We start from the raw sequence: 41,869 nt of genomic DNA on the forward strand, positions 1-41,869 counted from the left end.
TCGGCCTGCAAACGCAGCAGGTCGACGGTCGAGACACGGCCGGAAGCGAGCCGGCCGAGATCCACCGACAGTTGCTGCACGGACAGGTCCTGCGCGTCCTGGGCATGCGCCAGCAGGCGCTCCATCAGCGCGCCGGGGCCGCCGGCGCCGGGCTCCGCGGGCGACATCGGGACCGATGCGCCGGCAGGCGCCGGTAGCGTTGTGATCGGAAGTTGCAACATCAATACCTGCCTCGAATAGTCAGTCGTTCAATGGTTGAAAGGGGCGCCGCGGCGTGAGCGGGAGGTGCCGCGCCGGCCGCGAGTGCAGAGTTGGCGTTGGCGTTGATAAAAGGCGCGCATTCCGGCAGCTTCAGAAACGCCATCGCCATCGAACTCGCGCTGGGCTCGTCGCTGCCGACCACCTTCATCAACGTGCGGGCCCCCAGTGCGTAATGACCGTCGAGCACCTGAGTCGTACCGAGCCACGCACACGCGAGCGCGTTGTCCGGCACGACCGCGAGCGCGCTCGCGAATAGCCGTGCCGCGCCGCGATAGTTCGCCCGATCGACCTCGACGAGCCCCAGCCCGAGGTACGGAAAAGCGCGCTGTGGATAGATCAGCGCGAGCCGCTCGAACAGATAGCGCGCGTCGTCGAAACGGCGGTAGACGCGGGCAAGATGACCGATCGAGATCAGCAGTTCCAAGCTGTCTTCCTGCATCTGCATGAATTGCCGAAGACGCCGTAAAGGCGTCCCCGTCCTGGTTGGAAAGCGTTATCGGGTGTTTTGCGCAACCGCCTTCTGCGAATCGTTGACGCTGTTCATCATGTTCGTCGCGGCGGAGTTAAAGGTGCTGAGTTCGCCCACCGCCTGCTGGGCCCGCAGCATCTCGACGTTTCCCTGATTGCTGCCTTGCGCGGCATTGGTCTGCTGACCGCCGAACTGTTGCATCGCGCTGTCGGCGTTCTCGGCGCTCTGCAACGTGTTGTTGACCTTGTTGTTCTCCTTTTCCAGGATCCGCTCCAGCAAACCGAGCAGTCCGCCGGTGGAGAGGCTTTGATTGCCCGCGAGGGCGGAATTGGCCTGGCCAGCAGCAAAATTGCCAGCCCCTGCACCAAAGGGCGCATACACACTCATCGGCATGATCTATAGTCCTTACTATTTACTACGCGCGTTGACGAAGCTCGCGCTTCGCTCCACCACCTGTCGAGCGGCGCGTAAACACTCGACAAGAAGAATCAGTTCCTTTCTGAGAGCCGGCGACGCGTTCGGCATGGCGTCGGTCAAACGATCGATTTCCGCCGTCAGCTGGCCGACGATCATCGTCCGGCCCGCACCGCCGCCTTCGGCGAGTTGGTCTTCGATCGGCAGATCGCCGAACGCTCCGAGCGTGCTTTTACCGGCATTTTTCGGGGGCATGAGCGGCCTCCACAAAGAATTCATAGATCGAGCCGTCGTCGTCGCGCGTGACCTCCGCGGCGCAGGCCGAGAGTCGGCTAACGCGCCCGATCGGCAAGCGCGCGCCGACGAAGTAGCGCACGCCCTGCGCATCCGTCAGCCACGCCGCATGACGGCTCGTGAGCAGATTCAGGCCGAGCGCGTCGAGCGGCACGCGCACCCGTTCGCCCTGCTGCGCGTGACCGGGAAAAGCAAGCTCACGCAGGCCACTGATCTCGGCGCGCGCGAGACGCGCCACGCGTGCGTAATCCCAGGCATCCGGGGACAGAAATCCGTGAACGTCGGGCAAGCGCGCATTGAACGCGCCGGGCTGGGTGGCGCGCACCTCGGCGCCGCGGTAATAGCGCGCGAGAAATTCGCCGACCTGCTCCTGTAATTGCGCGAGCACGAACACATGCATCACCGGCGCCCGCTGCCGCGACCAGGCGTGCGCCGTGAGCGCGGCGAGATCGGTCGCGGACTGCACATAGCCCTCGTAGACCAGCGCGCCGGTCTTCGCGTCGACGTGCGTCGTCACCAGCCGGAAGGTTTCTTCGTGACGCGTGAGACGCGGTTCGACAGACGGCGATGACGAGCCGAGCCACGCGAGCATCGCGAACGCGACCGGTACGCCGAAGGCCGTCGCCTTCGTCACCGGCGCGGCGTCGGACCAGCGCTTCGCGACATAGCCCAATGGCTCGTGACGCAGCAGATACGCACGTTCGGCGTTCCGCGTAAGCGCCGGACCCGGCGTATCGCGGCCAGCGAAGCGGAACGTCACGGCGGCCACGGAAAACCACGCGCCGCGTTGCATCCGCACGTGGCGTCCCGGTGTCAGGCGTCGGCCGAAAACCGCCACGCCGTCGTGCTGCGCCACCAGCGAGAGCGTGCCGCCCTGCAACTCGACGGTGGCATGCAAGGGTTCGACGCCGTCGTCGATCACGATCAGGTCCGCGTCGCCGCCGCTGCCGATTCGCAACGGCTGCCCGGCGGACAGCACCATGCTCGCGCCGGTATGCACGCCGTCCATTACGACGATCTGCGCGTCAGCGGTCATCGCGGGTCTCCCATGGCATTTTTTGCGCGAGCGGTAGGCCGGCGGACGGCGGCGAAGCGGACGGCGCGGACGGCTGCGCGAGCTTGCGCAGAGCTGCGTCGACGGACGGCGTGGGTGGCAGGAACTGAGCAGACGGAACAGGTTGCGCAGGTTGCACGGGCGACGCGGATTGCACAGGCTGCGCGGGTCTCGCGGGTGGGAAAGACTGCACGGGCTGCACGGCCGGCGCGGGTAGCACAGGCACCGGTTGCGCGAGCGGCGCCATCGCGAGTAACGCGGCGACGCCGTCCGTTGCCGGCGCCGCGACGGCAAACGGAGTCGCCGCGTCTGCGCCGATAGCCGCGACACTAGCCGCCCCACTCATCGCGCTGGAACCGGCCAGCGTCACATTCGGCGCACCGGCGCCGGCGCTACTCTTCAAACGCGGCGTAATCAGAATCAACCGCTCGAGCCGCTCGTGCGTGGTCGCGGTATCGCGGAACAGCGCACCGAGGTAAGGCACGTCACCGAGCACGGGCACCTTCGACGCCTTGCGCTCGCTGCGCTCGTACTGATAGCCGCCGATCAGCAGGCTCTCGCCGTCGCGCACGATCGCCTGCGTGACGACCGAATGGTTGTCGACCTGCGGAATCCCATCCACCGACGACGTCGTGTTGAACGCGCCATCGTCGATCTGGATGTTCAGCCGGATATTGCGGCGTGGCTCACCGCTCGCTTCGATGTTCGGCGTCACCTTGAGCGTCAGGCCGGTGTCGATGTTGTACAGATCGACGGCCTGATTGCCCGCGACCCGCACGTACACCGAACTGCGCGAGGTCAGCGCCGCTTCCGTGTTGTTCAGCGTCAGCACGCGCGGACGTGACTGCACGCGCGCCTCGCCGGTGTTCTCCAGCGCGTTGAGCTGGGCGAACAGGTACTGCGCGGAGTTCCCCACCAGTGTCGCCAGATTCAGGCCGGCCGCCGCGCTGGCCGGCGTCATCAGCGCGGCCGCGTCGAACGAGAGCGGTGCGCTCGCCGTTCCGGAAGCGCCGTTGATGCGCCCATTCGCGCCGCCCCAACCGACGCCCAGCGAGCGCGCCGCGTTCGACGACACGTCGATCACCACCGCGTCGATCTCGACCAGTTCCTGCGGTTGGTCGAGCATGGCGATCGCCCGCTCGTAGTTCGGCATGGTCGACGCCAGGTCGCTGATGATCACCGCGTTGGTCCGCGCGTCGGCCACGATGTTGCGGCGCGCGGGCGACGCAGCGCGCGGCTCGCCTCCTTCGAGCTCGGGCAACGGCGCGGCGGCGCCCGCGGCGCCCGCCGGCACACTCGCCATCCCGAGCCCGAGCAGGCTCGGCAGCGGCGGCGGGCCGCCGCGCGCATTGCGCGCTTCGGTCCGCGCCGCCGCGCGGGCATCCGCCTGCGCGTCGTCGGCGCGCGGACGCGGCGCGTTGCTTGGTGCATTCCCTGGGGCATTCCCCGGCCAGTTATCCGCCATCAACTGACGCAGCAACGAAGCGACGCCCGGCATCACCCGTTCCTGCGACCCGACCGTGTAGCGAATGTCCTGCGCTTGCGCGTAGTGCAGCGGGAAAATCCGGATCACCGGGTCTTCGGGATTCGGCGCGACCGTGGTCTGCCGCTGCGCCTGGTCGATCGCCTCCGCGACGGCCTCGACGAAGCGCGACGGACCGGCCACCTTCACGGTCGTCGCCGAATATCGGATCGGCAGACGGGCGTCGTCGAGATCGAGATTGCGCAACAGCGAGGCGACCGCCTCCCGAGTCATGGGCGCGAACGGGATCACCCGGCTGCGCACGTCCGCTGCGGTCGTCACATGCATCGCCTTGCCGTCGAAATACCAGACGAGTCCGTAGGCCTCGGTCAACTGCGTGAACACGTTGCCCGGTGTGTCGTCGAAGCGGGCGTTGACCGCCCCTTTCACATCGCGGCCAATGTCGGCGTTCAAACCCTCGACGGCGAGCACGTCGCGCAGCACGTCGGGCAGCGGCGCGCCGTTCACCGCGTAGTGAATCGGCGTGCCGTGCCATGCGGGCGTCGCGGCATGGGTCGACCCGGGCAGTGCCAGCGATGCCAGCGGCAACAGCACCCAGGCCATCCCGAGCGCACCCGCGAGGTGACGCGGGACGGATCGGGCCGCATACGGCAACCAGGGCGGTGGGCCGTCGCCTTTCCGGACAATCGAATAGTTGCGCGACATCATAAGCATTAAAAATCCCTGGCTACGTTCATTGACAGCGTTGTAGAGAATTTAATGGCGACAAGCCGATGCCGGGTAATACACATGTAGGACTGGAGCGAAATGCCCAAATGCCTTGACTCGAATAGCCACTACGCCTGATTACCACCATTAGGTGCACGGATGAATCCGACGATCCGACTTATCCTGAAATAAAGCCGGCTTATCCAGAAAATACGAAAGAGATAAAAATATCGGCACGTCGTACCCCTGTATGACCCGCCTCGTTCACAGAGAGAGAGGATTGACAAACCCGCTAATCGATTAATCCGATCATGAAAAACGACCCACTTAATCTACCTCGCAGCGAATTGCGTTCACGGCTATTTTTTAGTGATTTTTCTGGAGCCAGTCATTTTATTTCAACAGGCTCACGTCAGATTCCTACACGCAACTTCGTATGGGAATGATGAGGTTTTGCAATTTCGCGCCCGGGCTTGCCAGACCTAAGCTACGTTCGATCAGAATTAACGGTTTTGCAACCTGCTTGCGACTCGAGGAAATCTATTGGCGAATCATCGAAGAAATAGCGCGGCAGGAATCTCTGACCGTGGGAAAACTGATTTCCAAATGGGCGCTTGAAATCGATATGACGCAGGAAACGATCTGTAATTTCACCGGATTCGTCAGAATTATCTGCGTCACGCAAATACTGCAGCAGACCTATCCGATCGATATGAAGACGATCGCGCCTAAATAATCATTCATTTAGCATAATTCAGCACCAAGGAGGTCCACCGAACCAAGCGCGCCATTCCATTCACTCATGAACACACGACAACAATCGATCACCACGCGCAATTGCTCACGCAAGAAACGCAACTGAACGGTTTAATTTCTTATCAAGGATTTTTCTCACTATGGCGAATACGATCGACAATTTCGGCAACAACATGCCGTACGATTTTGGCGATACATCGATGCCGCAGCAAACCGGCATGCAGTTCAACGCAAAATTCAGCACCGTGCCGATGTTCCCGCCTGATAACGACGGCGGGGTCGACGGTGCAGGCGGCGCCGGCGGTGCCGGCCGCATGCGGCCGCCTTTTGCGATGCCCGACCAGAACTTCGGCGCGTCGATGCTGCAAGGCACCGGAGCGGGCGGCGGCGCCGGCGCGGCGGGGGCAGGCGGCATCATGAACATCCTCAAGTCGGTCCTGTCGACCGTGATGCAACTGGCGCCGCCGCTGCTCGGCATGGTGGGCGCGTTGCTGGGCGGAGCGGGCGCGCAAGGCGGCCAGGGGAACGGCACCGCCTGACGCCATTCTGAAAACCAACCGGCCGCCACGTTTTTCCGCTGGCGGCCGGCTCCGGGGCGGCGTCGCGATACGCCGCCCCTCGCGCCTACCCCGCCTTTCCTTTCCGAACACAATGAATACTCTTCGCGGGCTTGAGCCCGCCGACCGCCTGCGGCTCGATACGCTGGTTCGACGCGCCAACACGGAATGTCAGCCGGCCATGACCGATTTCATCGGCGGCGGCCATCGGCACATCAATGAAGCGCTGCGCAACGCCTTGCCGCCCGACGCCGCCGTGCAAGGGTTTATCGACGCACTTGCGGTCATGGCGGATTACACCGTTACGTCGTACCGCGTGTCGCACATCACCCGAACCGGTCTCGCCGCGTTGCAACGCGGACACGCGCGACGGTTCGCCGATCCCGGCGCGCAATGTGCCTTCGTGTTGCCGCGCAATGCGGCCGCGTGGGCGCTGCGAACGGCGGCGGCGTCTCCGCGCGACGGCCTGTGCGAGCTGTACTCGATCTTCGACGAGTCGGTCCCGCAAAAGAATCTGTCGAGCGCTCTGCTCGCGGATCTGGTCGTCGTGCCGCCCGGCACGACGCTGTGCCTGACGGCACTGCGCTTCGTGGTCAGGGCGGGGGCCGCCAACGCCGGCCGCTCGCGCGTGGTTGCCCATTTCGCCGGCGCGGAGCCGTCGGACGCGGCGCGCTACGACCTCTTCAGCGGCGCACGACACCGCTGAAGCCCGCGCGGCGCTCACCTGCAAGCGGCCGTGCGAGTCGGCGACCGGTCCGGTAAACTGCGGCGCGCCGTGCACTGATCCGGATTTCCCGACTTGAACCGCTACGCCCTCTTTCTCATTACCTCGATGCTGCTGGTCGGCACCAATGTCGGCATCGGTAAATCGATCGTCGAATTCGTTCCCGTGCCGTTGTTCGCGCTGCTGCGCTTCGTGATCGCGATGGCGGTGTTGTGGCCGTTGCTGCGGGTGGCCAAACTGCGGCAGGTCAAACGCGGTGAGTGGTTCAACCTGTTTCTGCAGGCGCTGTTCGGTACTTTCGGCTTCACGCTGTTGATGCTCGGCGGCGTGCAGCGCACCAGCGCGGTCGCCGCCGGTGTGATTACCAGCACGATTCCGGCGGTCGTGGCGCTGCTGTCGTGGCTGATTCTCAAGGAACGCCCGAACGGCCGCGCGCTTACGTCGATCGCGCTGGCGATCGCCGGCGTGATCGTGATCAATCTGGCGCACGTCGAGCGGAACGCGGGTGGCGAGACCTCGTTGAGCGGCAACCTGATGATCCTGGGCGCGGTGTGCTGCGAATCGCTCTACATCATTCTGTCGCGCCGTCTCACGCAGACCCTCGCGCCGCTCGACATCTGCGCGTACACCCATCTGTTCGGCCTGTTGCTGATGCTGCCGCTCGGCGCCGGCGCGCTCGTCGGGTTCGACTATCGCGCGGTGCCGGCGAGCGTGTTGACGCTGGTGCTGTGGTACGGGCTGTCGGCCAGCATCTTTTCGTTCTGGCTATGGATGAAGGGCATCCGCCACGTGCCGGGCAGCCTGGCGGGCGTGTTTAGCGCCGTGCTGCCGGTGGCCGCGGCGATCTATGGCATCGCGTTTCTCGGCGAACGGCCGACGCTTGCGCACGGGATCGCGCTCGCCTGCGTCCTCACGGGGATCGCGCTCGCGAGTCTGAAGCCCGCACGGACGTCGCCTGTGGCGTCTTGATACAATAGCGCGCCCGTCGCGGACTTTTCCGGCCAGCCGTTGGCCGTTCTCCGCGCCCGCCTTGTTTGTGTCTTTGTTGCGTTTATGTCTTCGCCTCGTTTGTGTGGTCGCTCCGTGTGCCCGGCTCGCCGGCCCGGCGCATCGAGGCCGTATTCCGTCACCTGCGTTTCATCCGACTCCGCCTATGTCCGCTCCGCGCCCCGATTCAGCCCGCACGCGTCGCCCCATGCGCCCGCTGCCCGCCATCATCTTCATGAGCCGCTGGCTGCAGGTGCCGCTCTACCTGGGCCTGATCGTGGCCCAGGGCGTCTACGTCGTACTGTTCCTCAAGGAAGTCTGGCATCTCGTCACGGCGTCCATGACGCTCGACGAAACCAACATCATGCTGGTCGTGCTCGGTCTGATCGACGTGGTGATGATCTCGAACCTGCTGATCATGGTGATCATTGGCGGGTATGAAACCTTCGTGTCGCGACTCGGCGTGGAGGGTCATCCGGACGAGCCTGAATGGCTCGATCACGTGAACGCCGGCGTGCTGAAAGTCAAATTGTCGATGGCGCTGATCAGCATCTCGTCGATTCATCTGCTGAAGACCTTTATCAGCCCCGACCAGAATTCCACGCACACCATCATGTGGCAGGTGATCATCCATGTCGCCTTCCTCGTGTCCGCGCTGGTCATGGCGGCGGTCGACCGCCTCACCACCAGCACGCACCCAAAACATTTTCAGGAACCCGCCGGTTTGCAGGCGCTGGGTTCCAACGGTTCCACTCCCCTGAAGGCGCACGACTGACCCGCACTGCCCTGCGAGTCTGACTATAAGCGCCCATTGTCCCCACTGAGCTAGCCATGACCGTCATCAAACAGGAAGATCTGATTCAGAGCATTGCTGATTCGCTTCAGTACATCAGCTATTACCACCCGCTCGATTACATCCAGGCCCTGGGCCGCGCGTACGAACTCGAACAGAGCCCGGCCGCGAAAGATGCGATTGCGCAGATTCTCACCAACAGCCGCATGTGCGCCGAAGGCAAGCGCCCGATCTGCCAGGACACCGGCATCGTCACGGTGTTCGTGAAGGTCGGCATGGACGTGCGCTGGGCGAGCGAGTCCGGTTCGGCGACCATGGGTGTCACCGACATGATCAACGAAGGCGTGCGCCGCGGTTATCTGAACCCGGACAACGTGCTGCGCGCGTCGATCGTGAGCCCGCCCGAAGGCGGCCGCAAGAACACGAAAGACAACACGCCGGCCGTGATCCACTACGAGATCGTGCCGGGCAATACCGTCGACGTGCAAGTTGCGGCCAAGGGTGGCGGCTCGGAAAACAAATCGAAGTTCGCGATGCTGAATCCGTCGGATTCGATCGTCGACTGGATTCTCAAGACCGTGCCGACCATGGGCGCGGGCTGGTGCCCGCCGGGCATGCTCGGCATCGGCATCGGCGGCACGGCTGAAAAAGCCATGGTGATGGCGAAAGAATCGCTGATGGACCCGATCGATATTCAGGACGTGATCGCCCGCGGTCCGCAGGACTGGATCGAAGAACTGCGCGTGGAACTGCACGAGAAGGTCAATGCGCTCGGCATCGGCGCGCAGGGTCTCGGCGGTCTCGCCACCGTGCTCGACGTGAAGATCATGGCCGCGCCCACGCATGCCGCGAGCAAGCCGATCGCGATCATCCCGAACTGCGCGGCGACCCGTCACGCGCACTTCACGCTCGACGGTTCGGGCGTGGCCAAGCTCGAAGCGCCGTCGCTCGACGCATGGCCGAAAGTGCAGTGGGAACCGGACACGGAGAAGAGCCAGCGCGTCGATCTGGACACGCTCACGCCGGAGCAGGTCGCCGCGTGGACGCCGGGCCAGACGCTGCTGCTGTCGGGCAAGATGTTGACGGGCCGCGACGCCGCGCACAAGCGCATTGCCGACATGCTGGCGAAGGGCGAGAAGCTGCCGGTCGACTTCACGAACCGCGTGATTTACTACGTCGGCCCGGTCGACCCGGTACGCGACGAAGCCGTCGGACCCGCAGGCCCGACCACCGCCACGCGCATGGACAAGTTCACCGAAACCATGCTGTCGCAAACCGGCCTGATTTCGATGATCGGCAAAGCGGAGCGTGGCCCGGTGGCGATCGAGGCGATCAAGAAGCACAAGGCCGCGTATCTGATGGCCGTGGGCGGCGCGGCTTACCTCGTGTCGAAAGCGATTCGCAGCGCGAAGGTGCTGGCCTTCGAAGACCTCGGCATGGAAGCGATCTACGAGTTCGACGTGCAGGACATGCCGGTGACCGTCGCCGTCGATTCCAACGGCACCTCCGTGCACCAGACCGGCCCGAAGGAATGGCAAGCGAAGATCGGCAAGATTCCGGTCGCAACGGTTTGAACTTGTATTGAGACAGGTTGAGTTCTTCAACCGACAAATCTCAAGCCGGGGTCTCATACCCCGGCTTCTTTTTTGCATGAAATGAGAACGGTACTCATCACGCAAAAAACCTTCAAAATCAAGCATAAAACTGCATTTTTGCCTTGGCTTTTTGCGCTTCGCCGTTTATTGTTCTGGGAAATTCAAATCCCCTACAAGGACATCTCATGCAAGGCGACAAAAAGGTCATCGAATATCTCAACTCGCAGTTGAAGAACGAACTGACCGCGATCAACCAGTACTTCCTGCATGCGCGCATGTACAAACACTGGGGCCTCGAAAAACTCGGCAAGCATGAATACGACGAGTCGATCGGCGAGATGAAGCATGCCGACTGGTTGATCGAACGCATTTTCATGCTCGACGGTCTGCCCAACCTGCAAGACCTGCACAAGCTGCTGATCGGCGAGGAAACCAAGGAAATTCTCGAGTGCGATCTGAAGCTCGAACAGATCTCGCAGAGCACCTGCAAAGAAGCGATCGTGTATTGCGAATCGGTTCGCGATTTCATCTCGCGCGAAATCTTCACGAAGATTCTCGACGATACGGAAGAGCACATCGACTGGCTCGAAACGCAGATCGATCTGATCGGCAAGGTCGGTATTCAGAACTATCAGCAAACCGCCATGGGCCCGATCGGCTCCTGAGCGAAACGAGCTGGAACACGCCGCGCGCCGGCTCATGAGAATGCGCTTTGCCTGCAGCGTTCTTCATGACCTGCGCCGCGCGGGCGATATACTTGCGCACCGCCCTGTTTTGCTGAGTTTTTGTTGACTGCTGTGCCGCGCGCGTCCTCTCCGTTTATGCCTACAGAATTGCCGTCCACGAATGTTCGACCTGTTACCGCCGCTGCGGCTGCGGCTACGTCGGGCGCGCCGGTCGGCATTTTCGATTCGGGTCTGGGCGGGCTGTCGGTGTTGCGGGCGGTGCGGGCGCAACTGCCCGACGAGGCGCTCCTGTATGTGGCCGACTCGCTGTACGCCCCTTATGGCGAACGCGACGACGACTTCATCGCCGACCGCACGCTCGCCATCGGCGAATGGCTGGTCAAGCAAGGGGCGAAGGCGCTGGTGGTCGCGTGCAATACGGCGACCGCGCAATCCATCGCGCTGGTTCGCGAAAAGCTGTCCATTCCGCTAGTCGGTGTCGAACCCGGTATCAAGCCCGCCGCGCTGCAGTCGAAAACCCGCGTGGCCGGCGTGCTCGCCACACAAGTCACGTTGCGCAGCGCGCGTTTTCAGGCGCTGCTCGATCGCTACGCCTCGGATTGCCGCTTTCTCTGCCAGCCTGGCCACGGACTCGTGCAGGCGGTGGAACGCTGCGACGTCGACTCGGCGGAGTTGCGCGCGCTGCTGCGCAGCTATCTGGAACCCATGCTCGAGGCCGGCGCCGACACGCTGGTGCTCGGCTGCACCCACTACCCGTTTTTCGATGCAACGATTCGCGACCTCGTCGGCGACCGGCTGACGCTGATCGACACGAGCGTCGCCATTGCACGCCAACTCAAGCGCGTACTCGACCAGCACGGTCTGCGCGCCACGCCGGCCGACACCAACGCCCCCGCTCTGCCCCGCTTTTATTCCACCGACGACGGCGCGCATCAGAAGCAGCTCGCCGCCACGCTGTTGCACCTCGACGCCCATGTCGAACGGGTGCTGATCCCTTCGCGCCGCACTGCCGCGCCGAACTCCCAAGCCGCATAAAACGGCTCCCACACGGCGCCTTCCGCGCCGCCGAGGGACTTTTTGCCTACTTTTGCGGCAGTTTTTCGCCTGATTACGCGTTTTTTGGGCTCCATGGGCCCCGCGCGCCGGATTCCGTCCTATAGACGAAACCCTTCTAAGAGTCTGGTTTTGTTACAAAAAATCATGCAGGACGCTTGCCAAACGCCCCAAACAAAATGATAATAATTCGCATTAACGTTAGCTATGACGCCCTGCCATGATTGTCTGTGTCTGCAAGTCTGTTTCTGACCGAAAGATCCGTGCCTCGATCGAAGACGGCATGGACTCGTTCGACGAGCTTCAGTTCGAGCTGGGCGTCGCGTCCTGCTGTGGCAAGTGCGCCGAGTCGGTGCGCGACGTCATGATGCAAAGCGGCGTGTGTGCCAGCCGTTGTGGCTTCGAGCACCATCCGCAGGCTGTCCCGTTGACGTTTTACGAGCGCAAGGCCGCCTGAGGCCGCGTTTCACGCGCGGCTCCGGCCGCGCCCACATCGCGCCCGCTCCGCTCGCTTCACGCTTTATCCCACTGCCGTCAGCAAGCCAGTATCCGTACCAGCCAGCTAGCCCCCGCTCATCCGTTGAAAAGGAGTTTGAGATGGAATTGCTGATTGGTTTCGTGACTACTTTGTTCATTTCGCTGCTGATCTTCCGAACATGACGATGTCTTGTCTGACGCGCTGTTTCGACAGCGCGCCGCCACGCTAACATGCAGGCCTCGCATACCGTTTCAGCCGGCGTCACGCCGGCGCCATCCGCCCGAATGAATTCACGCGCCCTGACCGCGATAGCCGCGGTTGCGGCGATTCACGTCGCATTGCTTGCCGTGATCCTGACATTACGTCACGAGCCGGTCCAGCCGGTACTCGAATCGCACGTGATGACGGCGCAGTTGCTGCCGCCGGCGCCACCGGCCGCGCCGGTCGCGCTGCAATCGATCGCGCCGCCGCCGCCCAAGCCAACGCCGCCGGTTCATACCAAGCCCAAGGTCAAACCGACTCCAACGCCCAAGCCGACGCCCACGCCGTTGCCGCAAGCAGCCGCGCCGTCGCCGACAGCGATTGCGGCGCCGGATCCGACGCCGCCCGCGCCTGCTGCACCGGCCGCGCCGCCGGCCGCCGCCGCACCCGCGATCGCCCGTCAGACGATGGAGATCGCCGCGCCGAAGAACGTCTCGCATCTCGATTGCAACATCGTCCGTCCCGATTACCCGGCGTTGTCGAAGCGACGCGGCGAAACCGGTACCGTCTACGTCAATTTCGTGGTCGGTCTGAGCGGAAAAATCGAGAACATCGAACTGAAGAAAAGCAGCGGCTTCAGCCGTCTCGACGACGCTGCGGTCGACGCCATTCGCTCGAGCACGTGCAAGCCCTATCTCGAGAATGGTCAGCCGGTTCGCGCGGCGCACACCCAGCCTTACGACTTCAATCTGAACGATTGAGGCAGAATTTAAAAACAAGGAATTGCAATGCAAAACTACGGATTGGCGCACGTGTGGGCGCAAGGGGATTTCGTGACGCGCGGTATCGCGCTCGCGCTGATGATCATGTCGGTGATGTCGTGGAGCGTGATCGTCATCAAGGCCTGGAATGTGATTCGCCTGAAGCGTCTCACGAAGAACGCCGAGCAGGCGTTCTGGCATTCGGACGATCTCGCCGACGGCGTGAAGAAGCTCGGCGCGGAGTCGTCGACGCCGCAGGACAACCCGTTCCTCGCGCTTGCGTTGTCGGGCCAGGAAGCGGCCGATCACCATCATCAGACGCAGCCGCATCTGCATGACCGCATGGACGTGTCGGACTGGGTCACGCGCTGCTTGAAAGACACCATGGATGAAAGCGTCGCGCGTATGCAGAGCGGCCTGGCGATTCTCGCGTCGATCGGCAGCACGGCGCCGTTCGTCGGCTTGTTCGGTACGGTGTGGGGCATCTATCACGCGTTGCTGGCGATCGGCGCGAGCGGTCAGTCGTCGATCGATCAGGTTGCCGGCCCGGTCGGCGAAGCGCTGATCATGACCGCGTTCGGTCTGTTCGTCGCGATTCCTGCGGTGCTCGGCTACAACGCACTGACGCGCGCGAACAAGGCGCTCGTCGCCAAGCTGAGCCGCTTCGCTCACGGTCTGCACGCATTCTTCGTGACGGGCGCGCGTTTGTCGTCGTCGAAGCGTGGCGACGGCCTGCGTCTCGCGACTCGCACCCACTGATCGACGAGGCACTCCGATGGCAATGAGCCCTTTCGCCAGCGACGACGACGACGGCCTGATGAACGAAATCAACATGACGCCGCTCGTCGACGTCATGCTGGTTCTCCTGATCGTCTTCATGGTGACGATTCCGGTGATTCGTCACGCGGTCAAAATCGATCTGCCGCACGCGAGCAGTCAGAAGGAAGACACGAAACCCGCGCAAGTCACGGTCGCGATCGACGCGGGCGGCAACGTGCTGTGGAACGACCAGAAGGTCGACGAAGCGGCGCTGAGCACGAAGATCGCGCAAGCCGCGCAGGCGGATCCGCAGCCGGAATTGCATCTGGACGCGGACCGCAAGGTGCCGTACGAGAAGGTGGCCGAAGTGATGTCGGCGGCGCAGGCCGGCGGCCTCACCAAAATCGGTTTCGTGACGCAACCCAAGAGCAAGTAGCGCAACCTTTGCGCTGCGTCGAGGGTAGATGTTCAGCTTGAAATTCGCCCGCCGAAAACGACAGAAAAGCCCTTAAAACAGGGGCAAAAAGTAAAAGGCCTTCATCGCCAGATGAAGGCCTTTTTTTGTGCGCACTCGGCGCCTTCGGGCGGCAGGACTACTTGCCATCATTCGAAGATTGATAGCTCGTCGTGTCACTGCATGCGACAGCCGTGATCGACACGGACAGCGCGGTCAGCCCTATCAGGCCGGCTATCATAGCGGCCATGAGTTTTCGCATAAGAGACTCCTTAGCGAAGGGCTTTCAATATAGGCCTGCCAGCGCGCGCATTCAAGCAAACCGTCATTGAAAGTACTCATGACAGCCCGCGCTTAAATGCTAAAAGCGATGCCGTGACCTGCAAGCACGGCTACGACACCGCCGCCAGCATCGGCTGGGCCGCGGCCTTCGCCTCACGCGCGGGGCACTCGCCTGCAATGTGCTTGCCCTCGTCCGGATCGAGCATTTCGACCAGATAATCGACGAATGCCCGCACGGCCGGCACCATGCCCTGCCGCGACACGAAAACCGCGTACAACTGCGGCGTCGGAAACGTCCAGCCCGGCATGACCGGCGACAGTTGTCCGGCGCGCAACGCGGCGCCGTACATCATCTCGGGCAACGCGGCGATACCTACGCCGGAAAGCGCTGCTTCGCGCAGCATCATGAGGTCGGCGGTGACGAGACGCGGCTCGTGTTCGTGCGCGTGACGCGTGCCGTCGGGCGAGATCAGATTGAACACGTGACGTCCGTCGCCGCTCGGCACGTCGAGTGTTTCGAAACGGCTCAGATCGGCCGGCAGCAGCGGCGGCGCATTCTGTTGCAGCAGGCTCGGCGCGCCGACCAGCATCTGTTGTGTGCGCCACAGCGGCCGTACCACGATGTTGGCGCTTTCCGGCGGATCGGAGCGCACGCGCAACGCGACGTCGATCGAATCCTCGAACAGGTCGACCACGCGATTGGTCACGCGCATCAGCACGCGCACTTCCGGGTAGCGATGCATGAATTCCGGCAGGATCTGCGACATGATGGTCTGCGAGATCGTAACCGGCACACTGACGCGCACCGTGCCACGCGGCGACGAGCGCAACTGCTGCACGACGTTGACGGCCGCCTGCGCCTCGCTCAACATCGCCTGACAGTGCTGATAGAACAGTTGCCCGGCTTCCGTGAGCGCCAGCTTGCGGGTGGAGCGCTGCAGCAGGCGCACGCCCAGCGACGCTTCCAGCTCCGTCAGACGGCGCGACAGGCGCGACTTGGAGATGCCCAGCACGCGCTCGGCGGCGGAAAAACCGCCATGTTCGACGACCTGCGAAAAATACATCAGGTCATTCAGATTGTGCGAATCGATCTTCATCTCATCGTTCCATTAATAGAACAATCCATTGCGTAGCGGTGGCTGGCACCCCTGAAAACGGTCCCTATAATAGCTCCATGTTTCAAAAATAACGCTATTCCCCATTTTTTGAGGTGACTTTGATGAGCACGAGCCGCACGATCGAACGCACGTTTCCCGCTGTTCGCACGACCGAGGGCGGTGGCTTTATCGTCCACCGTCCGTTTCCGACCCGCCTGTTGATGGACTTCGACCCGTTCCTGCTGCTCGACGAAATGGGGCCGATCGACTACGCGCCGGGCGAGGCCAAAGGCGCGCCCGACCATCCGCACCGCGGCTTCGAAACGGTCACGTACGTGCTCGAGGGCCAGTTCGGTCACAAGGATTCGGCGGGCCATTCCGGCACCCTGCACGCCGGCGACGTGCAATGGATGACCGCAGGCGCAGGCGTCGTGCACAGCGAGATGCCCGACCCGTCGTTCGTACGGACCGGCGGACGTGTGCATGGCCTGCAGTTGTGGGTGAATCTGCCGCGCCGCGACAAGATGATTGCGCCGCGCTACCAGGAAATGCCGTCGTCGAGCATTCCGGTGGGCACGTCCGCGGACGGCCAGGTGCGCGTCAAGGTGATCGCCGGCGAAGCGCTCGGCGTGAAGGCTGCAATCGAAACGCGCACGCCGATTCTCTATCAGCATTTTTCGCTGCAGCCAGGCGCGACGATCCGGCAGCCGGTGCCGGCCGACTATCGCGTGTTCGCTTATAGCCTGTCGGGCAAGGGCTTTTATGGCGAAGGCGACGCGCGCCAGCAAATCGACGCGCGGAAAATGGTGGTGTTTCAGAACAATGGCGATTGCGTCACGTTGACGGCCGGTGCCGAACCGCTCGAAGTGCTGTTGCTCGGCGGCGTGCCGCTGAAGGAGCCGGTGGTGCGCTACGGCCCGTTCGTGATGAACACGGAAGACGAGATCCGCCAGGCCGTGGTCGACTACCAGGCCGGGCGGATGGGCGCGATCACGCACTGAGTGTTTCGCAAGGCAACGTAGGTTGGGCGGGTCCGGCTTGCCGCGTTTGCTCCGTCGCTCGCACTGCGGTTGCGGCCTCACGCTGCCTCACTCGCGCCGCCCGCCAGAACCGCTCAGCCCGGTCACGAAGCCTGTCGAATTCGTTCACAATAGCGATTCATTCCGCGCGCCGCGCCGTTTATCCATAACGGGACGCGGCGCGCGGCAATTTCCGTCCCTGTTCAGGAGCGCGCATGGCAGAGTCCACCGTCACCGCCCACATCGGCTCGACGAATTTCCAGGTCCTGTTGGACGACGGCAAGCATACTTGGCTGGCCGACGAACCCGAGTCAGCCGGCGGCGGGGACCGCGGTCCGACGCCCATCGCGATGCTGCTGTCGAGCCTCGGCGCCTGCACGTCGATCACGCTGAAGATGTACGCCCAGCGCAAGGAGTGGGCGCTCGCCGACGTGCGCGTCGAGCTCTCGCTGACAAGCGGCGACGCGGGCACGACCATCGACCGCAAGATCGTGCTGGAAGGCGATCTGTCCGACGAGCAGCGGGAACGGCTCTTGCAAATTGCCAATGCGTGCCCAGTTCACAAGATCCTCACGCATCCGATCACGATCCGTTCGGGCCTCGCCGTCGCGTAACGAGGCAGTGGCGAAGAGCGCTTCGCCGACGCGGCGTGGACCGCACGTATTGCAACGCTTTCATAGGAAGCCGTCGTTTTGAATTTCGAACACCTTATCCAGATCAACGACCCGTTGAATCCGTTTGTCGACTCGATGACCCCCGCGCAACTGTGGGAAGGTCTCGTGCTGCGCGCCGAACAGCCGCAACTGTTCGTGATAGGCCTCGACAGCTGCACGATCCTGTCGCGCGCCGGCAATGTCATCGAGCGGGAGTTGCACTACGGTCAGGCAACCGTTCGTGACCGCGTCACGCTGCAGGACGGCCAGAGCGTGCGCTACGACATTCTGCCGACCGCAGACCACGTCGGCGGCTCGCTGACCATGACCATCGAGCAGCCGGACGAGTTGCAACTGTTCCTGCGCTTCGAATACGCAACGACGCTGCCGGAGTCGGCGGATCCCGACGCGCATCAGACGCAGGAGATCGTCAAGTCGGCGTATCGCGAGAACGATATCGATACCGTGCGGTTGATCCGCCAGTACGTGCAAGCGAAGCAGGAACCGGGTTCCTTGCATTGAAGCTCTGAAGCACGCGCGGGCGCCCTGCCCGCGCTACGCCGCATGCGCACAAGACGGCCCGTCGCGGCGGTCGCTCATCTCTCCGCAGTAACCACCTCTGTCCCTTTTGCTATCGAAACTCAAAACCGATGAGTTTCTCTTTCTTGTAAATGGGAATAGTTATCATTTAGAATTAATCCATCGAATCGACCAACAGCTAAAACGAATGACCGATCTCACGCGCCCTTCCACACTCAGCCTGCGCCGCCCGGCGGCCGCGCTGACCAGCCGTCCGAAACCGTCGACGGCAACGGCAACGGCGGCAAAGCCGGCGGCGGATCGCGCCAACGGTTCAGCGGGAACGCCGGATCGAGTCGTTCGCAGCGACGCTTTGCTGCAGGGAAATAGTCACGTCAGCATTCTGCACAATGGCGAAACCTACCAGCTGCGAGCAACGCGCTTAGGCAAGCTGATTCTGACGAAGTAACACCGAACATAGCAGTACATACCGGGTATTGTGGGGACCACCTCCTCGAGAGGTGTTAGGCAGTAGCCAGCCACGACGGCTTGCACGTGAGAACTAGACCCCTTCGTGCAGACACCAAGCCAGCCGTCGCAGCAAGCCAGGCCGCTTTTTTTGGTTCTCACTCAATGCGGCAACACTGAACGTACGTGTGCCGGATATGCAGAAAATGGAAAAGCCGTGGAGATGAAGTTCATCCCACGGCTTTTTGTTTGTCGACGCGCGATGCCGTCGACGCTATCTGGAAGCCCATCCCCAGAACATCAGCCACCATGCGCTGTCGACCACCGCCAGCGCCGCGCCGAACCACAGCATGGCGAGACCGCGCCGCACGAAGCGCTCGCTATAGCGGCGCGTCACGAGCCACGCGAGCCACGCGCTCCACAGGTTGGCAATCGCCAGAATGGCGATACGCAGATCCGACGCCCACCACACCGACACATGTTCCGCACGCAGCAGCGACAGTGTCGTAGCCGACAAGCCGAGGAACACGCCCGCGCCGGCAATCGGAATCAGCCCTTGCGTCAAATGATGCAGACGCACGGTGCTAAAGCGCCCCAGCATGCTCGTCGCGCCTATCAGCAAGACCAGCAACGCGGTGCCGTACACCAGCGCCGTGGCGACGATGTAGCCGATCACCATCGTGCCGTCGAGCCACGAAAACACGTCGTTCTGCTCGGGGTAATGCGTGAAAAGGAACCACGGCGCATTGGTCTCGAGCGGCCAGGTGATATCGCGATCGACCAGCCATGTTGCGAAGAACATCTTCAGATCGACGAACCAGCGCGAAGCGGTCCAGTGAAACGCACCGATCGCTATGCCGAGCAGACCGTACAGGATCAAGGCGGTGTCCCAGGGGTTCGCCTGCCTGTCGCCGAGCTGCACCACTTCCGTCGACGGCGCGCGCCACGTCAATGCAATCGCGTCGCGGTGACCGCTGCAACGGCCGCACATATGGCAGTCCGCCGCGCCCTTCATGTTGCGCAACGGCACGAGCGGCGCGCAGTTGATCGGAATCACGCGGTGCCCATGCTCGCCATTCGTGTACGAATGGCGCCACGCGTCTTCATCGACTTTGTAGTGGAACGGCGCGAGGCGTGCCAGAAGCGAAAAAACCCCGTTCACGGGGCACAGGTACTTGCACCAGACGCGCTTTTCTCGCCCGTACAGCAAACCGATGATCATCGCCGCGAACGTCGAGCCGCCCAGCACCAGCAGCACGGCTTTCGGATACTGGTAGACGCTCACCATCTGGCCGTAGATCGTGGTGATACCGAACGCGACGAAAGGCCAGCCGCCCCAGCGCATCCAGCGTGGAATCGCCCAGCCGCGACCGTACTTGCTGGCGAATTCGGCGAGCGCGCCTTCCGGACACAGCACGCCGCACCAGACACGCCCGAGCATCACCATCGACAGCAACACGAACGGCCACCAGATACCCCAGAACACGAACTGCGCGGCGAGCGTCAGGTTGTTCCACAGATGCGCGGTGTCGTCCGGCAGCGGCATCACCGCCGGCACCAGAATCAGAAACGCATACACCGCCACCACCACCCACTGGATGCCGCGGATCGCGGAACCATGACGCTGCATCCACTGCCCGGCCGCGGCGAGGCGCCCCGGGCGGGTCATCACGCTACTCATGCTGCGCGCCCCGCCGCTTGCTGCATCGGCTTGCGATTCGCACGACGCACCAGCAGATAGACGACCGCCCAGTACACGGCATAAGCGAGCAGATTCATCAACGCCGGATGCGCGCGATAACCGGTAAGCGTCGCGACCAGCGAACCGAGCGTGCTCGAATCGTCGAGAATCGCCGACGAATTCCACATCTGGTCGACGAGCGTGGGCAGAAATTCCTTGTCGATCAGCTTGTCGACGCCGGTCTGAAACAAGCCCGCACCAAGGAACAGCAGCATGATTTCGGTGACGCGGAAAAACAGCCGCCACGAGAAGAATCTGCCGCCCAGTTGCAGCACGTAGAAAGTCAGGAACGCGAGACCGAGGCCGATTACGACCGCGAGCATCTGACTGCCGTCCACGTGACCCGATTGACCGAAGCCCAGCCCGTACAGAAAGATCACCGTCTCGCTGCCCTCGCGCGCGATCGCCAGGGCCACCAGCAACGCGACGCCCCACCAGTTGGAATCGCGTTGACTCTTTTGCAGCGACTGTTCCATGTCGCGCTTGAGCGAGCGGCCGTGCTGCTTCATCCACAGCACCATCTGCACAATTAGCACGCAGGCGACCAGCACCATGGCGGTCTGGAAATAATCCTGTGCGTCGCCGGACAGCACTTCGGTGAAGCCGACTAGCGCGGCGCCGAGCGCCACCGCCGCGACCAAGCCCGCCACCACGCCGCCCCACAGATACGGCAAACCGCGACGCGCATCGTCGTCGCCATTTTTCAGCCACGCATACAGGATGCCGACGACCAGCAACGCCTCGACACTTTCCCGCCACACGATGAATAGAATCTGACCCATCTAATTCTCCTCGACTGCTTTGACGAAACGCGCAGCCGCCCGCGGCGCGCGCTCGTGCTTCAGGCCGCTACTTCGCGACGATCACGCCCTGCGCCTGCTGGTGGAAATCGTCGAAAAACTTGTATTCGCCCGGCTCGAGCGGCGCGATCACCACGAACGAATCGGCGCCCGGCGCCAACACTTTCTCTTTGCGCAATTGCACGCTTTCGAATTCGGCCGCGCCTTTGCCGATGTTGCGCACTTCGATCTTGATACGCTGCCCCGCCGGCACTTCGATACGAGCCGGGTTCAGCTTGCCGTCGTTCATTTCCAGCTTGAAGGTCGGCAAGTCGGCTGCGTGGGCCGCCCCCGCCAGCAAGGCGGCGGTGGCGAGAAGCGCGATCTTTCGGTGAATTCTCATTGGCCTTTCCGGAAAAACGCGGCGCGCCGGGCTTGATTCCCAGCGCGCCGCCTGCTGCACTCAGTCACGTCCGACCACGTCGCGATGCGCGTTCAGGCGCGGCATTAACCCGCGACGATCAATAGCCGCCCTTCTTGCCGATGCCGGCGAAGGTGAAGTCGTAGTCGAGCGTGATCGGCTTGAACCACGGGCCCACGCCGGTTTCCTTGTCGACGTGGCGACCGAAAGCCATATGGCCCGTTTGCATCGGCGCCTCGACGATCAACTTCAGATGGTATTTGCCCGGGCCTTGCAGCTTGACGTTATCGCCGTAGTGCGGACCGTCGTTGGCGACCATTGCCATCATGTCGCCCTTCTGCGTCTGATTCGAACCGGCTTTCGTCAGCTCGTAACGCACTTGCAGATACGGCATCCAGTCGCCTTCGGCGAAACCGGTCGGATTGTTTTTGACCGCGTGAATGTCGGCTTCCAGATGCACGTCCGAATCCGACGCCTTGCGCATCATGCCTTCGGGTTCCATCGTGATCGGCTGCAGGTACACGGCGCCAATCTCGATGCCGCCCTGGATCTGCTGCTTGCCGATCGGATATTCCGCGGCCGTTGCCGAGAGCGCCGCGACGGCGGCCACTGCTGCTGCGCCACCGCGCACAAATGAAGAAATCCGCATTGAAACTCCTAGTTTTTATCAGTGAGACTGGAATGAAACCCATTGGAACAGTGCGTTCAGGCACGTCTCGGCTGGCGCGGCCATTATCTTTCAAAATACCTACGATCCGTAAGCAAGACGCATACCAAAACGTTAATGCGAACCATTCTCAATATTGAACGAGTTTATCATCGATCGCTGGGGAGAACAAATTGGAGTCTGCGCAAAGCCTTATGGCAGCGGGGCCGTAAGGCTTTCTTAAGGAAACGTTCGAAAGCAGCGACAGATGCCGTGCCGACCCGTGTCGGGTAGCTGTTGGACAGCCGGGTGGTCTTATGTAGGGAAGTCGTCGGGCCAGTGTCGGGCGCTTGCCGATGCTTTGTCCGACCTCAAAAGAAAAGGCGCGGCAGACTGCCGCGCCTTGCGTACTGGCGATACTTGAATCAGACGAATCAAACGCCGGAGATGTGGTCGCCGACGTTCGCGCCGAATACGCGTTGGCGCAGCAGCGCCAATTGGTCGCGGGTCTGCGCGGCTTTCTCGAATTCCAGATTCTTGGCGTGCTCCATCATCTGCTTTTCGAGGCGCTTGAGTTCCTTGGCGAGCTGCTTCTCGGACATGTCCTCGAATTTCGCGCGCGTTTGCTGTTCCTTCAGTTCGGCGCGCGCGTCGTCGACGTTGTACACGCCGTCGATAATGTCGCGAATCCGCTTCACCACCCCGCGCGGCGTGATGCCGTTCGCGACGTTGAAGGCCGTCTGCTTGCTGCGCCGCCGCTCGGTTTCGTCGATCGCGCGACGCATCGAGTCGGTAATCTTGTCGCCGTACAGAATCGCCTTGCCGTTCACGTTGCGCGCCGCCCGGCCGATGGTCTGGATCAGCGAGCGCTCGGCGCGCAGAAAACCTTCCTTGTCCGCGTCGAGAATCGCGACCAGCGACACTTCCGGAATATCCAGCCCTTCGCGCAGCAGGTTGATCCCGACCAGCACGTCGAACGTGCCGAGCCGCAGATCGCGGATGATTTCGACCCGCTCCACCGTATCGATATCGCTATGCAGATAGCGCACCTTGACGCCGTGATCGGCCAGAAACTCGGTCAACTGCTCGGCCATGCGCTTGGTCAGCACGGTGACCAGCACGCGGTCGCCGACCTTGACGCGCTCGTTGATCTCGCCCAGCACGTCGTCGACCTGGCTGCGCGCCGGCCGCACCTCGATTTCCGGATCGACCAGCCCGGTGGGTCGCACCAGTTGCTCGGCCACCTGCCCGGCGGTTTTCTGTTCGTAGTCCGCCGGCGTGGCCGACACGAACACCACCTGACGCATCTTGCGCTCGAACTCGTTGAACTTGAGCGGGCGGTTGTCCAACGCCGACGGCAAACGAAAACCGTAGTCGACGAGATTCTCCTTACGCGCCCGGTCGCCGTTATACATGCCGTTCAACTGACCGATCAGCACGTGCGATTCGTCGAGCAGCATGATCGCGTCCGGCGGCAGGTAGTCGACCAGCGTAGGCGGAGGCTCGCCCGGCGCCGCACCCGAAAAATGCCGCGAATAGTTTTCGATGCCTTTGCAGAAGCCCAACTCCTGCAGCATTTCCAGATCGAAGCGGGTGCGCTGCTCGAGACGCTGCGCTTCGACCAGCTTGCCGTCGCCATAGAAGAATTCGAGCCGTTCGCGCAACTCGCTCTTGATGGTTTCGACCGCGCGCATCACCGTATCGCGCGGCGTCACGTAGTGCGACGACGGATACACCGTGAAACGCGCAATCTTCTGCCGCACGCGTCCGGTAAGCGGATCGAACAGTTGCAGCGTTTCGACTTCGTCGTCGAACAGTTCGAGGCGCACCGCCATCTCGGCATGCTCGGCCGGGAAAATGTCGATGGTGTCGCCGCGCACGCGGAACGAACCGCGCTGGAAATCGGCTTCGTTGCGGTTGTATTGCATCGCGATCAGCCGCGCGATGATGTCGCGCTGGCCCAGCTTGTCGCCGGTGCGCAGCGTCAGAATCATCTTGTGGTATTCGGACGGGTTACCAATACCGTAGATCGCCGATACCGTCGCGACGATCACCACGTCGCGCCGCTCCAGCAGGCTCTTGGTGGCCGACAGTCGCATCTGTTCGATGTGCTCGTTGATCGACGAGTCCTTTTCGATGAACAGGTCGCGTTGCGGCACATAGGCTTCCGGCTGGTAGTAGTCGTAGTACGAAACGAAATACTCGACCGCGTTGCGCGGGAAGAACTCGCGGAACTCCGAATAAAGCTGCGCGGCGAGCGTCTTGTTCGGCGCGAACACGATCGCCGGACGACCCAGCCGGGCGATCGTATTGGCCATCGTGAAAGTCTTGCCGGAGCCGGTCACGCCGAGCAGGGTCTGGAACGACAGACCGTCTTCCACGCCTTCGACGAGCGTGTCGATCGCCGTGGGCTGGTCGCCGGCCGGCGGGTACGGCTGGTAGAGCTGGAACGGCGAGCCTTCGAACGTGACGAATTTGGATTCGTCGAGCGCGTCTTCGGCTTCAGTGTGGTGTTGTTCGGACATGTGGGGCGGCACCGGGCCTTGGGCAAAGAACTATTCTAACGGGTTGCGCGAGCCCGGGCTGAGCGGGTCCGCGTAGAGATCGGGCTTACTCCTGCACTGTGACATGGCCCCCGGCTGCCTGTTTTTCAAGCAATTAATTCCCTCCGACAGGCCGGGTCGGCCGAAAAAAGGCCGTGAATTCGTTACAATGCGAAGTTGCGCTCGCTCGCAGCCGCCCGCCACCCGCCTGTGTTTTTTCGTCAGAGGCCGCTGGCCGGGCCGTCTCGCGCTCGGTGCCGCCGCCCTCTTTTCACTACTGCTGCCCACCCATCATGTCTCTGTTCTCCGCCGTCGAACTTGCTCCCCGCGACCCGATTCTGGGCCTGAACGAAGCTTTTAACGCCGATACGCGCGCCACCAAGGTCAACCTTGGCGTCGGCGTGTACTTCAACGAAGAAGGCAAGATTCCGCTGCTGCGTGCCGTGCGCGACGCCGAACGGGCGCGCGTCGAAGCTGCGCTGCCGCGCGGCTATCTGCCGATCGAGGGCATCGCCGCCTACGACGCAGCCGTGCAAACGCTGCTGCTCGGCAATGACTCCGCGCTGATCGCGGCAGGTCGCGTCGTGACGGCGCAGGCACTGGGCGGCACGGGCGCGCTGAAAATCGGCGCGGACTTCCTGAAGCGCCTGGACCCGAACGCCAAGGTCGCAATCAGCGACCCGAGCTGGGAAAACCACCGCGCGCTGTTCGAAAGCGCGGGCTTTGAAGTCCTGTCGTACCCGTACTACGACGCGCAAACGCATGGCGTGAACTTCGAAGGCATGCTCAGCGCGCTGAACGGCTACGCGGCGGGCACGGTGGTCGTGCTGCACGCGTGCTGCCACAACCCGACCGGCGTCGACCTCAGCGTCGAACAATGGAAGCAGGTGGTCGAAGTCGTCAAGGCGCGTAATCTGGTGCCGTTCCTCGACATCGCGTATCAGGGTTTCGGCGACAACATCGAAGCCGACGCCGCAGCCGTGCGCCTGTTCGCCGCGTCGGAACTGAACGTGTTCGTGTCGTCGTCGTTCTCGAAGTCGTTCTCGCTGTACGGCGAGCGCATCGGCGCGCTGTCGATCATCACCGCGAGCAAGGAAGAATCCGCGCGCGTGCTGTCACAACTCAAGCGCGTGATCCGCACGAATTACTCGAACCCGCCCACGCATGGCGGCTCGGTAGTCGCCGCGGTGCTCGCGTCGGCCGATTTGCGCGCCACGTGGGAAACGGAACTGGGCGAAATGCGCGACCGTATCCGCGCCATGCGTAACGGTCTGGTCGAACGCCTGAAGGCAAGCGGCGTGGATCGCGACTTCAGCTTCGTGAACGCGCAACGCGGCATGTTCTCGTACTCGGGTCTGACGGCACCGCAAGTCGACCGTCTGCGCGAAGAGTTCGGCATCTATGCGGTGAGCACCGGCCGTATCTGCGTGGCTGCGCTGAACACGCGCAATCTCGACGCGGTGGCTAACGCGATCGCTCACGTGTTGAAGTAAGAAGGCTTACCGGCGCGCGGCTTGTTCCGCGCGCGCCTGGTTGATGTGAAAACGGCGCCCCTGCGGGCGCCGTTTTCGTTTGTGGCGGGTAGGGCTTGCGATCTTGATCAGCGTGAATCGCGGTGAATATCGTGCGTGACAAAACCCGCGTCGTTGTCCGGCATGTCGAGCCAATCGGGTTGCGCAAGCGAACGCTGGATATCATCCAGACCACTTTGCCAATGTTCGCGCATTGTCGTCAGGCCGAACTGGAAGTCCTTGAAATGCCCTTCGTACTCCTTTTGCCGGTAGATCAGATGCAGCACGTTATAGCGCTTCGAGCACGATAGATCCTCGGCCAGCTTGCACCACGGATCGTCGCGCTGATCGGACGGCACGCGGTCCAGCACCTCGCGCAACACGTGGCGGAAACGCTGCGACCGCTGCAGCATATCGGTCACGAGACGCGTACGGCTCGAGTACTGGATGTCTTTCATGCGCCCCTGAACGTCGGTGATGTTGTCCGGCACCGGTCCGATCGCGCTCCACAGATCGACCTGAAACGCGAGCGTGTCGCGACGCGGCGTGGACTGAATCACCTCGTAGAGCGGCGTATTCGACATCAAGCCGCCGTCCCAATAGTACTGACCGTCGATTTCGACCGCCGCGAAGCCCGGCGGCAACGCGCCCGATGCCATGAAATGCTCGGGCCTCAGCGTGGTGTGCGTGTTATCGAAGTACGCGAAATTGCCCGTACCGCAATTGACCGCGCCCACCGACACACGCATTTCCTTCGAGTTGATCCGGTCGAAATCGCACAGCGCTTCAAGCGTGGCTTTCAGCGGTGTGGTGTCGTAGTAGCTGGCCATTTGCGGCGGCCCGGACACCGTGGGCAACGGCGGCGGAAAACGCGGCACAAAAAAGCCTTTTTGCCCCTCGACGATCGCGCCCATGGCCTGGGTTGCCGTAAAGGCCTTGCGTATCGCCTCGCTGGAATTGAACAGCGCATGTTCTATAAAAGCCGGCAGCGGCGGGCCGAATGCCGGCTGGCAAATCGTCTCCCAGAACTGCAACAGCCGTTCGACACGCTTTTCCGGCGGATTGCCGGCGATGATCGCCGTATTCAAGGCGCCGATCGAAATGCCCGCCAGCCAGTTGGGCTCGATGCCGGCTTCGAAAAGCCCCTGATAGACGCCGGCCTGATAGGCGCCCAATGCGCCGCCGCCCTGCAACATCAGTGCGACGGTTTCGTACTTGGGCAAATGGAGGTGCCGGCCCGGGTGTGCGGCGGGCGCGGGACCCGCGCCCTCGCCTTCCCCGTCACCGGGCGCACCCACGCGCGCCCGCTTGAGATTGCGTTGCGCCATGGGCGCCTCCTTATTGCATGTACCAGCCGTGGCTCACAATAAAGGACTGGCCGGTCAGCGCCGCCGTCGGGAAGGTAGAGAGGAACAGCACCGTCTGGGCGACGTCTTCCACCGTGGTGAAGATGCCGTCGACCGTGCCGCCCAGCATGACGCGCTTGATCACGTCTTCTTCGCTGATGCCGAGTTCCTTGGCCTGCTCGGGAATCTGCTTGTCGACGAGCGGCGTGCGCACGAAACCCGGGCATACCACGTGCGAGCGCACGTTGTGCTTCGCGCCTTCCTTGGCCAGCACGCGCGAGAGACCCAGCAGCGCATGTTTGGCGGTCACGTAGGCGGACTTCAGCGGCGACGCCTCATGCGAGTGGACCGAGCCCATGTAGATCACGATGCCGCCGCGATCGTCCTTGTACATGTGCTTGAGCGCGGCCTTGGTGGTCAGGAAGGCGCCGTCCACGTGAATCGCCTGCATTTTCTTCCAGTCTGAAAACGAATAGTTTTCGATTGGATTAACGATCTGGATGCCGGCGTTGGAAATCAGAATATCGATCGAGCCGAATTCGGCGGCGACTTTGTCGATGCCCTGGTTGACGGCGTCTTCGTTCGTGACGTCCATGGCCACGCCGATTGCCTTGCCGCCGCCCTGTTTGATTTCTTCAGCGACGGCGTTCGCCCCGTCCTGATTCAGGTCGGCGATCGCGACCGCCGCGCCCGCCGCCGAAAGGGTGAGCGCAATCTGCTTGCCGATGCCGCTCGCGGCACCGGTGACTACCGCGACTTTGCCATTCAGATTCGTGTTCAGTGACGACATCCAGAACCTCCATGCAGTTGATGAGCAATGAGACCACGGACCGCGGGCGGCGTGAAGTCAGCCAAACGGCATAGGCCGTTCGGCCGAATGCTGCACTGCGGCCAACGCTGCTATTGTGCATGAACCATGTGAACTCCATCGGTAAAACGCACATCGCCCCATATCTCTTTAAACTGGACGTTTCCGGCGGGATTCCTGTGGCATCACCAACAAGGAGGAAGGCATGAATTATCGACGTCTGGGCCGCTCTGGCCTGCAAGTCAGCGAACTGTCCATTGGCTCGTGGGTCACCTACGGCAATCAGGTCGACCATGGCGCGGCGCGTGAATCGCTCGCGGCGGCGCGCGACGCCGGCGTCAACTTTTTCGATAATGCCGAGGTGTACGCTGGCGGCAAGTCGGAAGAAATCATGGGCCAGGCGCTGAAGGAACTGGCGTGGCCGCGCGTCAGCTATGTGGTGTCGACGAAATTCTTCTGGGGCCTCGCGGAAGCGCCGAATCAGTATCACACGCTGAACCGCAAATACCTGTTGAACGCGATCGACGCGTCGCTCAAGCGCTTGCAACTCGATTATGTCGATCTGGTGTTCTGTCATCGTCCCGACCCGAACACGCCCGTCGAGGAAACGGTCTGGGCCATGAGCGACATGATCACGCGCGGCAAGGCGCTGTACTGGGGCACGTCCGAATGGAGCGCCGATGAAATTCGCGCGGCTTACGACATCGCCGAGCGTCATCATCTGCACAAGCCGGTCATGGAGCAGCCGCAATACAACCTGTTTCACCGCAAACGCGTCGAACAGGAATACAAGCGTCTGTATGAGGACATTGGTCTTGGACTGACCACGTGGAGTCCGCTCGCTTCCGGTCTGCTGACCGGCAAATACCGCGACGGCGTGCCTGCCGATAGCCGCGCACAGTTGCAAGGCTACGACTGGTTGCGCAAGCAACTTACCGACACGGGCAAGAACAACGTGGTCGGCAAGCTCGGCGAAGTGGCGGACGAACTGGACTGCACGATCGGTCAACTGGCGATCGCGTGGCTGCTGAAGAATCCGCATGTCAGCACGGTAATCACGGGGGCGTCGCGGGTCGAACAGATCGGCGAAAACATGCAATCCGCCGAGGTGGCCACGCGGATCACGCCGGAGATCAAGCAGAAGATCGAAGACATTGTCGGCGACGCGTACGACTGAGCGGACTCGCGCCGTGCCGAGTAACATGGGCCGGGCTGCAGCGTGGCCCATGTCACGCGGACTCGCTGCAATGCGCGAAGGGCGGCGCGGCGTCGCGTACAATACGCGACCGCGCCTCGCATCGGCGCTCTGTGCCCGCTGTGCAGCCATATTGCACCCGCGTCGCCGGATCCGACCTGGGCCGGCACGCCTTCTTTCAGCGTCTCCTCATCATGCTTAGCTACCGCCACGCCTTTCACGCAGGCAACCACGCCGACGTCCTGAAACACGCCGTCGTGTTGCAGCTCTTGCGCTACCTCGGCCAGAAGGACAAAGCCTACTGGTATATCGACACGCATGCGGGCGCCGGCGTCTATTCGCTGAAGGAAGGCTACGCGGTCAAAACCGGCGAGTTCCAGACCGGCATTGCCAAACTGTGGGAGCGCAACGACCTGCCGCCGTTGTTCGCCGATTACGTCGACGAAGTGGCCGCGCTCAATCCGGACGGCCAACTGCGCTTCTATCCCGGTTCGCCCTACATTGCGTGGCGGCAGTTGCGCGAGCAGGACCGCATGCGTCTGTTCGAACTGCACACCACCGAAATCGACGTGCTGCGCCACAATTTCCGCGACGCGGGTCGCCGGGCCATGCTCTACGCCGGGGACGGTTTCGACGGCATCCTCGCGTTGCTGCCACCGGCGCCGCGCCGTGCATTGGTGTTGCTCGATCCGTCGTACGAGGACAAACGCGACTACACGCGCACGCTGCGTTGCGTCGAAGAGAGCCTGAAGCGCTTTCCGACCGGCACCTACGCGGTCTGGTATCCGCAGGTGCGGCGCCTTGAATCGCAGCGCTTTCCCGATCAACTGAAAAAGTTGCGGGAGCGTAACTGGCTGCACGTGAGCCTGACTGTGAGCAATCCGCCGGAAGATGGTTTCGGCCTGTTCGGTAGCGGCATGTTCATTCTGAATCCGCCGTATACGCTGGCCAAGACGCTGAAGGATCAAATGCCGTGGCTGGTTAAGGCGCTCGGTGAGGACAAGGCCGCGCAGTTCAAGGTCGAGTATCGCGGCGACTGAACCGGGCGACGCGGGTGGGATTTGCGGGTCGTGGGGTTGCAGCTTGCGCGTGCCGGCACCGTCGTGCGGCGGGCAACTGAGCGCCCGGCCGTGCGCGGACAAGCCTGCGAGCTGGCGGGCACGACCGCGTCCCCTATAGCCCGCAGGCCGGCCTATTTCAGTTGCATCGCGGCCTTCCGCGCAAAATCGTTCGTATACGTCGCATTCAGATCGATCTTCTTCGGATCGAGCCGGTTATCGAACGACGACAGCGCCCGCAACGAAGTTGCCGGCCCATCCACCGGCATCAAGCCATCCGGCGAATAGGCGTCGCGCACGTTGTGGAAGGCTTCCACATAAAGCGCCGAGTCGTTGAGTAGATACGCTGGCGGCACCATCTTCAGCAGATCGGCGTCGCTCGCGGTCTGCAGCCAGTGATCCGCGCGCACGATCGCATTGGCGAGCGCCTGCGTCGTCTTCGGATACTTCTGGATGAAACTGTCCGACGCATACAACGTCGCCGCGGGCATCGTTCCGCCGAATACGTCCTGCGTTCCCTTCACCGTACGCGTGTCGACCAGCACCTTGATCGCGCCGCTGCGCGCGAGCTTGGTCATCATCGGATCGACGTTGGAAAGCGCCTCGATCTGCCCGCCGCTCACCGCCGCCAGCACCGTGGCGCCGCTGCCCACACCGATCGCCGAGATCTCGTTGCGCTGTACGCCGGCCTTGCGCAAAGCCACGGTGAGCACGAGATCCGTCGACGAGCCCGGCGCGCTCACGCCCACCTTCGCGCCTTTGAAATCGGCCAGTGTCCTGATTTGATCGGCCTTCGATTTCAGCACCGCGACGACGATCTGCGGTGCACGGCCCATCAGCGCGAACGCGCGGTAATGTTGACCTTTTGCCTGCATGAACAGCGTGTGTTCGAACGCGCCGGCACCGACATCGGCGCTACCGCCTACGACCGCTTCCAACGCCTTCGAGCCGCCCGCGAAATCTTCCAGCGTGACGTCCAGGCCCTCGTCCTTGAAGTAGCCCAGTTGCTGCGCGGCCAGTACGGGCAAATAGTAAAGGCCCGGCAAGCCGCCGACCGCCATCGTCAGCGTGGGCTTTTCCGGCACATCCTTGGCGAACGTGGCGCCGGGCAGCGCGGCAAACGCGACCAGTGCGACGCAAGCGCCAGCGCTGGCGGCACGCCGCATCCAGTGAATAGGCATGTGATGTCTCCTTGTTCTGTTTTTATTCGACGCGATCGAGCGATGCGCTTGCACGGCCCGAATCGTTGGCGAGAACCCGCGCAACGATTGTCGTCGGACGGTTTCGCGAGCGCCATGCACCGAAACCCCAATGGCACGCACTGTGGGCGCCGCATGCCGCGCAGGGTTCCGCGCGTGCAAACGTAACGACGCCGACCAGACTCTGGCGGCGCGATGCGGCGCGTCACGATGCGTTACGGGGATTGGGGAGAAACGAAGCGACGAGGCGGAAATGCGTTGCCGACGCCTATTGCGATCGTTGCACAGGGCGCGGCTGCGGCCGTGGCGGCTGTGGTGTGTTTCCACCCGTGGGCAACTGGATATACGGCGCGACGACGTAAGGCATCGACGAATCAGGCGCGAGCTCGGCAGGCGCCGCGATGGGCTGCGCCCCCACGATCGGCTGATGCGAGAGCGGCGCGGTTTGCAGCACGGTGCCGCTTTGGCCGTCGTTGATGCCGTTCTGCGAGTCGAGGATCAACGGCTTGCGCGTAGTGCTCGTGCTCGACGCGGCGTCTGCCACCGGTGCGGTAAAAATCGTCGTCAGCGAGACCGCTGCGGCCACGGCGAAGATGAATTTGAGCGAACGGACGGAAGGCATAGGACGGACCGGTTGAATTTGAGAACGTCGGAGAAAAAGCTGAAAACGTCTTACCTTACCGCGACGTCACTCGCCAGGCTAGTCGATATTCGCCAGGAACGGGCGTCGCACACGCCACGTTGTGCGATTTTTCCAGGCCCAGATGTGACAAAGCCCCGTCAATACGGGGCTCAACACTTACTGCATTGGCTGCGCTACCGAGCGCTGCCGGTCCAACGTGACGCGGATGAAACTTACAGCGAGTAGCCGTTGGTTTCGAGCGTGCGGATGCGTTGTTCCAACTGAACGATATCCGATGACGACGCCAGGTAGGCTTCGCGACGGTTACGTTCTGCGGCTTCAAACCAGGTGCTCAGCTTTTCAAGAATGTATGCAAACATGATGTTCTCCAAGGATCAGATTGAATCCCCGGTGCACTGTTCATCAGGGATTTCCCGTAAAAGGGTTAACCCGGATTATAGCCCTATGGTGCAACCTTGCTAATGAAATGCCCGCATGACGTGCATTCCGCTTTGGAATGGTGCACGATCGAGGTGCATCTAAGTCGTTGATTTATTTATGCAGTGACGCTGAATTTCCTCGCGTAGCATACTGCCCCATAATATTTTGCACAAATTTGGTGCAAAACTCCCGTAATGCGACGAGACTTTGCCACGGGTTGCACCTTTCACCGTTAACGCACGGCCAACCGCATCATCAAACGGGATGACAACCATGCCCGGACACCATATCGGTGTCTGCGAGCCGCTCGATAATCGGGCAATCGGGCCGGTCGTCGCCGTGACAGTGATCAGCCAGATGCGCCAACGTGTCGCGCATGTCGGTGAGTTCGGCGATCCGGCGGTCGAGTTCTGCGACGTGTTCCAGCGCGATCGCCTTCACTTCGGCGCTGGCGCGCGAACGGTCGTGCCACAGCGCCAGCAGCCGTCGAATGTCTTCGACCAGAAAACCGAGCCGGCGCGCCTGCCGGATAAAGCGCAGCGAGTGAACTTCCTGCGGACCGTACACACGATAGCCGGCGCTGGTGCGCGCCTTCGCCATCAGCAGGCCGACGCTTTCGTAGTAGCGAATCATCTTCGCCGTGACGCCCGACGAACGGGCCGCTTCACCGATATTCATCACTATTCCCCCAAGTTTGAATCGATCCTACACCTTCCCATGATGGGAGGGTCTAGCACTCAGGTGCGGATCGGCAGGCATAATTGAACTATCGCACTATCCATTTCCTCGAGACCCACCCGATGACGATCGAATTACAGGTAGAAGGCATGAGCTGCCAGCACTGTGTGGCAGCGGTGACGAACGCAATCCGCGAGCACGACGAGGCCGCGCAGGTGCAGGTGGATCTGGCGTCGGGGCGCGTCGTGGTCGAATCGACGCAAACGGCTGACGCCCTTAAAGCCGCTATCGACGAAGCCGGCTACACGGTCAAAAGCCTGACCGGCGGTGCCGCAAGCAGCGACGCACTTCGCTAGGCGGGTTCACGTCATGTTCAAAGTTGCTGTCATTGGCGCCTCCGGGCTGCTCGGCCGCGCGCTCGTCGGCGAACTGGCGCAGCAGGCCGGCTGGCAAGTCGTCGCGACGACGTTCAGCCGCCCAGCACCGAACGCTGCCACACTGGATATTCGCGACGCCCGCGCGGTCGAACAATTCATCGAGCGCGAAGCACCAGACGCGCTCGTGATTGCCGCCGCGGAGCGTCGGCCGGACGTATGCGAGCACGACCCGGCGCTAGCCCGTGCGCTGAACGTCGACGCGGTACGTACCCTGGCCGCCGCGGCAAACCGGCGCGGCGCCTGGACGCTGTCGATCTCCACCGACTACGTTTTCGACGGCGCCCACCCGCCTTATCGGCATGACGCCGCGCCCTCGCCGCTCAACGCCTATGGACGCAGCAAGCTCGAAGGCGAGCGCGCGCTGCTGGACACGACCGATCTCGGCTGCGTGCTGCGTTTGCCGCTACTGTATGGGCCGATCGTCGGCTGGGCGGAATCGGCGGTGACGAGTCTCGTGCCGGCGATCGCGGCGTCGGCGGCGACATCAGCGGCGGACGGCAAATCCGCCGTCATGGACGCCTGGGCGATACGCTACCCGACCTTCACGCCGGATATCGCGGTCGTGATCCGCCAGATGCTCGAACGGCATGCGCGCAACGAAGCGATCCGCGGCATCGTGCAATGGTCGGGCGACGAACCGATGACCAAGTACGAAATCGCGATCCGTCTTGCCGAAGCATTGCAGGTCGACGCGCGGCTGACGCCGCAACACACGCCGACCGATGCGACGCCTCGTCCGCATAACTGCCATCTGGCGTCGGACCGACTCGAAGCGCTGGGGATCGGCCGCCGTACGCCGTTCGATACGGCGATCCGGCAGGTGCTGGCGGCGTTTCCGTGGCGCGGTGATACAGCGGCGTGAGTGTGGGTGGTGTGGGCATGCGCGCCTCAAGTGCCCAAGTGCGCGAGTCCCTAACCACCTAAGCACCTAAGCACCTAAGCACCCACGGCCGCAAACCGCAAAACCCCAACCCACCTCAATGAAAATCGCGACTCGCCGTGGCGAGTTCGCCGAGCCAATCACTCAGATCCTCAAGACGATGGGCGACGAGATGAATCACCTCGCCCTTGTTTTTCTGCTTCCCCTTCCCGCCCGGCTTCCCATTCAGCGTCTGCCCCGTCTTGCCGTTATCGCCACCCGTCGCGACGCCATCATCACGCTGCACGACACCATAAACCGCCAGCAACGACGCCCCCAGCAACACCTTGCGCTGCTTCTCCACTAGCGACGGCCAGACGATCACATTGATCGACCCCGTCTCGTCTTCGATCGAAACGAACACCGTCCCGTTCGCCGTGCCCGGCCGCTGCCGCACGGTGACGATCCCGCATGCCCGCACCAGCATGCCGTGCTGACACGCGGCAAGTTCGGCCGCCGCGCGAAAACGCTGCTGTGCGAGCCGCGGACGCAACAACGCGAGCGGATGACGATTGAGCGTGAGGCCAATGCTGGCGTAATCGTCGACGATCTCGCGGCTTTCCGCCGCCGGCGGCAACGCCAACGGCGCTTCGGCGATCGGTGCGTCGCGCAGCAATTTGGGCACCGTGTGCTGCGCGGTCACCGCCCACCACGCTTCACGCCGATGTCCTGCGATCCCGACTAGCGCATTCGCCGCGGCCAGCGCTTCGAGATCGCGCCGCGTCAAGGCCGCGCGACGCGCCAGATCGTCGACGTCGGCAAACTGCGCGTCGCGGCGAGCCGCCATGATGCGTTCGGCGGCGCCCTGCGCCAGGCCCTTGATCAGATGCAAGCCGATCCGCACAGCGGGACCGCGCGCGCCATACGTATTCGATGACTGAAACACGCGAGCCGTCATGCGTTGGGCCGCGCGACGGATCGTCCGGCTCACCGTCAACCGCCGCAGCGCCAGATCGCGCAATTGCTGCGCGGATAACACGGCCTGCTGGCGATGCAGACAGGTCTCGTCCGCCGAGATCCGCTGCCCTTCATGACCGCGCCGCTCGAACGTGGACTCCCAATCGCTCAATGTCACATCGGGCGGCAACACCGGGACGCCATGACGCTTCGCATCCTGCACGAGTTGCGACGGCGAATAAAACCCCAACGGCTGGCTGTTCAGCAAACCCGCCAGAAAAGCCGCCGGTTCATAACGCTTCAGCCACGCGCTGAGATAGACGAGCAACGCGAAACTCGCCGCATGACTCTCCGGAAAGCCGTATTCGCCGAAACCCTCGATCTGCTTGCAGATACGGTCGATAAAAGTCTGCTCATAGCCGCGTTCGAGCATGCGCTCGCTCAAATCCTTCTGATACTTTTCGATGTTGCCGCTGCGCCGCCACGCGGCCATCGCGCGACGCAACTGATCGGCCTGCTCGCCGGTATATTTCGCCGCCACCATCGCCAGATGCATGACCTGCTCCTGGAAAATCGGCACGCCGAGCGTGCGTTCGAGCACCGGCCGCAATTCGTCCTTGGCGTAATCGACCGCTTCGAGACCTTGCTTGCGACGCAGATAAGGATGCACCATGCCGCCCTGAATCGGCCCGGGCCGCACGATCGCCACTTCGATCACGAGGTCGTAGTATTTGTTCGGCTTCAAGCGAGGCAACATGCTCTGCTGCGCGCGGGACTCGATCTGGAACACGCCGATCGTATCGGCGTGGCCGCACATCTCGTAGACGGCGCGATCCTCGCGCGGAATGTCCTGCATCCTGAAGCGCGGAAATCCCCGTCTCAGCGCGACGAATTCCAGCGCGCGCCGGATCGCCGACAACATGCCGAGCGCCAGCACGTCGACTTTCAGCAGCTTGAGCGCGTCGATGTCGTCCTTGTCCCACTCGATCACGCTGCGGTCTTTCATCGTCGCGTTTTCGATCGGCACGAGCCGCGATAGTTTGTCCTTCGCGATCACGAAGCCGCCGACGTGTTGCGACAGATGGCGCGGAAAACCACGCAACTCCCTCGTGAGACGAATCAGATTTTGCGTGATGTGCGAGTTGGCGTCGAAGCCCGCTTCGGCCAGATATTTAGCGACCGCATCCGTGCCGTCCCACCACTGCTGCGACTTGCTGATCCGTTCGATCAACGACGCCTCCAGACCCAGCGCCTTGCCCACATCCTTCAGCGCACTGCGTGCGTGGTACGTAATCAGCGACGCCGTCAACGCCGCGCGATGACGGCCGTACCTGGCGTAGATATATTGAATCACCTCTTCGCGGCGCTGATGCTCGAAGTCGACGTCGATATCCGGCGGCTCGTTGCGCGCGCGCGAGATGAAGCGTTCGATCAGCATGTTCATCTGCACCGGATCGATTTCCGTCACATGCAGGCAGTAACACACGATCGAATTCGCCGCCGATCCGCGCCCTTGGCAAAGGATGTTTCTCGAGCGAGCAAAGCTCACGATATCGTGCACCGTGAGGAAATACTTTTCGTATTTCAGGTCGGCGATCAGCCCCAGTTCCTTCTCGATCTGGCCGATTCGTTTCAGGTCCATCCCGTCGGGCCAGCGCTCCACCGCGCCGGCCATCACCAGCTTGCGCAGATAACTCGACGGCGACTCGCCGGCCGGCACCAGTTCTTCGGGATACTCGTATTTGAGCTCGTCGAGCGAGAAATGGCATAGTGCGGCGATCCGCAGCGATTCCGCGAGCGTGTCGCGCGGATACAGTTTGCCGAGTCGCACGCGCGTGCGCATATGCCGCTCGGCATTCGCCTCGAGCGCGTGGCCGCATGCCGAGAGCGGCGTAACGAGGCCGATCGCGGTCATCGTGTCCTGTAGCGGCTTGCGTGAGCGCGTATGCATCAGAACGCCGCCCGCCGCGACCAGCGGCAAACCACTCGCGGATGAAATCATCCGCAATGCGTCGATCTGCAGATCGTCGCCGCCGGTTTGCCAGAGTTCGAGCGCAATCCACGCACGCTGCGCCGCGAACGACGCCAGCCAATGCGCGCAACGCAGCGTGTGAGCGAGCGTCGCCGTGCGCTGCGGCACGAGAATCAGAAGACAGTCCGGCAACGCCTGCAGATGCTCCAGATGCGGCAACGACTCGGTGATGTCCGATGGCCCGAGGCGATAGCTGCCTTTGTCCGCGCGTGAGCGGGCCAGCGTGATCAGCTCGGAAAGGTTGCCGTAGCCGTTGCGGTTGGTTGCGAGCGCAACCAGAGTGCAGAAGGGCTTGCCGGTGTCGTCGGTCAGATTGAGTTCGCTGCCGATGATCAGGTGCGGGATGGGTTTTAATTCACGGGGTGCCTGGGGGGCGAGTTCTTGGGGTATGGATTCCTGGGTTGAAGTTTTTTCGGTCTCGCTTGCTTTGGTTTTGTTTTCTGCGGCCGTCTGTTGTGAGGTCGTGAGCTTCTCTTCCCTGCTTTCCAAAGACGTATCCACCTGAGTGGCTTGCGCCTTTCTCGCGCGCTCGTTTAGTTGTTCATTCAGTTGACGCTCGCGCTCCTGTTCGATTTCTTTTATCGCCGTGTGCGCACGTACGACGCCCGCCAACGAGCATTCGTCGGTAATGGCGAGTGCGCTGTAGCCGCACGACATGGCCTGCTCGACGAGTTCGTGCGGATGCGATGCGCCACGCAGAAACGAGAAGTTCGTCAGGCAATGCAACTCCGCATACGCCGGCAAGTCGGCCGCGAGCGTGTGTTCAATGGGCGATGATGGCTGCGAGTTCGTCATGATGTTCAACCGAACAATCCCTGCAAATACCATTCGCCACTAATCCGTTCACGGTATACCCAGAACATATAGCCACGATCGTCGGCCGCGACGTAGTAATCCCGCTCGACACGATTGCCGTCCCACCAGCCGGCTTCGATCCGCTCGGTACGTGTCAGCATTTTCAGCGGCCGACGATAAATCGGCCGCTGGTCGCGCATCATCAGACGCAGCGGTTTGTCGAGCATCCAGACCGGACGAGGCTGCGAAGGCAACGCGCTGTCGGGTAGGTCGAGGGAGGTTTGCGCGGTGGGTGGTTGTGCGGCTGGGGGGAGGTTGTCTTGGGTGGTCGCGGTGGTCGCGGTAGCGTGGAGGGCTTGCGCTTCCTGCGCCGCCGCATCATCGCCTGCCTGTTCGCCTTCCGTGGCGGCACGCTTCAACTCATCGGTCAACCACGTCTTATCCGCTTTACCTTTTCCCTTCGCCTTTGCCGGCGCACGCTTCTTGCGTGAAAACGCCTGCGCCTCGTACGCCTCCACAAGCATTGCCCGCTCCGGACGATGATCGTCCTGCACCGACATCTGCAGCACGTTCTCCGGCCCCAGCCGGGCGCTCAACCGTTCGAGCAGGCGCGCGATCGACTCGCCATCGGATTCGGGCATCGGAAACAAGGTGTCCGACTGCCCCGCATAGTCACCGATCTGGTCCGCAACCAGTTTCAACTCTATAACCGGCGCCACCAGAACGGTCTGATTCAATTTTTCCCGCAACAACCAGATCAAATGCTCGGCATCACGCGACGGTATCGCCCAGGCGACTCGCAAACTCGATGTCTTCGGCGCATGACGAGACGCCAATTCATGCTCGAGCAGCAAGGTATAAACGCTAAGCGCCGCATGATGTGCACTCAGCCAACCGGCCAGTTGCACAATCAATCGACGTGCGGCAAATAGCAGCGCATCGGCGTTCTCGACCCGGGACGGCAATTCGAGCTGGGCATGAAACGACGCCGGCGCACGAAACGATTCACGCGGATCGGGCCGCGTGCCATACGCCTGCGCCAGCAGATCCAGTATTCCACTGCCGAAACGCCGTACGACGCCCGAGCGCGGCAATTGACGCAAATCGGCCAGCGTACCGCAGCCGACATGCGCGAATGCATCGCGATGCGCCTGCGTGACGGGCAGCAGCGATACGGCCAAACGGTCGAGAACTCGCGCGAGCGATGTTTCCTTCATCACATGCCAGCGGCGCCCCTGCCTGCTGACCCTCGCCTGCGCCAGCAACCACGCGCCCCAGGCGGTCGGCGCACAGGCAATACGCGCTGTGTAGCCGAATACCGCCACCGTCGCGGACACTCGCGACAGCAGCGTGCGCAAACCGCCGAACAACCTCAAACCGGAGCCCACTTCCAGCAGCAGCGTGTGCGCGTCGGCGAGCGAAACTTTCGGTGTGTAGGCCAGCAAAGCGAGCGCTATCGCTTCGAATGCCTGCGTTTCGCGGGGGATATCGGCGGCGAGCAGCTTCAGACCCGGCGCCAACGCCAATGCATAGGATCGCGAATGACCTACTTGCACGCCGGCGCGCAAGGCATCGACATCCTGCAGCAGGATGTGCGCATGATCGGCCAACGCATAGCAACGCCCCTCGGTGACGTCTTCGCCACCTCGAGGTGCGCAGGTCTCGTCGCGTTCGCGTGGCTCAAAACGATTCGGCTGCGCGGGCGAACCATCCGGGAACAGCGCGGGAGGCTTCACCGCTTCCAGCGACAAGAGCGGCAATGTGACTGCGATCCACAACATGTTTGATCTCTCGTCCTCGATGGACGTCGGCTCGGTTTTGCGGCAACAACGCGCTCTGTAAAGGCAAAATGAGACGCAAAGGCTCGGCTAGCGGCGGCCCGCGACGTTTGAAAATGTCGATCGACACGCCGATCTCCTGCAACCACTGCCGACGGTTGATCGTCTGTGCATTGGCCGGCAAGAGCGGCGCGCAGATCATGCGCAACGGTGCTGGCGAAGATTGCGCGGCCACCTCGACGGGCCGGATCAAAAATGCCAGCGACGACGATTCCTGAGCCGCCACCTGCAAGCGCCTGACCTTATCGGCACGGGCGTTCGGCAGCCAGACCAGGACCGCGCCGATACCATCCTGCTTCAGTGCCTGAGTGGCTGCCCATAGCGCCTGATCTTCACTCGCGCGTATCCATAAGATTCGCTCGACATCGATCCCCCAAGCCCTCAGTGCCGCGGCACAAGGCTGATAAGGCGGCGCCACGAATAGCACGTATCGCTCGGCCTGCCTGGTCAGTTGATGAAGCGCGTGGGACAGCAGACGCACCTCCCCCACACCACCATGTTCGATCAATAACTCTGTCAAACCACCTGCAGACCAGCCTTGTCCCGGCAGCAATCTATCCAGTTCGGCGTAGCCGCTGGAAATCACCCGCGAGTCCGCTGCGGCAAGCTCATTGCCTTGCCATATCTGACGCGACAAGTGCGATGACAAGGCGGTGGTCGCAAGCCGAATCGCTGCTGCCATAGACACGCTCTTTTCAATAGGGAATGCTCCGCCCTGCCCAGCATTAAGCAGGCACGGGGGTGATGCGTTTCACTGTATATTTATACAGTATTTTGCAATGGATGTTAAGGCAGAGGGCGAGTCGTCAAGTGCGAAGGAAAGCGTTTTGAAGATGAAGTTTTGTTTAGAGGTGACGGCGGTTGCGTCGTAAGAAACCTGTCCGCATTTTTGTGTGGAAGACAGTTATCAGGTTTCGCGGCGAAGATGCGGGTCATTGCAAGACTGGGCAGACGCTTGCGTTGCATCGTGCCCCGCTGTGGGCCATCACCGATGCGAGCGAGCGGCTGGACCGCTTCACAGCGGGCCTGACATACCAGACGATGGCACGAAAGCGGGCGTAAGGGGACGAAGGGGAAGTTGGCTGGCGAACTCGCTGCGTTCAGGTAACGCAGCGTATCGGGAAGAGGTACGTCAGACGTGCGGAGGCGAACGTCGGGGTTGGCGCTACCGGGCATCGACGGGCGATGCAGCGATGCAAACACGTAACGAACCGACAGGGATGGTGGTGTCGTTCGGGTCCGCCGGTGGCGGTGACATGGCGGGTTGCCCATCGGCCGGGTATGTCCGGTGGGCGGCATGCCAGTGCTTTTCGCGACCGTAAACGACAGAAACCCCACCTTTCTGGGTGGGGTTTCTGTTTTCTGCATGGGAGCCTGACGATTACCTACTTTCACACGGGCAATCCGCACTATCATCGGCGTGGAGTCGTTTCACGGT

Annotated in this window: 42 protein-coding genes (1 of these 42 only partly in view); 21 read left to right on the top strand and 21 right to left on the bottom strand. The window is 62.4% G+C overall.

Going from position 1 to position 41,869, the window contains the following annotated elements:
- The 6 genes from BX591_RS28825 to sctC all read right to left on the bottom strand — a co-directional run.
- Nucleotides 1–221: the 5' portion of an acyl carrier protein gene (locus tag BX591_RS28825; RefSeq protein ID WP_111934722.1), read on the bottom strand. 91 nt of this gene lie to the left of the window's left edge; the window shows 221 of its 312 coding nt (coding positions 1–221); it begins with the start codon at nt 219–221; the stop codon falls past the left edge of the window.
- A complete protein-coding gene (locus BX591_RS28830) occupies nt 221–685 on the bottom strand; it encodes a tetratricopeptide repeat protein (protein WP_244147153.1) in 465 nt (154 codons plus the stop codon). Before BX591_RS28830 ends, BX591_RS28825 begins: the two co-directional genes overlap by 1 nt.
- Before the next feature lie 69 nt (nt 686–754).
- Nucleotides 755–1,123, bottom strand: coding sequence for a hypothetical protein (locus BX591_RS28835; RefSeq protein WP_111934723.1), 369 nt, complete (start codon nt 1,121–1,123; stop codon nt 755–757).
- A gap of 15 nt (nt 1,124–1,138) precedes the next feature.
- Nucleotides 1,139–1,399 carry a hypothetical protein gene (locus tag BX591_RS28840; protein WP_111934724.1) on the bottom strand — a complete coding sequence of 87 codons (261 nt, stop codon included), beginning with the start codon at nt 1,397–1,399 and terminating at the stop codon, nt 1,139–1,141.
- A complete protein-coding gene (locus BX591_RS28845; protein ID WP_111934725.1) occupies nt 1,377–2,474 on the bottom strand; it encodes an FHA domain-containing protein in 1,098 nt (365 codons plus the stop codon). The genes BX591_RS28840 and BX591_RS28845 overlap by 23 nt, the downstream gene beginning before the upstream one ends.
- Nucleotides 2,464–4,689: a type III secretion system outer membrane ring subunit SctC gene (sctC, locus tag BX591_RS28850; protein WP_111934726.1), complete on the bottom strand. Its 2,226-nt coding sequence runs from the start codon at nt 4,687–4,689 to the stop codon at nt 2,464–2,466. Before sctC ends, BX591_RS28845 begins: the two co-directional genes overlap by 11 nt.
- A gap of 439 nt (nt 4,690–5,128) precedes the next feature.
- Between sctC and BX591_RS28855 the strand changes: the two genes are divergently transcribed.
- The 12 genes from BX591_RS28855 (at nt 5,129) to BX591_RS28910 (ending at nt 14,469) form a co-directional block, all read left to right on the top strand.
- Nucleotides 5,129–5,419 carry a ribbon-helix-helix domain-containing protein gene (locus BX591_RS28855; RefSeq protein WP_244147155.1) on the top strand — a complete coding sequence of 97 codons (291 nt, stop codon included), beginning with the start codon at nt 5,129–5,131 and terminating at the stop codon, nt 5,417–5,419.
- A 160-nt stretch (nt 5,420–5,579) separates the two neighbouring features.
- Nucleotides 5,580–5,978: a hypothetical protein gene (locus tag BX591_RS28860; protein ID WP_111934728.1), complete on the top strand. Its 399-nt coding sequence runs from the start codon at nt 5,580–5,582 to the stop codon at nt 5,976–5,978.
- Nucleotides 5,979–6,090: 112 nt separating this feature from the next.
- Nucleotides 6,091–6,702, top strand: a complete 612-nt coding sequence (locus BX591_RS28865) for a hypothetical protein (protein ID WP_146749823.1) — start codon at nt 6,091–6,093, stop codon at nt 6,700–6,702.
- 93 nt (nt 6,703–6,795) lie between these two features.
- Nucleotides 6,796–7,689 (top strand): DMT family transporter, encoded by an 894-nt coding sequence (locus BX591_RS28870; RefSeq protein ID WP_111934730.1) that lies wholly within the window; start codon nt 6,796–6,798, stop codon nt 7,687–7,689.
- A 226-nt stretch (nt 7,690–7,915) separates the two neighbouring features.
- Complete coding sequence (locus tag BX591_RS28875) at nt 7,916–8,482, top strand: TIGR00645 family protein (protein ID WP_244147154.1); 567 nt, start codon at nt 7,916–7,918, stop codon at nt 8,480–8,482.
- 56 nt (nt 8,483–8,538) lie between these two features.
- The gene (locus BX591_RS28880; RefSeq protein ID WP_111934732.1) at nt 8,539–10,074 is read left to right on the top strand and encodes a fumarate hydratase; all 1,536 of its coding nucleotides are present in this window, start codon (nt 8,539–8,541) and stop codon (nt 10,072–10,074) included.
- A 206-nt stretch (nt 10,075–10,280) separates the two neighbouring features.
- Complete coding sequence (gene bfr, locus BX591_RS28885) at nt 10,281–10,760, top strand: bacterioferritin (protein WP_111934733.1); 480 nt, start codon at nt 10,281–10,283, stop codon at nt 10,758–10,760.
- 156 nt (nt 10,761–10,916) lie between these two features.
- Entirely contained in the window at nt 10,917–11,816 is a 900-nt protein-coding gene (gene murI, locus BX591_RS28890) for a glutamate racemase (protein WP_111934734.1), read from the top strand.
- 238 nt (nt 11,817–12,054) lie between these two features.
- Complete coding sequence (locus BX591_RS28895; protein ID WP_035551619.1) at nt 12,055–12,291, top strand: (2Fe-2S)-binding protein; 237 nt, start codon at nt 12,055–12,057, stop codon at nt 12,289–12,291.
- Nucleotides 12,292–12,542: 251 nt separating this feature from the next.
- On the top strand, nt 12,543–13,274 hold the full coding sequence (locus BX591_RS28900; RefSeq protein WP_111934735.1) for an energy transducer TonB: 732 nt from the start codon (nt 12,543–12,545) through the stop codon (nt 13,272–13,274).
- 27 nt (nt 13,275–13,301) lie between these two features.
- On the top strand, nt 13,302–14,033 hold the full coding sequence (locus BX591_RS28905) for a MotA/TolQ/ExbB proton channel family protein (RefSeq protein WP_111934736.1): 732 nt from the start codon (nt 13,302–13,304) through the stop codon (nt 14,031–14,033).
- A gap of 16 nt (nt 14,034–14,049) precedes the next feature.
- Nucleotides 14,050–14,469 (top strand): ExbD/TolR family protein, encoded by a 420-nt coding sequence (locus tag BX591_RS28910; protein ID WP_111934737.1) that lies wholly within the window; start codon nt 14,050–14,052, stop codon nt 14,467–14,469.
- A gap of 410 nt (nt 14,470–14,879) precedes the next feature.
- On the opposite strand, the gene BX591_RS28915 is transcribed toward BX591_RS28910, so the two are convergent.
- Nucleotides 14,880–15,866 (bottom strand): LysR family transcriptional regulator, encoded by a 987-nt coding sequence (locus tag BX591_RS28915; RefSeq protein ID WP_111934738.1) that lies wholly within the window; start codon nt 15,864–15,866, stop codon nt 14,880–14,882.
- Nucleotides 15,867–15,988: 122 nt separating this feature from the next.
- On the opposite strand from BX591_RS28915, the gene BX591_RS28920 reads away from it, so the two are divergent.
- From BX591_RS28920 to hemP, 4 genes are all read left to right on the top strand, one after another.
- Nucleotides 15,989–16,867: a pirin family protein gene (locus BX591_RS28920; RefSeq protein WP_111934739.1), complete on the top strand. Its 879-nt coding sequence runs from the start codon at nt 15,989–15,991 to the stop codon at nt 16,865–16,867.
- A 233-nt stretch (nt 16,868–17,100) separates the two neighbouring features.
- Nucleotides 17,101–17,499, top strand: coding sequence for an OsmC family protein (locus BX591_RS28925; RefSeq protein WP_111934740.1), 399 nt, complete (start codon nt 17,101–17,103; stop codon nt 17,497–17,499).
- Nucleotides 17,500–17,577: 78 nt separating this feature from the next.
- Nucleotides 17,578–18,060 carry an SRPBCC family protein gene (locus tag BX591_RS28930; protein ID WP_111934741.1) on the top strand — a complete coding sequence of 161 codons (483 nt, stop codon included), beginning with the start codon at nt 17,578–17,580 and terminating at the stop codon, nt 18,058–18,060.
- Nucleotides 18,061–18,265: 205 nt separating this feature from the next.
- Nucleotides 18,266–18,526, top strand: a complete 261-nt coding sequence (gene hemP, locus BX591_RS28935; RefSeq protein ID WP_111934742.1) for a hemin uptake protein HemP — start codon at nt 18,266–18,268, stop codon at nt 18,524–18,526.
- Nucleotides 18,527–18,799: 273 nt separating this feature from the next.
- On the opposite strand, the gene BX591_RS28940 is transcribed toward hemP, so the two are convergent.
- The 5 genes from BX591_RS28940 to uvrB all read right to left on the bottom strand — a co-directional run bounded on the left by BX591_RS28940 (nt 18,800) and on the right by uvrB (nt 24,637).
- Nucleotides 18,800–20,206, bottom strand: a complete 1,407-nt coding sequence (locus BX591_RS28940; RefSeq protein WP_111934743.1) for a 4Fe-4S binding protein — start codon at nt 20,204–20,206, stop codon at nt 18,800–18,802.
- A complete protein-coding gene (locus tag BX591_RS28945; protein WP_111934744.1) occupies nt 20,203–21,048 on the bottom strand; it encodes an FTR1 family iron permease in 846 nt (281 codons plus the stop codon). Before BX591_RS28945 ends, BX591_RS28940 begins: the two co-directional genes overlap by 4 nt.
- A gap of 67 nt (nt 21,049–21,115) precedes the next feature.
- Entirely contained in the window at nt 21,116–21,448 is a 333-nt protein-coding gene (locus tag BX591_RS28950) for a cupredoxin domain-containing protein (RefSeq protein WP_111934745.1), read from the bottom strand.
- Between the two features lie 118 nt (nt 21,449–21,566).
- The gene (locus tag BX591_RS28955; protein WP_111934746.1) at nt 21,567–22,115 is read right to left on the bottom strand and encodes an iron transporter; all 549 of its coding nucleotides are present in this window, start codon (nt 22,113–22,115) and stop codon (nt 21,567–21,569) included.
- 431 nt (nt 22,116–22,546) lie between these two features.
- Complete coding sequence (gene uvrB / locus BX591_RS28960; protein WP_111934747.1) at nt 22,547–24,637, bottom strand: excinuclease ABC subunit UvrB; 2,091 nt, start codon at nt 24,635–24,637, stop codon at nt 22,547–22,549.
- A gap of 311 nt (nt 24,638–24,948) precedes the next feature.
- On the opposite strand from uvrB, the gene BX591_RS28965 reads away from it, so the two are divergent.
- Nucleotides 24,949–26,148: an amino acid aminotransferase gene (locus BX591_RS28965; protein WP_111934748.1), complete on the top strand. Its 1,200-nt coding sequence runs from the start codon at nt 24,949–24,951 to the stop codon at nt 26,146–26,148.
- A gap of 107 nt (nt 26,149–26,255) precedes the next feature.
- On the opposite strand, the gene BX591_RS28970 is transcribed toward BX591_RS28965, so the two are convergent.
- Complete coding sequence (locus BX591_RS28970) at nt 26,256–27,494, bottom strand: DUF3734 domain-containing protein (protein WP_111934749.1); 1,239 nt, start codon at nt 27,492–27,494, stop codon at nt 26,256–26,258.
- Nucleotides 27,495–27,504: 10 nt separating this feature from the next.
- Nucleotides 27,505–28,302, bottom strand: a complete 798-nt coding sequence (locus BX591_RS28975; protein ID WP_097391917.1) for a 3-hydroxybutyrate dehydrogenase — start codon at nt 28,300–28,302, stop codon at nt 27,505–27,507.
- Nucleotides 28,303–28,525: 223 nt separating this feature from the next.
- On the opposite strand from BX591_RS28975, the gene BX591_RS28980 reads away from it, so the two are divergent.
- Both BX591_RS28980 and BX591_RS28985 read left to right on the top strand, forming a co-directional pair.
- Nucleotides 28,526–29,497 (top strand): potassium channel beta subunit family protein, encoded by a 972-nt coding sequence (locus BX591_RS28980; protein WP_111934750.1) that lies wholly within the window; start codon nt 28,526–28,528, stop codon nt 29,495–29,497.
- A 212-nt stretch (nt 29,498–29,709) separates the two neighbouring features.
- Complete coding sequence (locus BX591_RS28985) at nt 29,710–30,555, top strand: 23S rRNA (adenine(2030)-N(6))-methyltransferase RlmJ (RefSeq protein ID WP_111934751.1); 846 nt, start codon at nt 29,710–29,712, stop codon at nt 30,553–30,555.
- 152 nt (nt 30,556–30,707) lie between these two features.
- On the opposite strand, the gene BX591_RS28990 is transcribed toward BX591_RS28985, so the two are convergent.
- The 4 genes from BX591_RS28990 to cueR form a co-directional block, all read right to left on the bottom strand.
- A complete protein-coding gene (locus BX591_RS28990) occupies nt 30,708–31,754 on the bottom strand; it encodes an ABC transporter substrate-binding protein (protein WP_111934752.1) in 1,047 nt (348 codons plus the stop codon).
- A gap of 286 nt (nt 31,755–32,040) precedes the next feature.
- On the bottom strand, nt 32,041–32,394 hold the full coding sequence (locus BX591_RS28995) for a hypothetical protein (protein ID WP_111934753.1): 354 nt from the start codon (nt 32,392–32,394) through the stop codon (nt 32,041–32,043).
- Nucleotides 32,395–32,627: 233 nt separating this feature from the next.
- On the bottom strand, nt 32,628–32,774 hold the full coding sequence (locus BX591_RS29000; protein ID WP_081935903.1) for a DUF3563 family protein: 147 nt from the start codon (nt 32,772–32,774) through the stop codon (nt 32,628–32,630).
- Nucleotides 32,775–33,090: 316 nt separating this feature from the next.
- On the bottom strand, nt 33,091–33,513 hold the full coding sequence (gene cueR, locus BX591_RS29005) for a Cu(I)-responsive transcriptional regulator (protein WP_111934754.1): 423 nt from the start codon (nt 33,511–33,513) through the stop codon (nt 33,091–33,093).
- A 122-nt stretch (nt 33,514–33,635) separates the two neighbouring features.
- Here cueR and BX591_RS29010 point away from each other — a divergent pair, with 122 nt between their 5' ends.
- The gene (locus BX591_RS29010; protein ID WP_111934755.1) at nt 33,636–33,869 is read left to right on the top strand and encodes a heavy-metal-associated domain-containing protein; all 234 of its coding nucleotides are present in this window, start codon (nt 33,636–33,638) and stop codon (nt 33,867–33,869) included.
- Nucleotides 33,870–33,882: 13 nt separating this feature from the next.
- Nucleotides 33,883–34,812 carry a dTDP-4-dehydrorhamnose reductase family protein gene (locus BX591_RS29015; protein ID WP_111934756.1) on the top strand — a complete coding sequence of 310 codons (930 nt, stop codon included), beginning with the start codon at nt 33,883–33,885 and terminating at the stop codon, nt 34,810–34,812.
- A 115-nt stretch (nt 34,813–34,927) separates the two neighbouring features.
- On the opposite strand, the gene BX591_RS29020 is transcribed toward BX591_RS29015, so the two are convergent.
- The 3 genes from BX591_RS29020 to imuA are packed head-to-tail and all read right to left on the bottom strand — an operon-like array spanning nt 34,928 to nt 41,113.
- Nucleotides 34,928–38,593 carry an error-prone DNA polymerase gene (locus BX591_RS29020; RefSeq protein WP_111934764.1) on the bottom strand — a complete coding sequence of 1,222 codons (3,666 nt, stop codon included), beginning with the start codon at nt 38,591–38,593 and terminating at the stop codon, nt 34,928–34,930.
- A 5-nt stretch (nt 38,594–38,598) separates the two neighbouring features.
- Nucleotides 38,599–40,374 (bottom strand): Y-family DNA polymerase, encoded by a 1,776-nt coding sequence (locus BX591_RS29025; protein ID WP_111934757.1) that lies wholly within the window; start codon nt 40,372–40,374, stop codon nt 38,599–38,601.
- A complete protein-coding gene (gene imuA / locus BX591_RS29030) occupies nt 40,274–41,113 on the bottom strand; it encodes a translesion DNA synthesis-associated protein ImuA (RefSeq protein WP_111934758.1) in 840 nt (279 codons plus the stop codon). Before imuA ends, BX591_RS29025 begins: the two co-directional genes overlap by 101 nt.
- Nucleotides 41,114–41,869: the final 756 nt, after the last annotated feature.

This window comes from Paraburkholderia bryophila (assembly GCF_003269035.1).
GTDB classification, from domain to species: Bacteria; Pseudomonadota; Gammaproteobacteria; order Burkholderiales; family Burkholderiaceae; genus Paraburkholderia; species Paraburkholderia bryophila.

Excerpts from the sequence above, each read along its gene's own strand:
- BX591_RS28985 (WP_111934751.1), top strand. The coding sequence starts at position 29,710 with ATGCTTAGCTACCGCCACGCCTTTCACGCAGGCAACCACGCCGACGTC.
- BX591_RS28975 (WP_097391917.1), bottom strand. The coding sequence starts at position 28,302 with ATGTCGTCACTGAACACGAATCTGAATGGCAAAGTCGCGGTAGTCACC.
- BX591_RS28955 (WP_111934746.1), bottom strand. The coding sequence starts at position 22,115 with ATGCGGATTTCTTCATTTGTGCGCGGTGGCGCAGCAGCAGTGGCCGCC.
- BX591_RS28845 (WP_111934725.1), bottom strand. The coding sequence starts at position 2,474 with ATGACCGCTGACGCGCAGATCGTCGTAATGGACGGCGTGCATACCGGC.
- BX591_RS28995 (WP_111934753.1), bottom strand. The coding sequence starts at position 32,394 with ATGCCTTCCGTCCGTTCGCTCAAATTCATCTTCGCCGTGGCCGCAGCG.
- BX591_RS29000 (WP_081935903.1), bottom strand. The coding sequence starts at position 32,774 with ATGTTTGCATACATTCTTGAAAAGCTGAGCACCTGGTTTGAAGCCGCA.
- BX591_RS29015 (WP_111934756.1), top strand. The coding sequence starts at position 33,883 with ATGTTCAAAGTTGCTGTCATTGGCGCCTCCGGGCTGCTCGGCCGCGCG.
- cueR (WP_111934754.1), bottom strand. The coding sequence starts at position 33,513 with ATGAATATCGGTGAAGCGGCCCGTTCGTCGGGCGTCACGGCGAAGATG.
- BX591_RS29025 (WP_111934757.1), bottom strand. The coding sequence starts at position 40,374 with ATGTTGTGGATCGCAGTCACATTGCCGCTCTTGTCGCTGGAAGCGGTG.
- BX591_RS28980 (WP_111934750.1), top strand. The coding sequence starts at position 28,526 with ATGAATTATCGACGTCTGGGCCGCTCTGGCCTGCAAGTCAGCGAACTG.
- BX591_RS28905 (WP_111934736.1), top strand. The coding sequence starts at position 13,302 with ATGCAAAACTACGGATTGGCGCACGTGTGGGCGCAAGGGGATTTCGTG.
- BX591_RS28840 (WP_111934724.1), bottom strand. The coding sequence starts at position 1,399 with ATGCCCCCGAAAAATGCCGGTAAAAGCACGCTCGGAGCGTTCGGCGAT.
- BX591_RS28875 (WP_244147154.1), top strand. The coding sequence starts at position 7,916 with ATGCGCCCGCTGCCCGCCATCATCTTCATGAGCCGCTGGCTGCAGGTG.
- BX591_RS28900 (WP_111934735.1), top strand. The coding sequence starts at position 12,543 with ATGCAGGCCTCGCATACCGTTTCAGCCGGCGTCACGCCGGCGCCATCC.
- BX591_RS28940 (WP_111934743.1), bottom strand. The coding sequence starts at position 20,206 with ATGAGTAGCGTGATGACCCGCCCGGGGCGCCTCGCCGCGGCCGGGCAG.
- hemP (WP_111934742.1), top strand. The coding sequence starts at position 18,266 with ATGACCGATCTCACGCGCCCTTCCACACTCAGCCTGCGCCGCCCGGCG.
- BX591_RS28855 (WP_244147155.1), top strand. The coding sequence starts at position 5,129 with ATGAGGTTTTGCAATTTCGCGCCCGGGCTTGCCAGACCTAAGCTACGT.
- BX591_RS28950 (WP_111934745.1), bottom strand. The coding sequence starts at position 21,448 with ATGAGAATTCACCGAAAGATCGCGCTTCTCGCCACCGCCGCCTTGCTG.
- BX591_RS29010 (WP_111934755.1), top strand. The coding sequence starts at position 33,636 with ATGACGATCGAATTACAGGTAGAAGGCATGAGCTGCCAGCACTGTGTG.
- BX591_RS28915 (WP_111934738.1), bottom strand. The coding sequence starts at position 15,866 with ATGAAGATCGATTCGCACAATCTGAATGACCTGATGTATTTTTCGCAG.
- bfr (WP_111934733.1), top strand. The coding sequence starts at position 10,281 with ATGCAAGGCGACAAAAAGGTCATCGAATATCTCAACTCGCAGTTGAAG.
- BX591_RS29020 (WP_111934764.1), bottom strand. The coding sequence starts at position 38,593 with ATGACGAACTCGCAGCCATCATCGCCCATTGAACACACGCTCGCGGCC.
- BX591_RS28835 (WP_111934723.1), bottom strand. The coding sequence starts at position 1,123 with ATGCCGATGAGTGTGTATGCGCCCTTTGGTGCAGGGGCTGGCAATTTT.
- BX591_RS28865 (WP_146749823.1), top strand. The coding sequence starts at position 6,091 with ATGAATACTCTTCGCGGGCTTGAGCCCGCCGACCGCCTGCGGCTCGAT.
- BX591_RS28945 (WP_111934744.1), bottom strand. The coding sequence starts at position 21,048 with ATGGGTCAGATTCTATTCATCGTGTGGCGGGAAAGTGTCGAGGCGTTG.
- BX591_RS28910 (WP_111934737.1), top strand. The coding sequence starts at position 14,050 with ATGGCAATGAGCCCTTTCGCCAGCGACGACGACGACGGCCTGATGAAC.
- BX591_RS28880 (WP_111934732.1), top strand. The coding sequence starts at position 8,539 with ATGACCGTCATCAAACAGGAAGATCTGATTCAGAGCATTGCTGATTCG.
- BX591_RS28920 (WP_111934739.1), top strand. The coding sequence starts at position 15,989 with ATGAGCACGAGCCGCACGATCGAACGCACGTTTCCCGCTGTTCGCACG.
- imuA (WP_111934758.1), bottom strand. The coding sequence starts at position 41,113 with ATGGCAGCAGCGATTCGGCTTGCGACCACCGCCTTGTCATCGCACTTG.
- uvrB (WP_111934747.1), bottom strand. The coding sequence starts at position 24,637 with ATGTCCGAACAACACCACACTGAAGCCGAAGACGCGCTCGACGAATCC.
- BX591_RS28925 (WP_111934740.1), top strand. The coding sequence starts at position 17,101 with ATGGCAGAGTCCACCGTCACCGCCCACATCGGCTCGACGAATTTCCAG.
- BX591_RS28860 (WP_111934728.1), top strand. The coding sequence starts at position 5,580 with ATGGCGAATACGATCGACAATTTCGGCAACAACATGCCGTACGATTTT.
- murI (WP_111934734.1), top strand. The coding sequence starts at position 10,917 with ATGCCTACAGAATTGCCGTCCACGAATGTTCGACCTGTTACCGCCGCT.
- BX591_RS28895 (WP_035551619.1), top strand. The coding sequence starts at position 12,055 with ATGATTGTCTGTGTCTGCAAGTCTGTTTCTGACCGAAAGATCCGTGCC.
- BX591_RS28970 (WP_111934749.1), bottom strand. The coding sequence starts at position 27,494 with ATGGCGCAACGCAATCTCAAGCGGGCGCGCGTGGGTGCGCCCGGTGAC.
- BX591_RS28965 (WP_111934748.1), top strand. The coding sequence starts at position 24,949 with ATGTCTCTGTTCTCCGCCGTCGAACTTGCTCCCCGCGACCCGATTCTG.
- BX591_RS28990 (WP_111934752.1), bottom strand. The coding sequence starts at position 31,754 with ATGCCTATTCACTGGATGCGGCGTGCCGCCAGCGCTGGCGCTTGCGTC.
- sctC (WP_111934726.1), bottom strand. The coding sequence starts at position 4,689 with ATGCTTATGATGTCGCGCAACTATTCGATTGTCCGGAAAGGCGACGGC.